This window comes from Brevundimonas sp. KH_058 (genome assembly GCF_057838505.1).
In genome coordinates, this window is sequence record NZ_CM174469.1 from 1740779 (window position 1) to 1795050 (window position 54272).

The window sequence follows — 54272 nt, forward strand, 5'->3', positions numbered from 1 at the left end:
TGACCCTGGGCGTGGTCGAGGCCTCGCGGTCCAGCCGCTTCAAGTCCGGCGACGTGGTCATGCCGACCTCGGGCGGCTGGGCTGACTACGCCGTCGTGCCTGAAGGCGGCCTTCGCCCCGTCCACCGCGCGCCGGGCCTGCCGCTGACGGCCAATATGTCGGTGCTCGGCATGACCGGCCTGACCGCCTATTTCGGCATCACCGATGTGCTCAAGGCCAAGGAGGGCGAGACCATCGTCATCTCGGCGGCGGCGGGCGCCGTCGGTTCCATCGCTGGCCAGGTGGCCAAGCAGCGCGGATGCCGCGTCATCGGCATCGCCGGCGGGCCCGAGAAATGCGTTTGGCTGACCGACGAACTCGGGTTCGACGCCGCCATCGACTACAAGAACGAGGATGTGGGCGAGGCGCTGGACCGTCTGGCGCCGGACGGCATCGACCTGAACTTCGAGAACGTCGGCGGCGACATCATGATCGCCGTGTTCAACCGGCTGAAGGTGCACGGCCGCATGGCGGTCTGTGGCCTGGTGTCCTCCTACAATGCGACCAAGGCGCCGCCGTCGCCGAACTTCGCGCGCATCATCACCCACCGTCTTCAGGTCCAGGGCTTCCTGGTCCTCGACTACGCCCCCCGCGCCCGCGAGATGGTCGCCGAGATGGGGCCGTGGCTGGCGGATGGCCGGGTGAAATGGAAGGTTCACGTCGATGACGGCCTGGAAGGCGCGGTGGATTCGTTGAACCGCTTGTTCACCGGCGATCACGACGGCAAGCTGCTGGTTCGCGTTTCCGAAGAACCCGCCTAAAGCCGATACGGAAGTCCCGACCATGAGCGATCCGCTGCACGTCCATTTCGAAGACCTGGAAGTGGGTCAGGTCGTGCCGCTGGGCGCCTGCGCCGTCGATCAGGCGGCGCTGGACGTCTTCATCGAGCGGTTCTCGCCGGGCTGGGACGTCGCCTACGGCGCACCGGACGCCATGGTCTATGTGCTGTGGAGCCGGCTGGCGGCCGACAAGTCCGGCGGCTGGGCCCAGACCAAGGTCCTGGCCGTCGACGGCCTGCGCTACATGCGCAATCCGCCCGCCGGCGAGCTGCTGCGTGGGCGGATGACGGTGATGGGCAAGGATCCGGTCGGCGACGAAAAGGGCATCGTCATCGCCTCGCACGACCTGCTGGACGAATCTGGGCGCCTGGTCTTCTCCTGCTTGACGCGGGCGCTGTTCTCGCGGCGTTGAGCCCACGAAAAACCCCGCCGGCGGAACCGGCGGGGCTGATCGTCTTGAAGCGTCGTCGGCTTAGTTGACGGTCGTCGGCGCCTGGCGCAGCACGGCCAGGGCGATCAGGCGATCCCAACCGACCAGCGACACCAGGTGGGCGTAGATCTGGCCCAAGGCGCCGTTGTCACGCAGCTCGACCAGCTTCTCGGCAGGCAGGGCGCGCAGCTTGTCTTCCGACACCGCATAGTATTCGGCCAGCTTCTGCGGCTCGCCCGGCGTGCCGTCGGGGTTGCGAGGCGTGAAGTGGGCCTCGCGAATGTCCAGCAGGTCCAACTCGTTGATCAGCGTCATGAAGCCTTCGGTGCGCAGACGCTCCTGCTCGAAGTTGTTGCAGAACTCCATCGCCATATTGGTGTAGTCGCTGGGCTGGCCATCGACGAACAGCGGGTTCTGGCCGCCCTCGGCGACGATCGCCGCACCGCGGTCGATGCACAGGATCAGGCGTTGGTTCTGCTTGTCGTCGGCGAAGACAAACGGATAGCGGCGCACATAGGCGGGCACATAGGCGTCGGCGCGGAACTCGCCGTCGTCGGCGACAAACAGGTTCTCGTTCGAGCGCAGGCCCATCACGGCGACCGGCTGGCGGTTCTCGCCGGTGAAGATGATCGGATAGGACAGGGCGGCGGCCGAGAACTCGGTCACCGTCAGCGGCACGACATTCGTCTGGGCCACGAAGGCGTAGGGCTTGTCGGTCGGGTTGACGCCCAGGCTGCCGTGGATGCTTTGATCAAGCGGCTCGGGATTGACGTAGAAGAGGACGTTGCCTTCGAGCGGCGAGTTGTTCGTGTCGGTCATGAAGCGAGGACGCTCTGGTTGGAGATCGGAGGCGCGCCTTCTAGCCCAACCCCGCCCAACCGGCAAACCCGCGATGCGTCGGTTGCGGCGAAGGCCGCCAGCCATTAGCTGTGGCGCATGGGTTCCGCCTGCGATCACGATCACGACCACTCCGGCCTGAACGGCGGCGCGCTGGACCGCGCCCTGGCGGCGGCCGAGGCGCGCGCGGTCCAGCGCGGCGAGCGCATGACCGCCCAGCGCCGCCGGGTTCTGGCCCTGCTGCTGGAAACGGGCGAGCCGGTGAAGGCCTACGACCTGATCGCGCGCTTCGGCGAGGACGGCCAGGCCGCAAAGCCGCCGACCGTCTATCGCGCGCTGGAGTTTCTGGAACGGCTGGGCATGGCCCACCGCATCGCCTCCATCAGCGCCTATGTCGCCTGCACCGACGACGGCGACGCCGCCCATGCCGCCGCCTTCCTGATCTGCGACTGCTGCGGCGCGACGCGCGAGGTCAGCGGCCCGGACCAAAGCGCCATGAACGCCGCCGCCGCCGCCGCAGGCTACGCCATCGCCCGCACCACCATCGAGGCGCACGGCCGTTGCGCCGCGTGCCGCGAGACGGCTTGAGCATGGATGCGGCGCTGATGTCTCCTCCTCGGCGCCTGGCCGTTCCCATCGACAACCGCTGGGGCGCGGGTGAGATGGCGGTGCTGGATTTCGTCGATCCCAAACGCCCGGTCGATCTGATATTCTCCCACGCCAACGGTTTCAACGCCGCCACCTACCGCAGCTTGCTGTCGCCCCTGTCGGCGTCGTTGCGCATCTGGGCGCCCGATTTGCGCGGGCATGGCCGTTCGACCCTGCCGGTCTTCACCCGGCCCAAGACCAGCTGGCTGGATCACCGCGACGACCTGCTGGCCTTGCTCAAGGCCATCGACGGTCCGCCGGTGGTGATGGCCGGCCATTCGATGGGCGGCACGGCCTCACTGCTGGCGGCGGCTGTGCAGCCGGAACGTGTCTCCAGCCTGGTGCTGTTCGACCCGGTGATCTGGAAACGGTCGGCGGTCTTCGCCTTCAACCTGCCCTTCGCCCACCGGCTGATGGGCGCCATCCCCATCGCCAAAGCCACCCTGCGCCGTCGCAGTCTGTTCGACAGCCGCGAGCAGGCTATGGCCGCCTATCGCGGGCGCGGCGCCTTCAAGGGCTGGCCCGACATGGTCCTGGCCGACTATCTGTCGGAAGGCCTGAGTGAGCAAAAGGGCGAGGGGGAGGGCGGCTTGAACCTCAGCGCCACGCCGGCCTGGGAGGCGGCCAACTACTCGGCCCAAGCCCACGATCCCTGGCGGGCGCTGCGGCGCTATCCTGGGCCGGTGCGCATCCTGAAGGCCGAGCACGGCGCACTGACCCATGTGCCGGTCGCGCCTCGGGGAATGCTCAACGTCACGGTCGAGGTCGTATCCGGCGGCGGTCACCTGTTCCCCATGACCCACGCCGACATCGCGCGCGACGCCCTGTTCGACGCCGCAGTTTGAGAATGATTTCTGTAGGCTGAACAAACACCCGCGCTATAAGGGCGCCGCTGAGCAAAACTCCCGCCGCCCGAGACGCCGCTTGTCCTTCTTCCACGCCGGTCCCGCGCCCAAAGGCGCCGGCCCCCGATCCGGGGCGCTGCGCGATGGCCTGATCCTGGCCCCAAGCATGAAGGTCGGCCTGTTCGGCGGCTCCTTCAATCCCGCCCACGACGGCCACGCCCACGTCGCCGAGACCGCCATGCGTCGCCTCGGCCTGGACCGCGTCGTCTGGCTGGTCTCGCCACAGAACCCGTTGAAGGAGGCCCGCCAAAGCGCACCTCTGGACGAGCGCATGGCCTCGGCCCGCCAGCAGGCGCGCGGTCCGTCGATGATCGTCTCTGATTTCGAGAGCCGCGCTGGCGTCGCCTGGACCGTGGACACCCTGCGCCTGCTGGTCGCGCGGCATCCTGGCGTGCATTTCGTCTGGCTGATGGGGTCGGACAATCTGGCCAGCTTCCATCGCTGGAGAGGCTGGACCGACATCATGCGGCTGATGCCGGTGGCGGTGATCGCCCGGCCCGGTTCGCTGCTCGACAGCCGCACGGCGCCTGCCGCCGCCCGTTTCGCCGGTTTCCGCATTCCGGCCCAGCAGGCGGGGCTTTTGCCGACGCTTGAGGCGCCCGCCTGGACCTATCTGACCGCGCCGCTCAATCCCCTGTCCTCGACCGCGATCAGGACTTCGACGGGGCGACGCGCGGCCTCGTGATCGCCGGATGATTCGGGCGCCGGTTCACGTTGCGGCCCATCCGTGCTAGAGGGCTTCTTTAGTCAACGCTCCCGGAGCCCTCCGCTGACCCCCTCGCCCGCGTATGATACGCAAGACGCCGCCGTCTCGAACACGGCGCACGAGATGGATGCTATCGAACCTCTCCATTCCGAAGACGGCTTTGAATCCGACGCCTCCCCGCGCGGTTTCGACGATTCCGCTCCGCGCCCCGTCGGCGCAACCCCGCTTGAAGAAGCCATCCTGAGCCGCCTCGACGAGGACAAGGCCCAGGACATGGTCCTGATCGACCTCAAGGGCAAAAGCGCCATGGCCGACAGCATGATCGTGGCGTCCGGCCGTTCCCACCGTCACGTCGGCGCCATCGCCGACCACCTGTTGCGCACGCTGAAGGAAAACGGTCTGGGCAAGGCCAAGGTCGAGGGCCTGCCGCACTGCGACTGGGTCCTGATCGACGCCGGCGACGTGATCGTGCACCTGTTCCGCCCGGAAGTGCGCACCTTCTACAATATCGAGAAGATCTGGGCCGTCGATTCCGCCCACCGCATGGTCCGCGACTAAGACCGTGAAGCTGAGCATCGTCGCCATCGGCCGACCGGGCCGGGGGCCTGAGGCGACGCTCGCCGACGACTACGCCAAGCGCGCCACCCTGTCGGGACGCGCGCTTGGCCTCGGTCCCCTCGAACTGATCGATCTTGAGGCCCGAAAGCCGGGCAAGGCGCCGGAGGCTGAGCTGATCCTCGCCGCTGCGGAAGGATCGCATCTGATCGCCTGCGACGAACGCGGCAGGACCTATTCCTCGCGTGCCTTCGCCGACCACATCGCCAAGCTGCGCGACCAGGGCGAGCGCCGTCTGGTCTTCGCCATTGGCGGGGCGGACGGACTGGACGAAAGCGTGCGGGCCGCCGCCTCCTCGACCCTGGCCTTCGGTCCCCAGACCTGGCCCCACGCCCTGGCGCGCGCCATGCTGGCGGAACAACTGTATCGGGCCGTGACCATCCTGGCCGGATCGCCCTATCATCGCGACTGACATGCGTCGCGCCATTCCCCTATCGCTGGCCCTGCTGACGGGTTTCGTCTGCGCCGCGCCCGCCGTCGGCAGGCAGGCGCCCGAAAGCGAGCTGTCGCGCATCCAGGCCGAATACCGCGACGAGACGGTGCGCGCGCGCCGCCTGCGCGCCGACGCCGACGCCGCAAAGTCCGAACTGGTCCTGCTGGAGCGCCGCCTGGCCTTGCTGCGCGCCGACGAACAGACTGGCGACCGCCAGATCGACGATCAGCGCGCCCGGCTGCAGCAACTGACCGAACGCGAGGCCGAACTGGTCACCGACCTGGCCCGCGAGCGCGGCGCCCAGGGCCGTCTGCTCAGCGCGCTTCAGATGATGAGCCGCCGCCCGCCGCCGCCCCTGCTGGTGCCGGCCGACAAGGCCATCGACACGGTGCGCGCCTCAATCCTGCTCAAGGCCATGACGCCGGACCTGGAAAACCGCGCCAAGGCCCTGGGCGTCCGCCAGGCCGAGATCATGCGCATCCGCCGCCTCGCCGTCCTGTCCTCCGAACGCCTGCTGACGACCGAGAGCGAACAGGGCGACCGCCGGGGAGAGATCGAGGGTCTGACGTCGCGCAAGACCGCCCTGACCGCCGTGCTGAACGCCGAGGCCCGCGCCGCCGAACGCGCCGCCGCCGTGCTGGAACGTCGTATCCGCGAACTGGGCGGGGCCGTGCCGACCACCCAGGCGGCGGAAACGCCCACGGCCCGCCTGCCCGCCGGCCGCGCCCGCCTCAGTCCGCCCGTCTCCGGCGCGCCCAGCCAGACCTGGGGCGCGGGAACCTCCGGCTGGCGCTGGCGCGCCGACCGGGCGGCCGTGACGGCCCCCGCCGACGCCAAGGTCGCCTACGCCGGGCCGCTGACGGGATGGGGCAATGTCGTGGTGCTGGACCTCGGCCCAGGCTGGCGCGCGGTCATCGCCGGGCTGGACAGCGTGGATGTCGGTCCGGACGCCCGCGTGTCGGACGGCCAGACCCTGGGCCGCAGCGGCCCGGACGGCGACATCTATTTCGAGCTTCGCCGCGACGAACGGCCTATCGATCCGGGGCCTTGGTTGCAGTGAACCTGCAATAGTCCTTTGCATTCTCGTCTGACGCTGATTTTATCGGCGTAACGCTGCGTCGCCACGATTTGGTCGTGTCTGCACCGCCTTACCCTTCCCACGGGCGCCTTGAATGATCGGCCCGACCGAAAGAGACCGAATGCGTAAACTGCTCCTCGTCGGCTGCGCCGCTCTGGTGCTCGGCGGATCCGCCGCTGCTGTCAGCAGCCAGACCCCCCGCAACGAAACCTTCCGCATGCTGGAGCTGTTCGGCGACGTGGTCGGCATCGTCGAGCAGGCCTATGTCGTCCCGGTCGACAACAAGAAGCTGATCGAGGCCGCGCTGGCCGGCATGATGACGGCGCTGGACCCGCACTCCAACTATCTGCCGCCCTCCAACTACGATGAGCTGCGCGAGCGGACCGAGGGCCAGTATTCGGGCGTTGGCCTGACCATCAGCGCCGACGGCGGCATGGTGAAGGTCATCTCGCCGATGGACGACAGCCCCGCCGCCAAGGCCGGCGTCCAGGCGGGCGACGTCATCTCGTCGATCGAGGGCCAGAACGCGGCCGGCCTGACGGTCAGCCAGGTGTCGGAGAAGCTGCGCGGCGCCGTCGGCACCAGCGTCAAGGTCACCTTCCTGCGCGACGGCGAGGATCCGCTGGAGGTGGTCCTGACCCGCGAGGTCATCAAGGTCCAGTCGGTCACCGGCCGGGTCGAGGGCGACTTCGGCTATCTGCGCGTCTCGACCTTCAACGAGAACACCGGCCGCGAGCTGAACGAGGCCATCGCCAAGATCAAGGCCGAGAAGCCGGGCGTGAAGGGCTATGTCCTGGACCTGCGCAACAATGGCGGCGGCCTGCTGAACGCCGCCATCGACGTGTCCGACGCCTTCCTGGAACGCGGCGAGATCGTCAGTCAGCGCGGCCGCAAGCCCGAGCAGATCCAGCGCTATTCGGCCAAGCCCGGCGACATCACCGGCGGCCTGCCGCTGGTCGTGCTGGTCAACTATGGCTCGGCCTCGGCGTCCGAGATCGTCGCCGGCGCTCTCAAGGATCATCAGCGTGCGGCCGTGGTCGGCCTGACCAGCTTCGGCAAGGGATCGGTCCAGACGGTGATCCCGCTGCGCCAGGGTCAGGACGGCGCCCTGTCGATCACGACCGCGCGCTACTACACGCCGTCGGGCGCCTCGATCCAGAAGATCGGCATCGAGCCGGACCTGGAGGTGGCCCGTTCGGAAGCCGAGGCGCGCATCGTCTCGCGTTCCAGCTTCATCTATTCCGAGGCCGCCTACGCCACGGCGCTGGACGCCTCCATCGGCGCCGAGCGCAAGGGACCGCACACGCCGCGCGAGGCACCGGGCGAGAGCTTCGACAAGGAAAAGGATTACCAGCTGCAGCGGGCGCTGGACGTCCTGCGCGCCGGCGGCGATTTGTCGAAATTGTCGGCCGCGCCCGAAGGCATCGTCGTCACCGAGCCGGGTTCCACACCCAAGCCCGACGCCGAGCCGGCGGCGGCCGAACCGAAGGGAGAATAGGTCAGGGAAGGGCGGCGAGAGCCGCCCTTTTTCTTGCGCTTACGACAGGCGGTCGCGGAACTCGGAGTAATCGAACGCGCGCACGATCTTCAGCGCATCCGTCTCGCTGTTCCACAGGGCGATGGCCGGCAAGGGCACCCCGTTGAAGGTGTTGGTCTTCACCATCGAATAATGGGCCTGATCCAGAAACGCGATGCGCGTCCCCGCCGTCGGCGCCGTCTCGAAGACGTAGTCGCCGATGATGTCGCCCGCCAGGCACGACGGCCCGCCCAGGCGATAGGTCACGCCCGCCTCGCCCTCGTTCAGCATGGCCGGACGGTAGGGCGCCTCGATCACATCGGGCATGTGGCAGGTCGCGGAGATATCGGTGATGGCGACCGCGATGCCGTTGTCGAAGGTGTCCAGCACCTCGCCGATCAGAATGCCGGCATCCAGGGCGACGGCCTCGCCGGGCTCGATATAAACCTCAAGACCGTGCGTTTCGCCCAAGCGACGCAGGAAGGCGGCCAGATCGTCGCGTCTGTAATCGGCCCGCGTGACATGGTGCCCACCGCCCAGGTTGATCCATTTCAGGTCGGCCAGCAGGGGCGCCAGCGTCGGCTCGACCGCCGCCCAGATCCGCTCCAGCGGTTCGAACCCCTGTTCGCACAAGGCATGGATGTGCAGGCCGTCGACGCCTGTCAGATGCTCCGGCTTCAGTTGCGACACCGGAAACCCCAGGCGCGATCCGAACTGGCATGGGTCGTATTTGGCGACCTCGGCCTCGGAATGCTCGGGGTTCAGCCGCAGGCCGATATCGAACGTTTCGCCCTCGCCCCGTGCCGTCGCGATCATGTCGGCGAACCGAGAGATCTGATCGGGCGCGTTGAAGATGACCGTGTCCGACAGGCGCAGGATCTCGGGCAGGTCCGCCGGCTTGTAGGCCGGCGAATAGGTGGTCAAGTGCCCCTTATAGAACTCCCGCGCCAGCCGCGCCTCCCACAGGCCAGACGCGCAGACGCCGTCGAGGTATTCCCCGACGACATCGGCCAGCGACCACATGGAAAAGGCCTTCAGGGCCAGCAGAACCCGCGCGTTTCCGTGCGTCCCCACGTCCTTCAGGACCGACAGGTTGCGACGCACCGCCGCCTCGTCGACCACGAAGGCGGGCGACGGAACGCGGTTCAGATCGAACCGGGCGAAGGCGCCCGGTCCGCCGGCTTGGGTCTGCATGGCCATGGTCTGAGCCTTAGAAGTCGAGAGGGGCGTCCAGGTCCTGAACCTTCCACGGCAGGCCGTGCTTGTTCAGCATGTCCATGAAGGGATCGGGATCCAGCTGTTCCATGTTGAACACGCCCGCGCCCTTCCACTGGCCGGTCAGCATCAGAGCCGCGCCGATCATGGCGGGCACGCCGGTGGTGTAGCTGACGGCCTGGTTGCCGGTTTCGGCATAGGCTTCCTGGTGGTCGCAGATGTTGTTGACGTAGACCGTCTTCGCGACCCCATCCTTCACGCCGGTGGCGATGGTGCCGATGTTGGTCTTGCCCTTGGTGATCGGACCCAGCGACGACGGTTCGGGCAGCAGGGCTTTCAGGAACTCGATCGGGATGATCTCGCGGCCCTGGAACTGCATCGGCTCGATGGAGGTCATGCCGATGTTTTCCAGCACCTCCAAGTGCTTCAGATAGCTGTCGCCGAAGGTCATCCAGAAGCGGATGCGCTTGATCTCGGGGTAGAATTTCGCCAGCGATTCCAGCTCCTCATGATACATGAGGTACATGTTCTTCTGACCCACGCCCTCGAAGTCGAAGGTCTGCTTGTGGCTCAGCGCCGGGCCCTCGATCCACTGGCCGTCGGCCCAGTGGCGCGACGGGGCGGTCACTTCGCGCAGGTTGATCTCGGGGTTGAAGTTGGTCGCGAACGGAAGGCCGGTGTCGCCGCCGTTGCAGTCCAGGATGTCGAGCGTCTCGATCGAATCCAGCAGGTGCTTCTTGGTGTAGGTCGCGAAGACCGAGGTCACGCCGGGATCGAAGCCCGAGCCCAGCAGCGCCATCAGACCGGCTTTCTCGAACCGCTCCTGATAGGCCCACTGCCACTTGTATTCGAACTTGGCCTCGTCGCGCGGCTCATAGTTGGCGGTGTCGAGATAGTTCACGCCGGCGGCGAGACAGGCGTCCATGATCGCCAGATCCTGGTAAGGCAGAGCCAGGTTCACGACCAGCGCGGGCTGAACCTGTTTGATAAGGGCGGTGGTCGCGACTACGTCGTCGGCGTCGATGGCGGCGGTGTCGATGCTCACGCCAAAGCGCGACTTCACGGACTCGGCGATGGCGTCGCACTTCGACTTCGTCCGGCTCGCCAGGGTGATATGCGAGAAGATGTCCGCATTCATCGCCATCTTGTGGACGGCCACCGAACTGACGCCGCCCGCGCCGATAACCAGCACCTTGCTCATGCGTGCTTCTCCTGAAGTCAAAAACGTTGGCGACATCGCCGCCCCTATAAAGGGCGGGGCTCTTAGCACGATGATGACAATCCGCTAAATGCCGTGACGAAGATCAGGATTAAAGCGTGACCGACTCGCTCCGGTTGCCTTCCGCCTTCTTTTCCTCCATAAGCCGCCGCTTCCGACGCAAGTGAACCTGCGTCTCCACCATCACGACAGCTTTTTTGTCGTGCTACCGCGCTCCGCGCTACTTGAGCACAGCCTATTCGGGCTCAAGTAGGCCGAAAGGCCGATAGCCCACAAAAGAGAACGAGGATGGCGAGAACCCTCCGCCGACGTGATCGTCGCCGGGGGCCGTTGTCGTATGGAGCCGTTTCACCCGTCGCCACGAGGTAGTGAATGTTCGAGGCTCTGAACGAGCGGCTGACAGGCGTCTTCGACCGGATCACCGGCCGCGGCGCCCTGTCCGAAAAGGATGTCGCCGAGGCGATGCGCGAAGTGCGCGTGGCCCTGCTCGAGGCCGACGTCGCCCTGCCCGTCGTCAAGGAATTCATCGCCTTCGCCACCGAGCGCGCGACCGGCGAAGAGGTCATCCGTTCCGTCCGCCCCGCCGACCAGGTGGTCAAGATCGTCTATGACGGCCTGATCGAGATGCTGGGCGGCGAAGAGCCGGTTCCCCTAAACACCAACGCCAATCCGCCCGCCGTGGTGCTGATGGCCGGCCTGCAGGGCTCGGGCAAGACCACGACCTCGGCCAAGCTGGCGCTGCGCCTGACCAGGTTCGATCGCAAGAAGGTCATGATGGCCTCGCTGGACACGCGTCGTCCGGCCGCGATGGAACAGCTGGCCCAGCTGGGCAAGCAGATCGAGGTCGCGACCCTGCCCATCGTGGCGGGCGAGAGCGCCGTCCAGATCACGCGCCGGGCGCTGCAATCCGCGAAACTTCAGGGCTTCGACGTCCTGATCCTCGACACCGCCGGCCGCATCACCCTGGACGAAGGGTTGATGAACGAGGTGGCCGAGGTCGCCGCGATCTCGCAGCCCATCGAGACCCTGCTGGTCGCCGACAGCCTGACCGGTCAGGATGCGGTGCGCACCGCCGCCGCCTTCCACGCCCGCCTGCCTCTGACCGGCCTCGTCCTGACCCGCGCTGACGGCGACGGGCGTGGCGGCGCCATGCTGTCGATGCGGGCCGTCACCGGCCTGCCGATCAAATATCTGGGCGCCGGCGAAAAGGTCGATGCGCTGGACGTGTTCGACGCCCGTCGCGTCGCCGGCCGCATCCTGGGTCAGGGCGATATCGTCGCCCTGGTCGAAAAGGCCAGCCAGGACTTGGACCAGGCCAAGGCCGAGAAGATGGCCCGGAAACTTGCCAAGGGTCAGTTCGATCTGGACGACCTGGCCGGTCAGCTTCAACAGATGAAGCGGATGGGCGGTCTTCAGGGCATCATGGGCATGCTGCCCGGCGTGGCCAAGATGAAGGGCCAGATGGCCGAAAGCGGCATCGACGACCGCATGATCCTGCGCCAGGAAGCCATCATCTCCTCGATGACCAAGGCCGAGCGCAAGAAGCCCGATCTGCTGAACGCCAGCCGCAAGAAGCGTATCGCCGCCGGCGCCGGCGTGGACGTGCAGGACGTGAACCGGGTCCTGAAACAGCACCGCCAGATGGCCGACGTGGTCAAGTCGATGGCGCGCGGCGGACCCAAGAAGATGCAGCAGATGGCCGCCATGCTGGGCGGCCTCGGCGGTGGCGGCGGCATTCCCGGAATGGGAGGCGGCGGCCCGGATCTGAACCGATTGAAGGCCCTGGGCGGCGGCAAGACGCCGGAAGCCAGCGCCGACGAACTGAAAGCCATCCAGGACCGGCTCGCCGGGCTAGGTGGCGGACAACTTCCGGGGGGCCTTCCGGGCCTTCCGGGCTTCCCTCCCAAGAAATAACGACTACCTGGAAAGAGATTTGAAATGCTGAAGATTCGTCTGGCCCGCGGCGGCGCCAAGAAGCGCCCCTACTATCACATCGTCGTCGCCGACTCGCACTCGCCCCGCGACGGCAAGTTCATCGAGAAGGTCGGCAGCTACAACCCGATGCTGCCCAAGGACGGCGCCACCCCGCGCGTCGCCCTGAAGGTCGAGCGTATCGCCGAATGGCTCGGCAAGGGCGCCCAGCCGACCGACCGCGTCGCCCGCTTCCTGTCGCAGGACGAGACCCTGGGCCAGAAGGTCAAGTGGACCCAGTCCAACAACCCGAACAAGGCCCAGCCCGGCAAGAAGGCGCAAGAGCGCGCCGCTGAGCGCGCCCAGCGCGAAGCCGACCGTCTGGAAGCCGAAGCCGCCGCCAAGGTCGAGGCCGCTGAAGCCGCCGCCCGCGCCAAGGAAGAGGCCGCCGCCGCTGCCGCTGCTCCGGCTGTCGAAGAAGCCCCGGCTGAAGAAGCGCCTGCTGCTGAAGCCGCCGCCGAAGAGGCTCCGGCTGCTGAAGAATCGACCGAAGAAAAGGCCGAAGGCTAAGCCTTTCGGTTTGACGATGATCGAGGCGGCGTCTTTGGACGCCGCCTTTTTCATGCGCTAAGGACCAGCATGACTACGGACAGCAGATTGATCCTCGTCGGCCAGATCGGCGGCGGTTTCGGGGTGCGGGGCGAGGTGCGGGTGACCGCCTTCACCGCCGATCCCCTGGCTCTGACCGCCTATGGTCCGCTGCTGCGCGCCGACGGCACGGTGGCCCTGACCCTGACCTCGACACGGCCCGACAAGGCCGGCGTCGTCGGTCGGGCCAAGGAGATCGCCACCAAGGAAGAGGCCGACGCCCTGCGCGGCCTCAAGCTGCACGTCCCGCGCGACCGTTTCCCGGAACCGGAAGAGGACGAATTCTATCTCGCTGATCTGCTGGGCGTCGAAGTCCGCGACACAGCGGGCGCCGTTCTGGGAACAGTCAAGTCTGTGCAGAACTTCGGCGCCGACGACATGCTGGAGATCGCCCCCGCGACGGGCGGCCCAACCTGGTATCTGCCCTTCACCAAGGAAGCGACGCCCGAGCTGCACCTCGCCGACGGCTGGCTTCTGGCCGTGCCGCCGACCGAGGTGGGCGAGCGCGAGCCCGACTAGGCGTCTTCAACAGGGGCGTCTCCGACGTGCTTCTTGATCGATTCGATCGCGCGCTTGGCGCCCGACTTGTCGGAATAGCCTTCGGTCGAAAAGATGATCTCGGAATTGTATTTGAAGCGGACGCGGTATTCGCCAGCCTTGTCCTGATAGACTTCGAACTTGTGCGCCATCGGGCGTCTCCATTCCTGCGACCTGTGATCGGTCACGGCCAAGCTGGCATCGTCTCCCGTACGGTTCCAGACACAAGGCCGCGATCAAATGGCGCCGGCGACAGTTGCGAACCTCGCGCGCGACCCCGACATGGATGTTCATCACCAAGTCGAGGCTGAACGCATGACCGACCTGTCCGCCTTCCCGATCACCCGGCGCTGGCCGGCCCAGCATCCCGACCGCATCCAGCTCTATTCCCTGCCCACGCCCAATGGGGTGAAGGTGTCGATCATGCTGGAGGAGGTCGGCCTGGCCTATGAGCCGCATCTGGTCGACATCATGGCCAACGAGACCTGGGGGCCGGAATATCTGTCGCTGAACCCCAACGGCAAGATTCCCGCCATCCTCGACCCGAACGGGCCAGGCGGGCAGCCGCTGGCCCTGTTCGAATCCGGCGCCATCCTGATCTATCTGGCGGAGAAGACCGGCAAGCTGCTCTCGGCCGATCCGGCGACCCGCTACGAGACGATCCAGTGGGTCATGTTCCAGATGGGCGCGATCGGCCCGATGTTCGGCCAGTTGGGCTTCTTCCACCGCTTCGCCGGCAAGGACTATGAGGACAAGCGTCCGCGCGACCGCTACGTCGCCGAAAGCCGCCGCCTGCTGGGCGTGCTGGAGACGAGACTGGAAGGTCGAGACTGGATCGTTGGGGATTACTCCATCGCCGACGTCGCCACCCTGGGATGGGTCCGCAACCTGATCGGCTTCTACGAGGCGGGCGAGATCGTCGGCTTTGCGGACTTCCCCCGCGTCGCCGCCTGGCTGGAGCGGGGTCTGGCGCGTCCCGCCGTGCAGCGCGGACTGGAGATTCCGGCGCGTCACTGAACCGTCGTGCCCGGCGGGCATTATCTGACGACACAAACAGGAGCGCGACCGATGGGTATCTTCTCTTCGATTTGGAACAAGATCACGGGCCACAAGCCTAAGGCGGCCCCCACACCGGCGCCAACGCCGACCGCCAGCGTGACGCCGACGCCCGGCACGGCGGCCCCGACCGCCGCTCCGGCCCTGCCGCCCGTCGATGTCGAGGCGGTGCTCAGCGATCTGGCGGCGTCCAAGGGCGGCGGCGGCAACTGGCGCACCTCGATCGTCGATCTGCTGAAGCTGCTGGACCTGGATTCCAGCCTGGCGGCCCGCAAGGAACTGGCGGAAGAGCTGAACGTCCATGCCGGCGAGCACGGTTCAGCCGAACAGAACATCGCTCTGTCCAAGGCGGTCTGGAAGAAGCTGGCCGAAAACGGCGGTCAGGTGCCGGCGTCGCTGCGCGACTAACGCGCCTCAAGCAGCGCGATAGGCTAAAATAGAGAGGTGCTGGGTCAGGCTTGCGGTCTGATCCAGCGTCCGGCAGCCAAGGCCGCAAAGCCGACGACCAGACCCCAGAAGGCTGATCCCACCCCGAACAGGGCCAAGCCCGAAGCCGTCGCGGCGAACGTCAGCACGGCTGCCTCACGTGACGCCGTCTCGGCCACCATTCCTTGCAGAGCGCCCGTCAGAGGCGCGACCAACGCAAGACCCGTCACAGCCGCCAGCACTGCCGGCGGCATGGCGATAAAGAGCCCGGCCAGCGGCGCAGCGAACAGGGCCACGACCAGATAGAAGCCGCCATAGATCACGCCAACGACCCAACGTCGCGCGGGGTCGGGGTGTGCGTCAGGCCCGGTGCAGATCGCCGCCGTGATCGCCGCCAGATTGACCCCGTGTCCGCCGAACGGGGCGATCAGCAGGCTGGCGACGCCGGTGGACAGGATCAGCCGGTTGGTGGGCGGCGGATAGCCGGCGCTCTGCAACACGACCAGCCCCGGCAGGTTCTGCGCCGCCAGTGTCACCAGGAACAACGGAAAGCCCAGGCTGACCGCCGCCTTCCAGTCGAACACGGGCGCAAGGGGCTCCAGATGGCCGAACAGGCCTGTCCCTGCCGGCAGGACCAACTGTCCCCGTATCGCCAGCACCGCAAAGGCCGCCGCCAATACGGCCGGCAGGGTCCAGACCGGCCACAGACGTCGCGATACCAGAAACAGCGCGACCAGTCCGACGACCAGCACTGCCTCGTCAGGCACGACCCTGAACACTCTCAGCACAAAGGGCAGCAGCACCCCCGCCAGCATGGCCGAGGCGATGGCCGCCGGTATCCGCGACGCCAGCCGCCCCAGCGCCGGGATCAAGCCGGTCAGGATCATCAGCAGGGCGGCGAAGACGAAGGCGCCGATCGCCGTCGGCCACGACAGGCCCAGCGTCGAGGCCGCCAGCAGGGCCGCGCCCGGCGTTGACCAGGCCAGGACCACGGGGATCTTCAACCGCCAGCTCAACAGGGCTCCGGGCGCGCCGATACCCAGGCACAGGGCCGTCACCATCGATCCGATCTGACCGGCGTCCGCGCCCAGCGCCTGTCCCGCCTGCACGACCAAAGCGACGGTCCCGCCGAACCCGATCACCGTCGCCACGGCGGCCGACGAAAAGGCGGAGGCGGGCAGGGCGCGCATGGAAAAGGCCGGAGCAGTCATGCCCCGGCCTTAAACCGTCACCGTGAACGCCGGAAGAGCCTGATCAGGCCTTCCCGATCAACCTTCGATGTCGTCCGGCAGGCCCACGGCGTGGAAGCCCGCATCGACGTGGACGACCTCGCCCGTGGTCGAACGGCCGAGGTCCGAGCACAGCCACAGGGCCGCGCCGGCGACGCCCTCCATCGAGGTCTCTTCCTTGATCAGCGAGAACTGGGCCGACTTGGAGTGCAGGCCCCGCCCGCCCGAAATGCCGGCCAGCGACAGGGTGCGCATGGCCCCGGCCGAGATGGCGTTGACGCGGATGTTCTTGGGGCCCAGGTCGCGCGCGATGTAACGGGTCGCCGCCTCCAGCGCCGCCTTGGCCACGCCCATGGTGTTGTAGTTCGGGATGACCCGTTCCGACCCCAGATAGGTCAGGGTGATCAGGCTGCCGCCGTTCGGCATCAGCTTGGCGGCGCGCTTTGACACGTCCACAAAGCTGAAGGCCGAGATGTTCATGGCCAGCAGGAAGCTGTCGCGCGTGGTGTTGTCCACGAAGCTGCCCTTCAGCTCGTCCTTGTTGGCGAAGGCCACCGAATGGACGACGAAGTCGATCGTGCCGAAGGTCTTTTCCAGCTCGGCGAAGGCGGCGTCCATCGAGGCGTCGTCGGTGACGTCGGCCGGGATCAGCAGCTTGGCGCCGACGCTTTCGGCCAGCGGACGCACGCGCCGCTCCAGGCTTTCGCCCATATAGGTGAAGGCCAGTTCCGCGCCCTGCGCCGCCAGCTGCGAGGCGATGCCCCAGGCGATTGAACTGGAGTTCGCCACGCCCATGATCAGGCCCTTCTTGCCCTTCATGAGGTCGCCGGTCGGCATGTCCCAGCCTTCGGAATTGGCCATGGTTCGTCTCCTGATGATTTGCGCGGAGGGTTAGCAGGCGCGAGCCAAGCGCTCAACTTTTCCCTCCCCGCCTCGGGGAGGGTGGTCGCGCAGCGACCGGGTGGGGGCGACCCGGCAGGGGCGCGCTTGTCTTAGGCAAGATGGGTCAGTGGGGTGTCGCCTGGCCGCCCCCCAGCCGACCTCGCTGCGCTCGGCCACCCTCCCCGGAGCGGGGAGGGAGAGACGCCATGCTGATTTTTAAAGCAGGCCCGAGATCGCCGCGCGGGCGGCGGCGCCCAGGTCCGGGCGTTTCAGCGCCAGGGCGACATTGGCTTTCAGCAGGCCGATCTTGTCGCCGCAGTCGTGGGTCACGCCAGCGTATTCGACAGCGGTGAAGGCCTGATGCTGCATCAGCCGCGCCATGGCGTCGGTCAGCTGGATCTCGTTGCCGGCCCCGCGTTCCTGGGTCGCCAGCAGATCGAAGATTTCCGGCTGCAGAATGTAGCGGCCCGAGATCGACAGGTTGGACGGCGCCGTTCCGGCGGCGGGCTTTTCGACCATCCCCTTCATCTCGATCCGGTTGCCCTGGCGGCCGACGGGATCGACGATGCCGTATTTGTGGGCCTGTTCGATATCGACGGATTCCACGCCGATGATGTTGCCGCCGGTCTCGGCGTAGACTTCGGCCAGCTGTTTCAGGGCGCCGGGCTGCGAGTCCACGATCACGTCGGGCAGGATCACGGCGAACGGCTCATGGCCGATGATGTCGCGCGCGCACCAGACGGCGTGGCCCAGGCCCTTGGGCTGCATCTGGCGGGTGAAGCTCATCTCGCCGGCGGACGCCAGTTCGGCGTTCATCATCTCAAGGATTTCGATCTTGCCCTTGGCCAGCAGCTGGGCTTCCAGCTCGATCTGGTGATCGAAATAGTCCTCGATGGCGCCCTTGGAGCGGCCGGTGACGAAGACGATGTGCTCGATCCCGGCTTCGCGCGCCTCTTCGACGATGTAGGACAGGATCGGCCGATCGACGACGTTCAACAGTTCCTTGGGCGTAGTCTTGGTGCCGGGGAGGACGCGGGTGCCGAGGCCCGCGACGGGCAATACGGCCTTGCGCAGGCGCGCGGGCGTGGTGGTCATCAATATATCCTGACAGCTATCCCGCCCCTTCTAGCCGGTGCGGACCGGCGAAAGAAGGGGCGGGACGGCCGTCGGGTTCCGCCCTATTTGGCGGGGCGGGTCATGGGGGTCATGGAGGCGATGGTCGCGCGCTGGGCCAGCAGTTGATCTTCCGGCAGCGGGATCAGGCCGCGGTCTGCAAGATAGCCGCCCTTGCCGGCCGAACCTTCCGACAGGAACTCCTGCACGAACTGCTGCAGGCCGGGGATCACGCCGATGTGGGCCTTCTTCACATAGATGTAGAGGCTGCGTGACAGCGGATAGTCACCGCTGGCGATGGTGTCGGCGGTGGGCGCGACGCCGTCGATGGTCTCGGCCTTCACCGTATCCAGGTTCTGTTCCAGGAAGGAATAGCCGAATACACCCAGCGAGCCCGGCGTGCGGGTCAGGGTCTGGACGATGGCGTTGTCGTTCTCGCCGGAATCGATCCAGGCGCCGTCCTCGCGCACGGTATGCGCAATGCCCTCGAACCGGTCCTTGTCGCCCTCGATCGCCTTGACGGCCGGCACCAGCTTGGCGCCCGGCGTCATGCCCAGTTCCAGGAAGGCGTCGCGCGTGCCCGAGGTGGGCGGCGGGCCATAGACCTGGATGCGCTGGTTCGGAAGGCCGGCGTTGACCTGGTTCCAGGTCTTGGCCGGGTTGGCGACGAACGTCCCGTTCGGACCGGGCACTTCCTTGGCCAGGCCCTCGTACAGGTCGTTCAGTTCGAAGTTGAAGCCGTTGCCGTTACGGGCCGTGGCGATGACGATGCCGTCGAAGCCGATCTTGATCTCGACGATCTCGGTGACGCCGTTCTTGGCGCACAGGTCGAACTCGGACTGTTTCATCTGACGCGAGGCGTTGGCGATGTCCGGGGTGGTCGGGCCGACGCCCTGGCAGAAGGCCTGGATGCCGCCGCCGGTGCCCAGCGATTCGACGCGGGGCGCTGCGCCGTTGGAGGCGCGGGCGAAGGTCTCGGCGACGCGCGTGGCGAAGGGGAAGACGGTGGACGAACCGGCCGCCCAGATCCCGGCGCGCGTGCCGGACGACCCGCCGCCGTTGTCGCCACAGGCGGCCAGGGCCAGAAGGGCGGCGGCCGAAGCCGCCAGTTTCAGTGTGCGGATCATCCTGGGCTCTCCCTGAGCATCGATTTCGCGATGCTTAGAGCAGAGGATTATGACAGTCCCGCGAACGGGACTGTCGTCGCTACAGCAGGCGGCGACGCATGACCTGCGACAGGGTGTCGATCAGGGTCACGGCGACGACCACGACGATCACGATGGCCGAGACCGCGCGGAAGTCGAAGGCGTTCATGCTGTCGAACAGCACCTGACCGATGCCGCCCGCGCCGATCAGGCCGAGCACCGTCGCCGACCGGCTGTTGGATTCGAAGCGATAGAGGGCGAACGAGGTCCACAGCGGCGCGACCTGAGGCAGCACGCCCCAGACGATCTCGTGCAGCTTGCCGGCGCCGGTGGCGCGCACGCCCTCGACGGGCCCCTTGTCGATCGACTCGACGGCCTCCGAGAACAGCTTGGCCAGGACGCCGGCCGTATTCAGGGTGATGGCCAGGACGCCGGCCAGCGGTCCCAGGCCCACGGCGGTCACGAACAGCAGGCCGATGACCAGGTCGGGCACCGAACGCAGCAGGTTCATCACCCAGCGCACCGGGGTCACGATCCAGACGGGCGCGATGTTGCGCGCGGCGGCCAGACCCAGAGGAACGCCCAGGAAGACGGCCAGGAAGGTGCCCCACAGGGCGATCTGCACCGTCTCCCACATCTTGGCGACGAACATCTTCCAGTCGCTGAAGTCGGGGCGCAGCAGGTCGTGCACGAACAACTGGGTGCTCTCGTTGCCCGAGAACAGGCGCGAGATGTTCCGCAAATCGACGGCGTCGATGCTGTAGAGCAGGACGGCTGCGACGCCGCCCCACACCAGGATATCGGCCGCCCACGCCAGGGTGGATTTCTTGGGCGCCTCAGGGATGGAGAGGGCGGGGGACGCGACTGCGGTCAAGGCCGGACCTCACGCAGGCTGCGCAGGCGTTGAAGCTCGCGCTCGGCGGCGGCGGCGGCGGTCGTGTCGCCCTTGGCCCGGGCCTCGCCCAGCTTCTGGTCGGCGATCATCTCGCGAATGGGGTCCAGATAGCGGTCGTCGGCGGCGGCGAAGCGCGAATACTCCAGGTCCGCCAGGACCTTGCGCTGACGCTCGGCCTCGGCGCCTTCGCCCTGGCCATAGGTCAGGAAGAAGCTGCGGATTTTTTCCTTCAGCGCCGGATCCAGGTCCTCGCGCACGACGATGCCGCTCTCGGGAATGGGGGGGGAGGTCCAGATCTCCTCGATCTGGCCGGCCAGCTGCGGGTTCTCGCGGCGCATGAAGACGGTGTTGACGCTGTTGGACGTCGCCACTTCGATCACGCCGGTGGCGACGCCGAACGCGTTGGCCTGGTGGTTGGCCGAGCGCACGGTCTTGAAGCACTGAGCCGGGACCACGCCGCGCGGATTGAACAGGAAGGTCAGCGGGGCCAGGGTGCCCGACGTCGACTGGGCGTCGCCGATGCCGAAGTTGTACTGCTTGCCGCACGCCAGGACCTTGTCCAGCGTGATGCCCGAGCCCTTCTTGACGATCAGGGTCGACTGATAGCTGTCCAGACCTTCGCGGTTGACGGTGCGGGCGATGACCTCGGCCTTGGCGCGGTCGATGGCCTCGACCTCGGGCTTGGCCGAAAACCAGCCGACCTGGGTGTGGTTGCCGCGCATGGCCTCGACCAGAACCGTATAGTTCGAGCCGAAATAGGGTTTGACCGGCACGCCGATGGCCTTGGACATGTCGTCCAGCAGCGGCTGCCACATCGGGCCCGACGAGGCCTGGCCCTCGGCCGACAGGATCGAGAAGGTGATCTCGGTCGGCGCGCCGCCGGCCTTCTTGTCGTCACCGCCGCCACAGGCCGCCAGGCCCATGATCATCACAGCCGCGCCGGCAGCCGCCATCAGACGACGTGTGGGCGAAAAACGGGACAGGCTCATGCCTTGGTCTCCCAGAACGCGTCCTCGAATTCAGGACCGTAGATTTCGATCAGGCGTTGTTGGTCCAGCGCCGTTGACGGACCGTCATAGACGATCTTGCCGCCTTGCAGGGCGATGACGCGGTCGCAATAGCGGATGGCGTAGTCGACCTGGTGCAGGGTGACGATCACGCCCATGCCGTCGCGCTTGTTCAGCTCGACCAGCAGCTCCATCACCTTGCGCGCGGACACCGGGTCCAGCGAGGCGACGGGTTCGTCGGCCAGGATGGCCTTGGCGCCCTGCACGATGGCGCGGGCGATCGCGCCGCGCTGCTGCTGGCCGCCCGACAGGGTGTTGGCGCGCTGGGCGGCGTAGTCCGACACGCCGACGCGATGCAGGGCCGCCATGGCCTTGTCCTTGTCCGCCTGGGGCCAGGCCCCCAGCAGGCCCTTCCACGCGGGCAGGCGGCCGAGCGCGCCCAGCATGACGTTGGAGAACAGGCTGAGGCGGCCGACCAGGTTGAACTGCTGGAAGATCATGCCCAGCTTGCCGCGCGCCTTGCGCACGGAGCCGGTGACACGGCCGTCCTTTTGCACCGTCTCGCCGAAGACCTGGATGGTGCCCTTGCCCGCATCGATCGATTGCAGGCCGGTGATGGAGCGGAGCAGGGTGGACTTGCCCGAACCGGACGGGCCGATCAGGGCGACCATTTCGCCGGAGGCCACGGAAATCGAGACGCCGTCCAGCGCCTTTCGCGATCCGAAGGTCTTCGACACGTCGCGCGTCAGGACGAGCCCGGGGGAGACGGCGGCTGCGGATGAACTCATGAACTCGCTAGGAGGCTGTGGCGAAGGGGCGCCGCATGACGCGACGAAGGCGTCTAGGCAAGGCCTTAATCGCACGTCGGGCGCGATGTCGTCCAGTGCGGCGCTTTATGCACAGGGACAAGTCCAGCCCCTGCCATGAAAAAACCGCTTTACATGACAGTTCGCCATCCCCATATCGCGTCTTCCGGCGGACCCCGTAGGTCCTTTCTGCGCCGCTAACGCCGGTCTGGGTTTAACAATTAGCAGGGGGTTACGTGAATTGCGCACGTATCAGCTTCCCCTGGACCTGGTCCGTGAGCGGTCCCCTGAACGTCCCGTCGCCCTCGTGCGGCCGCGTTCGGTTTCCGTAGCGGCGCGCTGGTTCCAGGATAATCTAAAGGCCGACGTCTTCTACGCTGTGAAGGCCAACCCCTCGCGTTGGGTCGTCGAGACCCTGATCGAGGCGGGCGTTCGCGGGTTCGACGTGGCGTCCATCGCCGAGATCGAGCTTGTTCGCTCGGTCAGCCATGACGTGCGTCTGGCCTTCATGCACCCGGTCAAGAGCCGGTCCGCGATCACCAAGGCCTATTTCGATCACGGCGTGCGGACCTTCTCGCTCGACTGCGTCGATGAGCTGAACAAGATCCTCGACGCCACCGGCGGCGCGGACGACCTGAACCTGATCGTGCGCATGGCCGTCTCGGCCGACGGCGCGGCCTATACGCTTTCGGGCAAGTTCGGCGTCTCGTCAGATCAGGCTCCGGCGCTGCTGATGGAGACGCGCCAGGCGGTGAAGGAAGGCCTGATGGGCGTTTCGTTCCACGTCGGCAGCCAGTGCATGCGTCCGACTGCCTACCAAGCCGCCATGGCCCAAGTCGGGCGTTCGATCAGCCGTGCGGGCGTGATCGTCGATATCGTCGATGTCGGCGGCGGCTTCCCCTCGGTCTATCCGGGCATGGTCCCGCCGGACATGAGCGAATACGCCGACGCCATCCATCGCGGCTTCAACGACATGCCGGTGTCGGAAACGACCGAGCTGTGGTGCGAGCCCGGCCGGGCGCTGGTCGCCGAATCCTCGTCGATCCTGGCCCGTGTCGACCTGCGCAAGGGCGACGCCCTTTATCTGAACGACGGCTCCTACGGCTCGCTGTTCGACGCGACCCACTCGCGCTGGCCCTTCCCGACCAAGCTGGTTCGGGACGGCGAGGCGGCGAGCGATCTGAAGGCGTTCCAGTTCTACGGTCCGACCTGCGATTCCATCGACCATATGCCCGGCCCGTTCTGGCTGCCGGCCGATGTGCGTGAAGGCGACTTCATCGAGATCGGCATGCTGGGCGCCTATGGCGTTGCGATGTCGACCGGCTTCAACGGCTATGGCGAGCACGATCTCGCCGTGGTCGAGGACGCCCCGATGGCCTCGCTCTACGGTCTGGCCCCGCGCTCCATCCCCACCGTGCGCACCACGGCGGAAGAGAACGCCCGCAAGGTCGTGCGCCTGTCACGTCCCAAGGGTAAGGCCGGTCAGCGCAAGTCGCGCCGGAAGTAGGTCGCTACGCTGATCGTGAGAGGTAATTCGTGAGTCGTGATTGGCAACCATGAGCGACTTGCGAACCCACCGCGATCTTGATGCCTGGAAGTTGTCGCTCGACTGGGTCGAAGCCGTTTATCGGTGTTCGGCTTCATGGCCGTCTGATGAGCGGTTCGGCCTGATCAGTCAGGTTCGTCGTGCAGCCGTCAGCGTGGCGGCCAATATCGCGGAGGGAGCGGGCCGAAACGGAACGGGCGAATTTGTTCACTTCATCGGCATCGCGCGCGGGTCGCTCGCCGAGGTCGAAACCCATCTCCTCATCGCCTCGCGTCTCGGCTATCTAACGACTGACCATCTCCAGACTTTGCTTGCCGACATGGAACGGATCGGGCGCATGCTCTCCGGCCTTTCGACACGACTGAAGCAACGCCACAAGACCTGACCGCATTCATCCTGTTCACGCCTTACGATTCACGAGTCACCCATGACCGCCAACACCAAGGCCCAGCTGCTGCAGAATGTCGTCGAGCACGTGGACATCACGTCCTTCGACGCCCGGCCGATCATCGACAGCATGCGCAAGATGTCATTCAGCTCGCGCGACACCGCCCGCGCCGCCGACATCTTCTCCATGGCCATCGAGGACAAGGACTGCTCGCCCTGGCTGATCCTGGCCGGCTCGACCTCGGCCGGCGGCTGCATGCATGTGTACCGCGACATGGTGAAGTTCGGCATGGTGGACGCCGTCGTCGCCACCGGCGCCTCGATCGTGGACATGGATTTCTTCGAGGCCCTGGGCTTCAAACACTATCAGGCCGCCGGCGAGGTGGACGACAACGTCCTGCGCGAAAACTACATCGACCGGATCTACGACACCTATATCGACGAGGAAGAGCTCCAGGCCTGCGACCACACTATCCTGGAGATCGCCAACCGGCTTGAGCCGCGCGGCTATTCCTCGCGCGAATTCATCTGGGAAATGGGCAAATGGTTGAGCGAGGGCAACGCCAAGAAGCCCGGCTCGCTGATCCAGACCGCCTATGAAGAGGGCGTGCCGATCTTCTGCCCGGCCTTCGTCGACAGCTCGGCCGGCTTCGGCCTGGTCAAGCACCAGAAGGAACGCGCCGCCGCCGGCCTGCCCTATCTGATGCTGGACGCCATTGCCGACTTCCGCGAACTGACCGACATCAAGATCGCCGCCGGCGTCACCGGCCTGTTCATGGTCGGCGGCGGCGTGCCCAAGAACTTCGCTCAGGACACCGTCGTCTGCGCCGAAATCCTCGGCGTCGAAGCCGAGATGCACCGCTATGCAGTCCAGATCACCGTCGCCGACGTCCGCGACGGCGCCTGCTCGTCCTCGACGCTGAAAGAGGCCGCCTCCTGGGGCAAGGTCCAAACGACCCACGAACAGATGGTCTTCGCCGAAGCCACCACGGTTGTGCCCCTGATCGGCTCCGACGCCTATCACCGCGGCGCCTGGAAGACCCGCGACAAGCGCCGCTGGAACAAGCTGTTCGGCAAGTAAATCAGTCGTCGGTTTCCTTCTCCCCTTGGGGGAGAAGGTGGCCGGCGGAGCCGGTCGGATGAGGGGGCTGTGTCCGCCCCACAGCATGCCGACGTATGGCGTCCAATACGACCGCCGGGTTTCTTGAAAACTCCGCGTTCCGAAACCGCAGCACCGTATAGCCCGCCGCCTCGATTCGAGCGTCCCGAACGGCGTCCCGCGCCTCGTGCAGATCATGCACGCCGCCATCCAGTTCGATCACAAGCTTGATCTCGTGACAGGCGAAGTCGGCGATGGCGCCCGCAACCGGCGCCTGCCGTCGAAACTTCAATCCATCCAGCTGTCGGTTACGCAGCATCGACCATAATACGGCCTCCGCCCCCGTCATGTCGGCGCGAAGGCGACGTGACTGTCCGGTGCTTCTCGGCGACTGCCACATCTGTTTCCGGCAGCCCCCTCATCCGGCCCTACGGGCCACCTTCTCCCCCGAGGGGAGAAGGATCAAGAGGCCGCGCAGGCCTCGAAGCCCTTGCGCAGTTCGGCCTCGTCCAGATCGCGGCCGATGAAGACGGCGCGGCTCCAGCGGCGTTCGGCGACACCCCATTCGCGTTGCAGGTCGCCTTCCAGGATCATGTGCACGGCCTGGAAGACCAGGCGGCGGTCCTCGCCCTGGACGTCGATGATGCCCTTGGCGCGCAGGATGTTCTGGCCCTGCTCACCCAGCAGCTTGTCCAGCCAGGCGGTAAATTTAGTCCCGTCCAGCGGTCGGTCCAGCGACAGGGAGATGCCCTTGATATCGTCCTGATGGGCGTGACCTCGCGCGCCATGGGCGTGATCGTGGTGATGATGATCGTGCCCGTGATCATGGTCATGGTCGTGATGATCGTGGCCGCAGGCCTCGTCATGCACATGGCCGTCCGCGCCATGCGGCGGGTTCACGAAATCCGGCTTGACCTCCAGGATCCGCTCCAGATCGAAGGCGTGCAGGCCCAACACCTGGTCCAGCGGTACGTTGGACCGCTCGGCCCGCACAATGGGCGCCAGCGGGTTCAGCGCCCGCAGACGCGCCTCGACCGCGTCCAGTTCGTCCGCCGTCGCCAGATCCACCTTGTTCAGGATGATCCGGTCGGCGAAGGCCACCTGCTCGCGGGCCTCTTTGGAATCGTCCAGCCGCGCCATCACGTGCTTGGCGTCGACTAGTGTGGTGACGCTGTCCAACTGGGTCTTGGCCTTGACGTCCTCGTCCACGAAGAAGGTCTGGGCCACCGGGCCGGGGTCGGCGAGACCCGTGGTCTCGACGATGATGGCGTCGAAGGCGGGCTTTCCGGGGCGCTGGCGCTTCATCAGCCCCGCAACCACGCGGATCAGGTCGCCGCGCACCGTACAGCAGACGCATCCGTTGTTCATCTCGAACACGTCCTCGTCGGCGCCGACCACCAGGTCGTTGTCGATGCCGATCTCGCCGAACTCGTTGACGATGACGGCGTAACGCTTGCCGTGGTCCTCGGTCAGGATCCGGTTCAGCAGCGTCGTCTTGCCCGCGCCGAGATAGCCGGTCAGGACGGTGACGGGGATCTTGCCCCCAGAGCCTTGAGAGGATGCGGCGGTCGAGGCGGGGGCGGCGAGGGTGTCAGTCATCGCCGCTAGATGGCGGCTGACATCACGCTTGGGAAGAGGGGCTAGGCCTTCTTCACGAACTCGACGCGCAGGACCAGACCGCGCACCTTGTCGACATTGGCCTCGATCTCGTCCGTGTCGCCGGTCAGGCGGATGTTCTTGACCAGCGTCCCGCGCTTCAGCGTCACCCCGCCCGAACCCTTGACCTTGAGATCCTTGATCAGGGTCACGCTGTCGCCGTCGGCCAGGATGTTGCCGTTGGAATCTTTGGTCACGTCATCGGTCATGGCGAAGCTTCTAGCGACTGGTTCGGCGAATATCCACACTCAACCTATGGGAATTCACGCATCGTCTCCTCCCCGCTTTGCGGGGAGGGGGACCGCGTAGCGGTGGAGGGGTTCTTGAAGTCCCACCGACGCTTGCGATGCGGTCCAGAACCCCTCCATAACGGCGCGCAAGAGCGCCGCGCCACCTCCCCATAAATGGGGAGGAGACGGTTCAGTCCGGCACGTTCGCGTCCAGTTCGTCCAGCCACACTCGCGCGTTTCCATCTGACGGCGCGCGCCAGTCGCCGCGTGGCGACAGCGACCCGCCGGTGACCACCTTGGGCCCGTTCGGCAGGGCCGAACGCTTGAACTGCGATGTCTGGAAGAACCGCACCAGGAACTTCCTCAGCCAGCCCTTGATCGTCGCCAGATCGTATTCGACTTTCTCGTCTTCGGGCGTGTTCGCCGGCCATTCGCCCGCGCCCGCATCGCCCCAGGCTTGGTGCGCCAGGAAAGCGACCTTGGACGGCTTCAGCCCGAACCGGCTGATGTAGAACAGGAAGAAGTCGTTCAGCGCATAGGGGCCGACCGTCCCCTCGGTCGACTGGATCACGCCATCTTTCGCCGGCACCAGTTCAGGCGAAATCTCGGTGTCCAGAATGGCGTGCAGCGTCTCGCGCGCGCCCGCGCCGATCAGGTCGCCGACCGCCACCCAGCGGATCAGGTGGCGGATCAGCGTCTTCGCCACCCCGCCGTTGACGTTGTAGTGGCTCATATGGTCGCCGACGCCGTAGGTGGCCCAGCCCAGCGCCAGTTCCGACAGGTCGCCGGTCCCCAGGACGAACGCCTTGTTCTGGTTGGCCAGCCGGAACAGATAGTCGGTCCTCAGCCCCGCCTGCACGTTCTCGAAGGTGATGTCGTGGATCGGCTGACCCTCGGCATAGGGGTGGCCGATGTCCCTGAACATCTGTTCGGCGGCGGGGCGGATGTCGATCTCGGCGCCCTTGACGCCCAGCGCGTTCATCAGCGCCCAGGCGTTGGACCTGGTCCCGTCCGAGGTGGCGAAGCCCGGCATGGTGAAGGCCAGGATGTTCGTGCGCGGCAACTCCAGCCGGTCGAAGGCGCGACAGGCGACCAGCAGGGCCTGGGTCGAATCCAGCCCGCCCGAGACGCCGATCACTAGCGACTTCGCCCCCGTCGCCGTCATCCGGCGCATCAACCCTTGCACCTGGATGTTGAAGGCCTCGTAGCAGTCCTGATCCAGCCGCCCCGCGTCGTCCGGTACGAAGGGGAACCGGTCCAGCGGCCGGATCAGCTCGCTGGCTTCGTGGTCCTCGCGCGCCATGAAGGGCACGACGGTCGCCGGCTCGCCTTCGTTCCTCGCGCATTCGGCGAAGGTGCCGTTCCTCAATCGGTCCAGCCCGATCCCGTCCACGTCCACGTCGGCGAGCGTCAGATGGCTGTCCAGGGCGAACCGTTCGCCTTCGGCCAGTTTCGAGCCCAGCTCATGGACCGTCGCCTGGCCGTCCCAGGCCAGATCGGTGGTGCTTTCGCCCCAGCCTGAGGCGGCGAAGACATAGGCCGACAGGGTCCGCGCCGAATGGCTGGCGCTCAGCATGGCGCGCTCGTCGGCCTTGCCGATGACGATGTTGGACGCCGACAGGTTCAGCAGGATCCGCGCCCCCGCCAGCGCCGCCCGGGTCGAAGGCGGCAGCGGCGCCCAATAGTCCTCGCAGATCTCGACCGCGAAGACGAAGCCCGGCCGGTTGACCGCCTCGAACACCAAGCCGGGTGCGAAATCCACCGTCTCGCCGTTCAGCCGGATCACGTCCTCGGCGCGCGCCGTCGCCGGCGCGAACCAGCGTTTCTCGTAATATTCGCGGTAGTTGGGCAGATAGGTCTTGGGCACGACCCCCAGCACCTCGCCCGCGCCCATCACCACCGCACAGTTATAGAGGGCGTCGCCGTTGCGGATCGGCGCTCCGATGACGGCAACCAGATCATGCTCGCCAGTCGCCTGGGCGATGACCGCGATCTGCCGCTCGACCTCCTCCAGCAGCGCCGCCTGCATGTGCAGGTCGTCGATCGCATAGGCCGACAGAGACAGCTCGGGAAACACCATCAGGTCCACGCCCTGATCGGCCGCCTGACGGATCAGGGCGACGTGTTCCTGCGCATTAGCCTTTGGATCGCCGACATGGCTGATCGGCGTCGCCGCCGCCACGCGCACGAAGCCGTGCGTCTTGGGCGAGAAGAAGGAGGTGGCGTCTACCATCGGATCGTCCGCTGCATCCGGCGCGCGCCGGTCGTCGCCCTTCATATAGGCCGGAAAGGTGAAGGGCGAGAATCCCTCGCTCGACCGGGGCGATCATGGAGGCCGAATGGAGGTTCGATCAAACCCGCCATCGCCGCCTTGCGTGTCTGGTTTCAATATGTAGAGTATGTGGCAAATAATGGGACTGGCGCAGAAGCCGGACCACATCCAGGAAACGCACCATGAGACACGCCCTCGCCGCCTCGGTCCTGACCCTCGTTCTGGCCGCCGGTCTCGCCGTCGGTGCGGCCCAGGCCGAGGTCATTCGCGCCAACACCCCGGCGGTGGGCCTGACCATCGACCGGATCGGCGCCCTGCCGGATGCGGAGCGCGGCGCCTGGGCGGACTATCTGGCCCGGTCGCAGGCAGCCCAACAGGCGGAACGCGCGGCCCTCGCCGCCGAACTGCCGGCCGGCGCGACCCCTCCCCCGCCGCCGTTGGCCATTCGCGGCAACAGCTCGCACATGCCGTTGGATCGCCCCGCGGCCTGGTACGGCACGGCCGAAGCCCGCGCCGTCGCCGACGCCATCGTCACCTTCCAGACCCCCTCCGGCGGTTGGAGCAAGAACCAGGACCGCAGCCTCGCCCGCCTGCCGGGCCAACGCTTCTCGAACGACGCCGAGACGATGGAGCAGAACCCGGCCAACTTCGACGCGCCAGCCGACCGGTTCTGGACCTTCGTCGGCACCCTGGACAACAACTCGACCTGGACCGAGATGCGCTATCTGGCCAAGGTCGCGGCCCGCTCGCCCGGCCGTCAGGGCGACGCCTGGCGCGCCAGCGTGATCAAGGGCGTCAACTATCTGTTGAACGCGCAATATCCGAACGGCGGCTGGCCCCAGATCTGGCCGCTGGAAGGCGGCTTCCACGATTCCATCACCTTCAACGACAATGCCGTGGCCGAGGCGGCCATGATCCTGCGCGACGTGTCCAAGGGCGCGGAAGGCTTCGACTTCGTCCCCGCCGAACTGAAGGTCCGCGCCGGCGAGGCGACCAGGAAGGCCATCGACGTCACCCTGGCCGCCCAGGTCAGACAAAAAGACGAGAGTGGGGGCGACCGCCTGCTGGGCTGGCCGCAACAGGTCGAGCCGATGCGCCTGGTCCCGACCAGCGCCCGCAACTACGAACCCCGCTCGATCGCCAGCGGCGAAACCACCGACATCCTGCTGTTCCTGATGGGCGAAGCCGATCCGTCGCCCCAGGTCCAGGCCGCCATCCGAGGCGGCGTCGCCTGGCTGGAGGCGAACCGCACCTATGACAAGTCGTTCGAAATGACCGACGACGGCCGCAAGCTGATCGACAAGCCGGGCGCCGGCCCGATCTGGTCGCGCAACTACGACCTGGTCACCGGCCGCCCGATCTTCGGCGACAAGGACCAGACCATCCACGACGACGTCAACGGCATCTCCGTCGGCCGCCGCAACGGCTATTCCTGGTGGCTCGCCCAGCCCCAAACGGCGCTGGACGCCTATGCGACGTGGTCGGCGGCGAATCCTTAGAAGACCAGAGGGTTGAGGACTTGCACTCTGCCACGTGATGCATGATCTTCGACCTATGTCGAAGTCTCCTTCTACGCATGGCGCAAAGATCGTACGCAGTGCGTCTTCTGGACGCTACGTGACTGTGGGGCGGACGTCGGACGGGGTGGCGGTTCTGCAGCCGTCCAAGCCGTCGAACCATTTCACGGCGCGCGAGGCGCGGGGCGCTATTATCGCTCGCATCGAGACGGCAAACCGCAAGTAATGGCGTCTCTCGCTCGGGACGTTTTCATCAACTGCCCGTTCGATCCTGCCTATCAAATCATGTTCCGGGCGATCGTCTTCGCCATCACCAGATCAGGCTTTCGCGCACGCTGTGCGCTTGAGGTCGATGACGCGAGCCAGAACCGCTGGTCGTCGATTTCGGACATCGTCGATCAGTGCCGCTATGGCATCCACGACATCTCGCGTACCGAGCCTGACGGAGATCCGCCGCTGCCGCGGTTCAACATGCCGCTTGAGTTGGGGATGTTCCTAGGTGCGAAGCGCTTCGGCGACGAGGTCCAAAAGCGTAAGCGCTGTCTTGTCATGGATACGGAGCGCTACCGATACCAGCGCTTCATGTCAGACTTGGCAGGACAGGACATCCATGCGCACGGCAATGATCCGACGGCCTGTATCGAAGCCGTCGCGACTTGGCTGAGGGTGCAAAGCCGATCAAAAACGGTGCCGGGCGGCCGCGCCATGGCTCGGGAGTTTGAAAGCTTTGAGGCTCAGTTGCCGGATCTTTGCCTGGGGCTTCAGCTTGAAATCGATGAGATGACCTTCCGTGATCTCACCACCTTGGCTTCCGAATATATAGCCGCGACGCTCTGAGGCGCGTCTTCACCCCGCCTGCTTCTCGTCCGGCCGCAAGGTCAACACCCGCACCCCGTCCCTGGTCACCGCAACCGTGTGTTCGAACTGGGCCGACAGTTTTCCGTCGTCGGTGACCACGGTCCAGCCGTCGTCCTCGGTGTGGACCGTGCGGACGCCCTGGTTCAGCATCGGTTCGATGGTGAAGGTCATGCCTTCGCGCAGGGTCGCGCCGGTCCCGGCCTTGCCGAAATGCAGCACCTGCGGGTCTTCGTGCATCTCGCGCCCGATGCCGTGGCCGCAATAGTCGCGCACCACCGAATAGCCGGCTTTCCTGGCGTGTTTCTCGATGGCGAAACCGATGTCGCCCAGCTTGGCGCCGGGCCGCACGGCCTGGATCCCTTTCCACATCGCCTCATAGGTGGTGCGCACAAGCCGGCGCGCCTGCGGCCCCACCGATCCGATCAGATAGGTCTTGGAAGAATCGGCGATGAAGCCGTCCTTCTCCAGCGTGATGTCCAGGTTGACGATGTCGCCGCCCTTCAGGATTTCATCAGCGGTCGGCACGCCGTGACAGACGACCTGATTGATCGAACTGTTCAGCACGAAGCCATAGCCGTACTGGCCCTTGCTGGCCGGCCGCGCCTTCAGCGCATCGACGATGAAGGCCTCGACCCGGTCGTTGATCTCCAGCGTGCTCAACCCCTCCAGCATCATCGCGTCCAGATGGGTGAAGACGCAGGCCAGCAACCGCCCGGCCTCGGCCATCAGCTCGATCTCGGCCGGCGTCTTGATCACGCGGCGGCGTCCGTCAGCACTGGTGAATCCACGCCCGCCGCCCTCAGCTCGCGCGCCACCAGTTCCTGAAACGTCACGCCCGGATGGGTCTCGCACAACATGCCGATCCTGATCCAGAACGCCGCCTGGGCGTTGATGGAGCGATAGGACGCCTTCGCGGCTCGACGCAGCTGCTCGTGCAGTTCGTCTTCGATGTTGACGATGCCCATCTCGGTCTCGCGATATATGAAACGTATGCGTAATATATATTTTGAACTGAACGGAGAGGCAAGAAAGCACGTCCTCCTTTCGTCATCCTCCGGGCCGCGCAGCGGAACCAGCGGCGCGCGTGAGCGCGAACCTGTCGCGGGCTCGCCTTCCAACATGTTGCGGCGACACATCGCCTTTGGCGCCGCTGGGTCCCCCGGTCTGCGCCGCGAGCGGCTTGCCGGAGGATGACGAAAAGGGGGCTGTCCATCGCAATGACGCTGGTCTGAAATCAATGATTTCAACGGACTACCGATTTCTTGACGCCTCCACCATCCCCTGTTTCCACCACGCCTATAATCCTCGCGACCGCACTCACGTTGACGAGGAGCCCCCCGATTTCAGACGAATTAGACGAATTAGACGGTGTTTTTCTCGCCCGCCGTCTGAAACCGCTCCGCACCCTATTCGCGAATGCGGATGACGTTCGCCTCCGCCCCCGCTAAAGCCATCCCATGACCGACACGCCGAAAAAGGGCTGGTTCCAGCGCCTGTCCGCTGGGCTCTCGCGCTCCTCCAAACAGATGACCGATCAGGTCGTCGCCACCTTCGTCAAGGAGCCCCTGTCCGAGGCCTCGCTGGAGCAGCTGGAAGAGCATCTGCTGGAAAGCGATCTTGGCCCCGCCGCCTCGGCCCGCATCGTCGAACGCTTCCGCAGCCTGAAGTTCGGCAAGGACGCCCAGGAGCATGAGGTCAAGGAGGCGCTGGCCGAAGCCGTCGCCGCCGAACTGGCGCCGCGCCAGGCGACCTTCGATCCGCTGAACGGTCCCAAACCCTATGTCGTCCTGTTCGTCGGGGTGAACGGCTCGGGCAAGACCACGACCCTGGGCAAGATCGCCGCCGATTTGACGGCCAAGGGCGCCAAGGTCATGATCGTCGCCGGCGACACCTTCCGCGCCGCCGCCCGCGAACAGCTCAAGGTCTGGTCCGACCGGGCCGGCGCCCATTTCGAGAGCCGCCGCGACGGCGCCGACGCCGCCGGCCTGGCCTTCGACGCCTATACCAAGGCCAAGGCCGAGGGCTTCGACGTGGTCCTGATCGATACCGCCGGCCGGCTTCAGAACAAGTCCGCCCTGATGGACGAACTGCTCAAGATCGTGCGGGTGCTCAAGAAGATCGATCCCGAGGCGCCGCACGACACGCTTCTGGTGCTGGACGCCACGGTGGGCAGGAACGCCCTGGCCCAGGAACAGATCTTCGGCCGCACCGCCTTCGTCACCGGCATCGTCATGACCAAGCTGGACGGCACGGCGCGGGGCGGGGTTCTGGTGCCGGTGGCCCAGGCGTCCGACGCCCCCCTGATGCTGATCGGCGTGGGCGAGGGGGTCGATGACCTGCAACCGTTCGACGCCCGCGCCTTCTCCCGCTCGCTGGTGGGACTGGAAGACTGACATGACTGACGCCGCCCCGACCCCCGAAAAGAAGAACCGTCAGTGGATCCGCCAGGTCGTCGACTTCGGCGCCCTGGCCGCCTTCATGATCAGCTATTTCGTCACCCGTGACATGATCCTGGCGACCTGGGTGCTGGTCGGCGCCTCGGCCGTGGCCCTGGCGGTCGGGTTCGCCATCGAGCGGCGGTTCGCGCCCCTGCCGCTGATCACCGGCCTGTTCGCCCTGGTGTTCGGTCTGCTGACGATCTTCACCCACGACGACCTGTTCATCAAACTGAAGCTGACAGTCCAGAACGGCCTGCTGGCGGCGGTGCTGCTGGGCTCGATCCCGCTTAAGAAATATCCGTTCAAGGCCCTGCTGGGTTCGGCGATCAAGGTCAACGACGCCGCCTGGCGCACCCTGACCCTGCGTTACGGCCTCTATTTCCTGACGGTCGCCATCCTGAACGAGGTGTTCCGCAGCCCGCAGGCCGTGACCGCCCTCTGGCACGCCATGGGCCGCGACACGCCCAATCCCAACGACGTCTGGACCGGCTTCCGGGGCGTGCTGTGGATCGCCGCCTCGGTGTTCGGCCTGTCCCAGGTGCCGCTGATCATGCGGAACATGACCAAGGACGAGGAGCCGGGCCCGATCTCGCCCGATCCCGGGCTTTAGGTCCGTCGGCGGAACTGTCACGGAACCGACGCGCTTTTCCCGTCAAATCGTAAAGCATAGCTGATACGTGTTCGGACGAAACTTAAGGGGAGCGGTGCGATGGTGAAGGCTGGAAAAGCGGCAAGGAAGGTCGGGCCGTTGGCGACCTCGCCCAGCCACCTGATGCACCGCGCTCTGCAACTGGCGCTCGACATCTATGCCGAAGAGACCGGCTCCGACGGCCTGACTCAGCGCCAGTTCGCGGTTTTGGAGGCGGTGTCGATCAAGGCCGGCCTGACCCAGACCGAACTGGTCCGCATGACGGGCATCGACCGCTCGACCCTGGCCGACCTGGTCACCCGCATGACGGCCAAAGGCCTGCTGGAGCGGGAACGTTCGACACTGGACGCCCGCGCCAAGGCGGTTCGTCTTTCCACGGAAGGGGCCGCCCGTCTGGAGGCCGCCCGTCCGCTGGTCGAGGCCGCCGACAAGCGGATCATGGCCCTGCTGCCCAAGGGCCAACGCGAAACCTTCCTGGCTCAGCTGGCCGAGCTGGCCGCCGCCGCCGACGCCGCCCCCGACGCCGCCAAGGCCGAAGCCAAGGCCGCCAAGAAGGCGCTGAAGGCGGTCGAGAAAGAAGCCAAGAAGGCCGAGAAAGCCGCCAAGAAGGCCGACCGCCCGACCAAGCCCGCCAAGGTCAAGAAGCCCAAGCTCAAGGTCGTCGAGACGGCGTGAGGCAGGGCGCTCATCCAGACCTTCCTCGCAGTGATGAGCAGGGTCCGCTTTAGGCGGGCCATTGCATCTGATACGGTTTCGCCAGCGTGAGGATTTGGCCGATGACGTGGTGGAAGCGGCTGTTTAGACGGAACGGTAAGGCCGCACTGGATGGGACCGAATTTCGGACCGTGTCCGTCCTCTATAGTGAGGATGGAAAACGCGCAGCCGCCGTTAGAGAGTTTTCGAACGGCCAGACCTACCTTCTCGAAAGTGAGTGGGTCGAGGGGACGAAGTTTGCGGAGCGACATTCGGGTCAGATGGTGGGACCGTTCCAAACTCCTGCTCACGCGGAACGGTTCATCGTAGCCACACCGTGGTTCACGGGCCAGTCGGCCTAAAGTCCGCCTTCCACCCTTTTCAGACCATAGGCATGTCCGCTTGCGGCGCCCGCGCTTAGTTTTGCCTGCAGGAACTAGCTCTTCTTGCGCAGCCGCTTCGCGTTGGCCGTCGCCGTCTTGTGGATCGGGGCCAGGGCTTCCGCCTGGGCTTTCATCAGTTCGCCGTTCAGGGTCATGGCCTGAGCCGCCGCCCGGCTCCACCAGCCCATCGCATAGCTGAACTGCGCCTCGGCCGCCTTGGCTGGGGTGCGCGCCTGGGTGACCGCCGCCGCAGCCCGCAGGGCATGCGCGCCCTCGTCCATCGCCGCCCGTCCCAGCCGCTGGCCGATGGCCCCGGCGCTGGCGGCCATGGCGTCGGCCGAGGCGGACAGGGCCTCGGTCTTCTCCGAACTCATCAGCGACAGCTCCTTGAGGTCCTGCCCCTTGGCGCTGGTCAGGCCCTGGGCCATCAGGCCGGTGCGGGCCGCGATCACTTCGGCCGATGCGGCCAGAATCTCGGCGCTGACGGCGGCTGCATTGGCGGCTGTGGGGGTCTTGCGGGTCAGTGAGGACCTCCAGGTTGGGTCTCTGCGGCGAAGGCCGCGATGTCGCTCAATAGGGCGGGGATCGCCGCGTCGATGATCTGCTGGCCCTTCTCGGGACTGGCCTGGGCCGGGTCCGAGCCGATACGGCCGTCGGGGAAGCGGGCGCGATAGTCCAGGGCGTCGCGGATCGGGCCGTTGGGTGCGATCTTGGGCGAATACTCAGCCGTCTTGATCCGCTCGGGATAGGCGGCCTGCGTCACCGCGATCTCGGATGGGGTGGCGTGCATCCCGTGGCCGGTGGGGAACAGGCGGTTGCACAACCCATGCACGCCCGGCAGATCCCACCAGTTCTTCAGCTTCAGGATAAAGGGCGGCTGATCCTCGACGAAGCTCCACTCGGAATAGATCTCCGAGATGGTCGCCTCGATGGTGGCGACATTGCCGCCATGCCCGTTCAGGAAATAGATCCGCTCAAACCCGTGCCGGTTCAGCGACGAGACCCAGTCCGTGATCGCGGCCATGAAGGTCGAAGGACGCAGGGATATGGTGCCGGCGAAGGCCAGGTGATGCTGGGCCATGCCGATGTTGAAGGTCGGGGCCACGATCAGGCCGCCGTCGGTCTTCTCGGCCGCATGGGCGATGATCTCGGGACACAGCCAGTCGGTGCCCAGAAGGCCCGTCGGTCCGTGCTGCTCGTTGGAGCCGATGGGCACGACGACCGTCTTCGACAGCGGACCGCCGTCGTTCAGCCGCGCGTCGATCTCGGGCCAGGACGACAGATGGATCAGCATGGCGACACTCTCAGGCTAGGAAAACACCAGCGCTTCTAACGCGGCGGGGTCAAGAAGTCTTCGCCACGGACGGACGTGGAGCATGGGCGACGACGAAGATGCGCGCCGCCTCCTTCGCCCGCGCCGCCCGCTTCTCGGGCGCCAGTTGCGGCACGTCCAGCATGGCGCGCAGATGGCCGTGGCCCAGCACCAGGCCGGCGAACATCTCGGCCGCCTCGTCTGGGTCGGCGACGGTCAGCCGCCCCAGCCGCGTCTGTTCCGCCAGCCACAGCGCCACCTCCTTCAGGCTGCGACGCGGCCCGGCCTCATAGATGGCGTGGGCGATCTCGGGCGCCTCGACTGAGACCAGGGCCACGCCGCGCATCGAACCGACCTTGTCGGCGCTGCACACCCGGTTCAGCAGGGTCAGGGCCAGGGTCTCCAGCACCGTCTGTGGATCGCCGGCGCCGCGCAACGGGGCGATGATGTCCTCCACCCGCTTCGACGCCAGGGCCTGGGCGATCTCCAGCTTCGAGGCGAAGCGGTTGTAGACCGTCTGCTTGGAGACGCCGGCCAGTTTGGCGATCTCGTCCATCTTGGCCTGCAGCCCCTTGTCGGCGAACAGGGTCGCGGCGGCGTCCAGGATCGCCTCGCTCTTTCTTTCGTCCACCTGCCCGCGACGGCGCGCCATCAGTGAACGTCCGAGGGCGGCGCGCCCGCCTGGGCCTTCACCGGCTGGGCCGCCAGGGTGACGAAGGCCGCGCCGGCGCACAGGATGCCCAACAGGGCGAAGGCGTCGCCGAACGCCATCGTCGTCGCCTGCCGTTGCAGAATGCCATAGACGGCCTTCATCGCCGAAGCGGCCGGGTCGATGGAGCCGGAGAACCGCAACGCCATTCCCGCCAGCATCTGCCGCATCGCCTGGTCCCCTTCACTGATCGCGCTGGTCAGTTCGGCCATGTGCAAGGCGGTGTTGGTGGTCAGGCTGGTGTTCAGGATCGCCAGGCCGAAGGCGCCGCCGACGTTGCGCGCCAGGTTCACCAGGCCCGAGGCGTTCTTGACCATGTGCGGCGGCAGGGTCGCCATCGTCACCTGCTGCGAGGCGATCATGGCCAGCATCACACCCACGCCCCGGAAGGCCTGGATCGAGGCGAACTCCCAGAAGCCCCAGTTCTGGGTGACCACGCGGGCTTCCCACATGCCCCAGGCGCACAGCATGAATCCGCCGAACATCAGGATGCGCGCATCCATCTTGCGCACCAGTCGCCCGGCGAACGGGGCGGTGGCGAACATGGCCAGACCCGACACGACCATGGTGGTGCCGACCTCTGACGAGGAATAGTGCAGCACCCGGCCCAGGAACAACGGCAACAGGAAGGTGCCGCCGAACAGGGCGAAACCGACGATGAAGGTCATGATGAAACCGACCAGGAAGTTGCGGTTGCCGAACGCGCGCAGCTCAACGATCGGCTGGCGATAGGTCAGCGACCGCCAGATGAAGACCGGCCCGGCCACCGCCGCGACCACCGCCAGCAGCAGGATGTGAGTGTCGTCGAACCAGTCGTTCTTGGCTCCTTCCTCCAGCACGAACTGCATCGACATCAGGAAGGCGGCCATGAAGCCCAGGCCCAACCAGTCGAACCCCTTGGCCAGTGTCGGATCGCCCTTGTCGAAGTTGCCGTAGCGACCGACCAGGAACAGCACCACCAGCCCTGGGCCCACATTGATGAAGAACAGCCAGCGCCAGCTCAGCCACTCGGTCAGGTGTCCGCCCAGGGTCGGGCCGACGGTCGGGGCCAGGGTGACGATCAGGCCCATGACCACGCTGGCGGTGACCCGCTTGTCCGGTGGGAAGGCGGTGAAGGCGACGGCGAAGACGGTCGGGATCATGGCCCCGCCGACGAAGCCCTGTATGGCCCGGAACAGGATCATCATGTCGATCGACGACGACAGGCCCGTGGCGATGCTCATCAGCACGAAACCCGCGCACGAGGCCAGGAACAGCCGCTGCGTCCCCCACAGGCGCGACAGGAAGCCCGACAGCGGGATCATGACCACTTCGGGGATCAGATAGGCCGTCTGAATCCAGCTGATCTCGTCGGCCGAGGCGCCGACGCCGGCCTGGATCTGGGGCAGGGAGGCGGCGACGATCTGGATGTCCAGAATGGCCATGAACTGGCCCACGACCATCCCGGCGAAGCCGAGCAGCAGCATGGTCCAGTTGATCTCGGGATGGCCGGCGACGGGGCCCTTGGGCGCGGCAGGGGCCCCGCCGGCTGCGGCGGGGACGGCGGCGGTCACTGGCCCGCGGCCCCGATCGCGGCCTCGGCGAAGCTCTGGCCGCCCTGGCTCTCCAGGTCGATCTTGACGTCCACCGACAGGCCGGGACGCAGCGCCAGGCTCCGGTCGGCGCCGCTGACCACGATCCGCACGGGCACGCGCTGGGTGATCTTGGTGAAGTTGCCGGTGGCGTTCTCGACCGGGATCAGGGCGAACTCGGAGCCGGTGGCGGGAGCGAAGCTGTCGACGCGCCCCTCGATCTTGCGGCCGGGGAAGGCGTCGGCCGAGATCTCGACTGTCTGGCCCAGACGCACCTTGTCCAGCTGCGTCTCCTTGAAGTTGGCGACGATATAGGTCCGGGTCAGGGGCACGATGGACAACAACTGGGTACCGGCGTTGACATACTGGCCGGCGCGGACGCTGCGGGCGCCGACGACGCCGGCGGCGGGCGCGCGGATGACGGTGCGTTCCAGGGCGATGCGGGCCTGATCGACGACGGCGCGGGCCTGTTCGACGGCGGCGACGCTCTGCTGACGGGTCGAGCCCAGCACGCCCGCCGTGCGTTGTTCGGCGACCAGGGCGGCCTGGGCCTGCTGCACCCCGGCCGAAGCGGTGGCGGCAGAGGCGCGCTCGGTCTGGATGCGCTGCTGCGAGACCCAGCCCTGTTCAGCCAGCTTGCCGTAGCGATCGACCTCGGCGCGGGCCAGACCGGCCTGGGCGTTGGCCTGGGTCACGGCGGCGGCGCGGGCGGCGATGGTCGCCTGTTCCTGCTCGGCCTGGGCGTCGACATGGCCGACGGCGGCGATGGCGGCGGCCAGATTGGCCTCGGCCTGGGCCAGTTCGGCCTTTTGGTCGGCATCATCCAGCTTGACCAGGATCTGACCCGCCTCGACCTTCTGATTGTCGCCGACCAGAACCTCGGTCACGCGGCCGGACAGTTGCGGGCTGATCAGGGTGGTGTCCGCCTTGACGAAGGCGTTGTCGGTGCTCTCCCATCGCTGGCCGTTCACCCACCAGAAGACGCCGCCCACGATCAGGGCGAGGCCGACGATGACCGCCGCGAACAGCGGCAGGCGTTTCTTGAGTTCAGGCGACATGGGACATCCGGGGAGGGTGCGACGTTTTGAAGCGGCGCTAAAATGGACCCCGCCGTCCAAAAATCAATGTCCCATCGTGCGAATGTTTGAACGCTTCCACGGCGACGGGGGATTTCGTGTATCTTTCCCGCTGCATGACCGATCTCCCCAAGGCCTCGAATCCCCTTCCGTCACAGGTCGATGTCGTCGTGATCGGCGCGGGCGCTGCCGGGATCGCCGCCGCGCGTCGCCTGATGCGGCCGGACTTGTCCCTTCTGATCCTTGAAGCCCGCGAGCGGATCGGCGGGCGCGCCTGGACGGTTCGGGCCGAGGGCGAGGGGTTGGACATGGGCTGCGGCTGGCTGCACTCGGCCGACGACAATGTCCTGGCGGGCCGCGTCGAGGCCGAGGGGCTGACGCTGGACCAGACCCCGCCGCCCTGGCGCACCCAGGCCTTCGACCACGAGATGACCCGCGCGGATCAGGCCGCGTTCGGCGAGGCCTTCGCCGCCTTCGATCAGCGCGTCACCGAGGCGGCCGCGCGGGGCGAGGACCGGCCGGCCGCCGACTTCTTTGATCCCGACAACCGCTGGAACGCGAGGATGGACGCCATCTCAGGCGCCCTGAACGGCGCGCGCTTCGCCGAGGTCTCCAGCCTGGATTACGACGCCTATGGCGACACCGGCGTGAACTGGCGGGTGCGCGAGGGCTATGGTCGCCTGATCGCGCGGCTGGGCGAGGCTGTGTCTGACATGGTCGTGCTGGACTGCGCCGTGCGTCGGATCGACCGCTCCGGCCCCCTGCTGCGGCTGGAGACCAGCCGGGGTGAACTGACCGCGCGGATCGTGATCCTGACCGTGCCCAACAGCCTGATCGCCAGCGAGACCGTCCGCATCGACCCGCCCGTTCCGGCCCTGCTGGAGGCGACGGCGGGCGTGCCGCTGGGCCTGGCGTCCAAGGTGCATATGACGGTGCGCGGCGCGGGCGATTTCCAACCCGACACCCAGCTTTGGACCCGAACCGATACGGCGGAGACCGGCGGCTATCACCTGCGGCCGTTCGGACGGTCGATGATCGAGGCCTATTTCGGCGCCGACCTGGCTTGGGGGCTGGAGGCGCAAGGGCCGGCCGCCCTGTTCGACTTCGCCCTGTCCGAACTGGTCGCGGCCCTGGGTTCGGACATGCGCAGACGGCTGGAGGCGGTCGCGGTCAGCGGATGGGGCGTCGATCCCTGGTCGCGCGGCGCCTATTCCCACGCCCTGCCGGGCCATGCGGCGGACCGGGCGAAGCTGCGTGTCTCAGTCGAGGACCGCATCTTCCTGGCCGGCGAAGCCACCGCGCCCGTTTATTACGGCACGGCGCACGGCGCCTGGATGGAGGGTCGTCGGGCGGCGGACGCGGCCCTGACGGCCCTGGGTCTTGACCCGCGACGCAACGACGGCGACAGCGAGGAATGAAGCCCGCCAAGGCCAAGAAACCGGCTGCGAAACCTGCCGCCAAACGCCCGTCCATCATGACCGGCGCGTCCATTCCCGTGCTGCGCTGGCCGCCCGACGAGGACCGGGTCGAGACCATCTTCGAACGCCTTGCCGGCGTCATGCCCGACCCCAAGACCGAGCTGAACTTCTCAAATCCCTACACCCTGGTCGTCGCCGTCGCCCTGTCGGCCCAGGCCACGGACGTCTCGGTCAACAAGGCGACCGATCGACTGTTCAAGGTCGCGGACACGCCAGAGACGATGCTGGCTTTGGGCGAGGAGGGGCTGGTCCCCTACATCGCTTCCATCGGCCTTTATCGCGGCAAGGCCCGGAACGTCATCGCCCTGAGCCGCATCGTGCTGGAACAGCATGGGGGCGAGGTTCCTCTGAACCGCGCCGACCTTCAGGCCCTGCCCGGCGTGGGGCGAAAGACAGCCTCGGTGGTGCTGAACGAACTCGGCATTGAGGCGGCCATCGCGGTGGACACCCATGTCTTTCGCGTCTCGCACCGGCTGGGCCTGGCCAATGCAAACACGCCGGACAAGGTCGAGGCCCAGTTGTTCAAGGTCGTGCCGGAGGAGTGGCTGCCCAAGGCGCACCACTGGCTGATCCTGCACGGCCGCTACACCTGCACGGCGAAGAAGCCCAAATGCCTGTCGTGCCTCATCGCCGACCTGTGCCCCTCGCGGGCCGGTCTGCTGGCGTTGGGCGAGGCGGGCTAGGATCGTTCGGGCGCGCCCGGGCCGTGGGCCAGCTTGTCCGCCAGGGCGTCCAGCACTCTTAGGGCGGCAGCCATGTCGTCTGCGGATATGCCTTCGAACACCCGTTGACGCATGGCGGCGGCATGGACCTCGAACGCTTCCAAAGCGACGCGTCCGGGCGGTTCCATGGCGATGAGCCAGGAACGTCCGTCGCCCATCATGCGACGGCGACTGACCATGCCATCCCGTTCCAGCCTCTGGACCAGCCGGGTCAGGGAGGCGCCGGACAGCTCCATCCTGCTCGATAGTTCCGAAAGCGTAAGACCCTTGGGCTGATCGACGAGATAGTAGAGCACGAGGGTCGGGGCGCCCGTATGCCCGGCGTCTCGAAAAATATCTGCAACCCAAGATTTCCATCGTCGTGCGGTCAACATGACCTGCATGGCGACCTTCAGCTGCAGTGTCTCGCGTGAAATAGCCGGCGAGATGGGTCTGGTATGTGGCAACGCAACCTCATCGGCCGTCTACGGCGTGTTGGTCCTGATCCAGGCTTATGACGCGACAATAATAATCGTCTAGATTGAGTCTTAGCGTGCTAACTATACCGCCATCGCTCCTAAACTAGATTGTGTCATTTAAGGACAATATCCAGCGGGGTCCAGCCATGCAATTTTTCAGTAAACCGAAAGACGACAGTAATCTGATGGAGCTGCGCAGCATGTTGGCTGCGGTCGAGCGTTCTCAGGCGGTCATTCAGTTCGACCTGGATGGCACGGTCCGGGAGGCGAACCCCAACTTCCTGTCGGTCGTCGGTTATGATCTCGGCGAGATCGTCGGTCGGCACCACCGAATGTTCGTGGATCCCGCAGAAGCCCAGACACCGGCCTATGCCGAGTTCTGGCGTCGGCTCAACGCGGGCGAGTTCGTCGCCGAAAAGTTCATCCGCTACGGCAAGGGCGGGCGTCGGGTGGTGATCGAGGCCAGCTACAATCCCATTCTCGATCCTCAGGGCCGCCCCTACAAGGTCGTGAAGTTCGCCATGGACGTCACCGCCGTAGAGGAAGAGCGCGAACGGCGCGCCGAGGCCGAACGTCAGGCCGCCCAGATTCAGGCCGCCGTCGTCGAAGGCACGGCTCGCGGGCTGTCGGCCATGGCGGAAGGCGACCTGTCCTATCGGATTGAGGAAGACTTCCCCGGCGAATACGCCGTCCTGCGCGAGAACTTCAACCAGGCGATGGGTGCGTTGGACGAGGCCGTCGGCGTGATCGGCGTCAACGCCGGATCGATGCAGTCGGGCGCCCACGAGATCAGCAGCGCCGCCGAAGATCTGTCGCGCCGCACCGAACAACAGGCCGCCAGTCTGGAAGAGACAGCCGCCGCCCTCGATGAAATCACCGCAACCGTCCGCAAGACGGCCGAGAACGCCCAGGCCGCGGACGGCGTGGTCACGCAAAGTCGGACCCAGGCCGAGACCGGCGGCGTGGTTGTCCAGAAGGCCGTGGCCGCCATGGGCGAGATCGAACGCTCGTCCAATGAAATCGGCCAGATCATCGGCGTCATCGACGAGATCGCCTTCCAGACCAACCTGTTGGCTCTTAACGCCGGGGTCGAGGCCGCCCGTGCGGGCGAGGCCGGTCGCGGTTTTGCGGTCGTGGCGTCGGAAGTCCGGGCTCTGGCCCAGCGCTCGGCGGAATCTGCCAAGGAGATCAAGACGCTGATCTCGGCCAGCAGCAGCCAGGTCAAGGACGGCGTGGTTCTGGTGCGGCAGTCTGGCGAGGCCCTGACCGGCATCGCCGGCCGGATCGAGGAAATCACCACCCTGATGAGCGAAATCCGCGCCTCGACCCAGGAACAGGCGGTCGGCCTGGCCGAGGTCAACACCGCCGTAAACCAGATGGATCAGGTCACCCAACAGAACGCCGCCATGGTCGAACAGTCCACGGCCGCCAGCCTGAGCCTGAGCCGCGAAGCCGCCGAACTGGCTGAACTGGTCGGACGGTTCGAGACCAGCCAGGTCGCCGCTCAAGCGCCGACGCCGATCCGAAAGGCCCAAGCTAGGATCGAGAGCTTCGCCCGCGCCCAGGCTGCGCCCGCTCGGACACGCATGGCCGTCGGCGGCGGTCGCGCCGCTGCGGTCCAATCCGACTGGGAGGAATTTTAATGCCTAACCGCGCCCCCGGACAGCGTGAACTGGTCGGCTTTCGCGTCGGCGAACAGGCCTTCTGCATCGACATCACCTCGGTGCTGGAAATCCGCGGCTGGACGGCGACCACGCCGCTGCCGGGCGCCCCGGCCTATATGAAGGGCGTGGTCAATCTGCGCGGCAGCGTGTTGCCGATCATCGATCTGGCCTCGCGGCTGGGCCTGCCGTCGACCGAGCCGTCCGCCCGCCACGCCATCGTGGTCGTGCGCTGTGGCGAGCGCACCGTCGGCCTGCTGGTCGAGGGCGTGTCGGACATCATGCAACTGGACGACGCGGCGCGTCAGGATCCGCCGAACATGGGCGAGGCCCAGGGCCATGGTGTCGTGTCAGGCGTGTTCGCGGTCGACAGCAACCTGATCAGCCTGCTTGATCTGGACAATCTGCTGCCCCCGATCCGCGAGGCGGCTTAAGGCTCCAGCAGCGCTTTCACGGCCTGGGCGAAACCGGCGCCGTTCGCCGGGTCGTGGTCCAGGTAGAAGTCCGGCTCGATCAGTTCGGCCTCCATCAAGACCCAGGCCCCGGCCTCATCGCGGGCCAGGTCGATGCGGGCGTACAGCAGCGGCTCGTCGATGGCCGCCAGCACCTGATGCGCCAGGGCCATCGCCTCGGCGTCCGGCGTGACGGTCGTATAAAGGCCGCCGAACTGCATCTGGATGCGGAAGTCGCCGGGCATAGGGCGCTTGTTGACCGCATGGCTGAACCGGCCGCCGAAGAACAGCAGCGAGGTCTCGCCCTCGGTCTCGATGGACTTCAGATAGGGCTGGATCATCGCCGCCCCCTCGGGCGCCTCGGTCAGAGGCTGGCCGGGCGTCAGCCGCAGGGTGCGAAACGCCCCGGCCGACACCGTCGGCTTGACGATCAGCACCGGCGCTCCTGTCTCGGCGAAGGCGGAGTCCACCTGATCCTGGGTCACGCCGTCGGTCCAACGTGTGGGCGGAATGGGCACGCCCTTGTCCGCCAGTCGCGCCAGATAGGCCTTGTCCGAGTTCCAGCGCAGAACCTCGGCCGGATTGGCCACCGGCAGTCCCGCCTGGGTCCAGATCTCGCAGGCCTTCAGCCAGCGCTCATGATCGCGATGATACCCCCAGGCGATGACCGGCAGGATCAGGTCGTAGGCCGCCAGACCGGAGGCGTCCTCGACATGGTCGGTCCAGGGCGTGGCGAGGACGATCGCGCCCGTGCTCTCCAGCGTCGCCTTCAGCCGCTCCAGCACCTCGGGCCAGCGGCCGATATAGGAGCGGTCGGACGGATCGGGGATCAGGACGGCGATCTGGGTCATGCCATCCTCATACCGAAGCGACGCACGGCATATAAGGGCTTCCTTATATGATTTCGGGTGACGTGCGGTCATTCACCCGCTAAGGCGCGACCATGACCCAGAACACCGCCCAATATGATGTCTGCGCCGTCGGCAACGCCATCGTCGATGTCCTCAGCCCCTGCGACGCCGCCTTCCTGACGGCCCAGGACCTGGCCCCCAACTCCATGCAGCTGGTCGACGCCGAACGCAGCGCCGCCCTGTATGACGCCATGGCGCCGGGCGTCGAGGCCTCGGGCGGTTCGGCCGGGAACACCGTGGCGGGCGTCGGCTCGTTCGGCGGTCGCGCGGCCTATATCGGCAAGGTCGCCGACGATACGCTGGGCGAGGTGTTCAGCCACGACATCCGCGCCGCCGGCGTCCACTTCGCCACTCCGGTCCTGACGGGCGGCGCGGACAAGGGCTTCGGCACCGGCCGCTGCCTGATCAACGTCCTGTCGGACGGCGCGCGCACCATGGCCACCTTCCTGGGCGCGGCGAACCAGCTGTACGCCGACGACATCGACGAGGCCCTGATCGCCTCCAGCGAGATCGTCTATCTGGAAGGCTATCTGTTCGACCCGGCGCCCGCCCGCGCCGCCTTCGAACGCGCCGCCGCCGCCGCGCACAAGGCGGGCCGCAAGGTCGCCATCACCCTGTCCGACACCTTCGTCGTCGCCCGCTGGCGCGCGGAGTTGCTGGACTTCATCACCCAGTCCGCCGACATCGTCCTGGCCAACGAGGCCGAGCTGGGCGCCCTGTTCGAGACAGAAGACTTCGACGCCGCCGCCGCGAAGTTGGCCGCCATCGTCGAGATCGCCGCCGTCACGCGCGGCGAGCACGGCTCGGTCGTGATCAAGGGCGAGGACCGCGTCGTCGTCGCCGCCTATCCGATCGCCAAGGTCATCGACACCACCGGCGCCGGCGACCAGTACGCCGCCGGCTTCCTGCTGGGCGTCGCACGCGGCCTGACCCTGGAAGAGGCCGGCAAGCTGGGCTCGCTGGCGGCGTCCGAAGTCATCGCCCACTGGGGGCCGCGCCCGATGGTGAAACTGGTCGATCTGGCCGCCGAGCACGGGTTGAAGCTTTAAGCCCTTCTCCCCTTGCGGGAGAAGGTGGGGCCGAAGGCCTCGGATGAGGGGAATCTATCCGCCTCGTGATGGTCAGAGCCGGGCTGCGGAAACAGCCCCCTCATCCGACCTCGCTGCGCTCAGCCACCTTCTCCCCCGAGGGGAGAAGGGAAGAGATGTCAGCTCTTCCACCTCAGCGTCACAGGCTGGATCGGGTTCACGAACGGCCGGTCCTCCGCCCGGCTCTTGGCCCATTCGCGCTTCAGCTGCTGATACCATTTCGCCTGTCTGTCGGCGTCGTCGATCCAGATCAGGGCGGGGTCATAGCGCAGCCCCTCGTTCTGCAGGTTCACCATGCCGCCGTCCTGTTTCAGGAAGGCGACCACCCCCATCCGCAGGAAGGGTTTGGCCAGGTCGAAGACCCAGTGGTCGGACCAGAAGATCTGGGTGATCCGCGTCTTGGTATCGGTGATCGGCGTCAGGCAGGTCAGGGCCAGCACCTGTTTCTCGCCCACCTGAATATGCTCCCAGCGGAAGCCGGGCAGGCGGAAGGTGATCTCGGTCGCAGGCGCGCCGCCTAGCACCTTATACAGCCGGCTGTTCGACGAGGGGGCGTGGCGCACCATGGCCCAGCCGAACTCGGTCGGGGCGAAGGCCTTGGACTTTTCGTGCATCGAATGTTCGGATCGCCACCACCATTGCTGGTGAACGTAGGGGCCGTGGGCCGGATCCATCAGGCCGACGACGGCGTGGTCGATGTGGCTGTCGAAATCCATCGCCTCGACCAGCTTGGCCTCGCCGCCGACCACGCCGGGGAAGACCGGCGGCTCATGGTCCGGCTCCATCGGATTGCGCGCGTCCGACGCTATCCAGACGAAGACGATCCCCTGGCTCTCGCGCACCGGATAGGACCGCACGCGGATGCGGTCGGCCTCGAACGCCTGATCCTCGACCAGGGACGGAATGGCGGCGCAGACCCCGTCGGTGCGGAACCGCCAGCCGTGATACGGGCATTCGACCGTCTCGCCCTCGCCGGGCTTGTCCACCAGCTTGCCCGCCGACAGGGGCGCCGCGCGGTGGGGGCAGATGTCGCGCATGGCATAGACCTGGCCCGCGCGTGTGCGGCCGACCAGAACCGGCTCGCCCATGACCTCGTAGCGTTTCAGGCTGGCGGGCGCGACGTCGCGACCCAGGGCCACGAAATACCAGGCGTCGGTGACGAACCCCTTGCCGAACGGACTGACGCCCGCCTTGGACGGGGCGGCTTCGGCCATGGCGGGGGCTTGAGAGGGCTGGACTGGAGCGGCGGTCATCCGCGCTGTTTAACAGCGTGGGCGGCGGAGCCATAGAGGGCGTGCGCCGAGACAAGCGGGACGGTTTGTCCAAAAGCCTCCTCTCCTTTCGTCATCCTCCGGCAAGCCGCTCGCGGCGCAGACCGGGGGAGCCAGCGGCGCCGAAGGCGATGTGTCCACTGCGCGATGCTTGGACATCTACCCCGCGACAGGTTCGCGCGCACGCGCGCCGCTGGCTCCCCCGATCGCTTCGCGCCGGAGGATGACGAAAGGAAAGATGCGCAGGCTTCCCCTGCCTGTCGCGGCGGGGTTATGTCTTGTTCGAAGAACGCCGCTCAGGTCGTCCAAGGGAAGTTTCGCCATGTTCCGCATCCTCGCCATCGCCGCCGCCATGCTGGGCGCACCGGCTATCGTCTCGGCCCAGGACGGCCACGGGACACACACCGAACACGGCCACAGCCACGCGGCCTTCGTCTCCGACCGGATCCACGTCCGTGTCGATGGCGACACGGACGGACGCGACATCATCCTGATCCCCGGCCTCAGCTCCTCACCCGAGATCTGGCAGGGGACGGTGGATCATCTGACGGCACAGGACGGCGTGGGCTGGCGCGTCCACCGCATCCACGTCCAGGGCTTCGCCGGCGCGCCGGCCGAGGGCAACGCCCAGGGCGCGACGCCCAGCGCCGTCGCCGCCCCGGTCGCCGAGGAAATCGCCCGCTACATCCGCGAGCAGGGCCTGCCCAAGCCCGCCGTGGTCGGACATTCGATGGGGGGGACTATCGGTCTGATGCTGGCCGCCCGCCATCCCGACAGCGTGGGCAAGCTGATGGTCGTGGACATGGTGCCCTTCATGGGGGCGATGTTCGGCGCGCCGGGTGCGACCGCCGAGAGCGTGACCCCCGTCGCCGACCAGATCTGGACCGCCCAATCCACCAGCCCGCGCGAGGTCTATGTCGCCCAGGCCACAACCAGCATCAATGGCATGATCAACACCGAAAGCCGCCGCGCCGAGGCGCTGGAAGACATGCGCAACAGCGACCAGAAGGTCTCCGCCGCCGCCTTCCGCGAGCTGATCACCACCGACCTGCGTCCCGAACTGTCGAAGATCGCCGCCCCGACCGAGGTGCTGTACGTCAAGTTCAACGATGCGCGCATGACGCCCCAAATCACCGACGGCGTCTATCAGGCCTCGTTCGCCAATCTGAAGAACGTGCAGCTGAAGCGGATCGACGACAGCGCCCACTTCATCATGTTCGACCAGCCGCAGGTGTTTTACGGCGATCTGGACGCCTTTCTTTCGGCGAAATAGCCGCTCACGATCCTGTGAAGTCGGCGGGACCGTTTCGGCGGGCGTTCAGACGCGATACACAGCCCTTGAACGAAAACCCGCCCAGCGCGGCATCTGAAGGATAGTCATGGCGGGTCCAGGCAATGGCGGCGGACAACAGGCGCAGGGCAAGCCCCGCCGGTCGGCTCTGGGGCGTCTCTTCTACTGGAGCGCGGTTCTGGCCGTCTGGGGGCTGATCTTCCTGGTCGTCTTCTTCGCCGTCTTCGCGCGCGGCCTGCCCGACACCTCCAGCCTGTATCAGGTCGATCGCCAGCCCTCGATCACCTATCTGGATCGCAACGGCGCCCTGATCGCCACCCGAGGCACCCAGATGGCGCCGCCCGCCGACCTGGACGCCTTGCCCGACTATGTCCCGGCGGCCTTCATCGCCATCGAGGACCGCCGCTTCTACAACCACCCCGGCTTCGACCCGATCGGCATGGCCCGCGCCATGGTGACGAACATGCGCGCGGGCCGCGTCGTTCAGGGCGGCTCGACCCTGACCCAGCAGCTGGCCAAGAACCTGTTCCTCACGCCCGACCAGAACATGCGACGCAAGGTGCAGGAGCTGATGCTGGCGGTCTGGCTGGAGATGAAATTCTCCAAGAAGGAGATCCTGGCCCTCTATCTGAACCGGGTCTATTTCGGCGCCGGCGCCTATGGGATCGAGGCGGCGTCGCAACGCTATTTCGACAAGTCGGCCAAGAACCTGACGGTCGGAGAGGCTGCGCTTTTGGCGGGCCTCTTGAAGGCGCCGTCGCGCTATTCGCCGGTGTCCGAGAGCGAGCGCGCCGCCGCCCGCGCCACCGTCGTCCTGAACGAGATGGAAGAGGCCGGCGTCATCACCGCCGCCCAGCGCGAACAGGCCGTGACCCAGCCGGTTATCGTCTCGCGGACCCTGGCGACCCAGCACGCCCAGTATTTCATCGACTGGCTGGACAAGTCGATCCGTAGCCTGGTCGGCGAACCGACCGAGGACATGGTGGTCGAGACCACCCTGGACCTGACGCTGCAGACCTCGGCCGAGCGATCGGTGCGTCGCATCCTGGACCGCGACGCGGGCAAGGGCGTGCAGCAGGCGGCGCTGGTCGCCCTGGATGGCGACGGCCGGGTGCGCGCCATGATCGGCGGCTCGTCCTATGCCGACAGCCAGTTCAACCGCGCGGTCGATGCAAAGCGTCAGGCGGGCTCGGCCTTCAAGCCCTTCGTCTATCTGGCGGCGGTCGAGGCCGGCTATACGCCCCAGACCCCGGTGGTCGATCAGCCGATCACCATCGGCAACTGGTCGCCCCGCAACTATTCCGGCACCTTCAGCGGCAATATGACCTTGGCCCAGGCCGTGGCCCAGTCGACCAATACGGTCGCCGCCTATGTCGCCGATCAGGTCGGTCGCGACAGCGTGGCCCGCGCCGCGCGCCGTCTGGGCATCGAAAGCCGCATCGGTCTGGAGCCCGCCATGGCGCTGGGCGCCGTCGAGGTCTCGCCGCTGGAGATGGCCACCGCCTATGACGCTTTCGCCAACGGCGGGCGCCGCGTGGACGCGTATGGTATCAGCCGCATCCGCACGCCGCAGGGACGCGTCATCTATCAGCGCCAGTCCGGCCAGAGCGGCCAGGCGATCAACAATCCGTCGCTCTACTACATGAACCAGATGCTGCGCGGCGTAGTCTCCTCCGGCACGGGGCGCAGCGTGGCGATCGCTGGCCGCGACCTGGCCGGCAAGTCGGGCACGACCTCGGACTACAAGGACGCCTGGTTCGTCGGCTACACCGGCGGCTTCGTCACCGCCGTCTGGGTCGGCAAGGACGACAACACCGCCATGCGCGGCGTGACGGGCGGCTCGTCGCCCGCCGCCATCTGGAAGGGCTTCATGGAGGCGGCGTTGCCGCGCCTGAACGCCCCGCGCATCCCCGACGGCCCGGCCATGCCCGAGGGCTGGGTCGCACCCGATCCGGTCGGCGACCTGATGAGCGGCCTGGACCAGAACGGCCTGCCGGTCGAACCGGTCGATCCGCTGCTGGGCGAGCCCTATGTCGAAGACCCGGAGGCGCCGGTCCAGCAGCCGTCGCCGAAACAGCCGTCGCCCCAGCCCGCGACTAAGCCGACGCAGCGCGACACGCCGAACCAGCAACCGGAAGGCCGCCAGCCGCCCGAACGCAAGGGCGACGCCCTGTTCTTCTGACCCACGGAGGCGCGCGCTTAACACGGGCAGGCTTTGCCGCTACGGTGGAGCCATGTCGGTGAGCGCAACAAGCGACGACGGAACGACGACGCTCATCATCGAGACGCCGGAGACGGCCGCTGTGGCCGCCCTGGCCGACGTCAACGACATCCTCGAAGTCTGCGCCCGCGTCACCGGCATGGGCTATGTCGTCGTCGCCCATGTGACCGAGGAGCGCTGGCTGGCCTGCGCCGTGCTGGACCAGGTGAACTTCGGCCTGCCGGTCGGGGGCGAGCTGCCGATCCGCTCCACCCTGTGCAACGAGGTGCGCCAGACCCGCGCGCCCATCGCCTTCGACCAGGCGTCTGCGGACCAGATCTGGCGCGACCATCAGACGCCCAAGGCCTATGGGCTGGAAAGCTATATCGCCGTGCCGATCGTTCTGGACGGCGGCGACTTCTTCGGCACCCTGTGCGCCATCGACCCGCGACCCGCGCCGGCCTCGCGACCCGAGACGGTGCGGATGTTCGAGCTGTTCGCCCGTCTGATCGCGACCCAGCTGGACGCCGGCCGCCGGCTGGCCCTGTCCGAGGCGGCCCTGCTGGATGCGCGAGAGACGGCCGAACTGCGCGATCAGTTCATCGCCGTCCTGGGCCATGACCTGCGCAATCCGCTGGCGGCGATCGAGGCGGGCGCCACCCTGTTGGAACGTAAGGTCACGGGCGAGGACACGCGTCGGATCCTGGGCGAGATGCGCGGTTCTGCGGGACGCATGGGCCGGCTGATCAACGATGTGCTGGATTTCGCGCGCGGCCGACTGGGCGGCGGCCTCAGCCTGGCGCGACGCCCCGCGACCGAACTGCCGGCCATGCTGAATCAGGTGGTGGACGAACTGCGCGCCGCCCATCCCGGCCGGATCGTCCAGGCCGACATCATCCTGACCGGCGCCGTGCCGGGCGACCCCGACCGGATCGCTCAGCTAATGTCCAACCTTCTGGCCAACGCCCTGGTGCATGGCGATCACAGACAGCCAGTGCGGGTCGCCGCCGCCGTGGTGGGCAAGACGTTCGAATTGTCGGTGGCCAATGGCGGCCGACCCATTCCGGCGACGGTGCAGCCGCGCCTGTTCCAGCCCTTCAACCGGCGCGACACGGCCGATGTGCGCGACGGCCTGGGCCTGGGCCTCTATATCGCCAGTCAGATCGCCACCGCTCACGACGGCGAACTGACGGTCATCTCGGACGAGGCCGAGACGCGGTTCGTCTTCCGCATGCCGATCGCGGCCACGTCCTTGCCGCTCTAGGCGACGACCGTCGTCAAGCCGCCGTCACCGGGGGCACGACAGATCGCCCTCCTGACATTGCGACAGCGTCCGCAGTTGCCGGGTCCGTTCCGTCGTCAGGCGCGCGACGCAGGCCGAATGCACCATCGGATAGGCGGACCCGCCCTGAACGCCAGACGCTTCGAACCGGCATTCCTGATCGCGGAAGCTGATCCAGGTGCGCTGGGCGGTGCGCAGCAACGTCCGGCTGGGCGTCGATAGCCGCGCCATAGTGGCGGTGTACTGGGCGTTCAGCGACCGGTCCGCCCTCTGCATATCCTGGGCGGCGTTCGCGTTCATCGTCGCCTGCGACTGCGCCGATGCGGAAGACGCGGCAGCGAGGGCGAGGCCGAGAGCGACCGACAGCGTGATCATCGTTTTCATGGAGCGTTCCTGATTGGGATGGCGCAGATGAAACGCGCCGAGGCTCAGGAGTTTCCGTAATGGGCCGTCCCCAGGCGAAGACTGCTCTACCGCCCCACGGCGTGAAGCGCGCCGCCGTAATCCTTCAGCCATTTGCGCCACGGTCTGTGGTCCCCGACCAGCCGTTCGACCACGGACCAGTAGGCTGGGCTGTGGTCGGCGTGGACCAGATGGGCGACCTCGTGGGCGGCGAGATAGTCGATCACCGGCGGCGGGGCCATGATGACGCGCCAGGAATAGCGGATGGTGCGGTTGTGCGGACTGCACGAGCCCCAGCGTGACCGGGTGTCGGCGATCGACATCTTCACCGGTGCCTGCCCCAGGGTGCGCAGATGGTGGTCGGTGCGTTCCAGAAGGGTATCGCGCGCCTCGCGCTTCAGCAGGTTCTCGACCCGCCGCGCATAGGCCTCGCCCTCGCCGCCCGAACGGATGACAGTCCCGTCCTCGACCAGACGTGCCGCCCCGGCGCCGGGCACGGCCTCTAGCCGCACGGGGCGACCGCGCAGGGAGATGACCTGGCCCGGCTCCAGCGGCCGGCCCTTTGGCCGCACCGCCAGCCGTTCG

The 54272-nt window shown here is 66.8% G+C and carries 57 protein-coding genes (2 of these 57 running past the window's edge); 30 read left to right on the forward strand and 27 right to left on the reverse strand.

From position 1 onward, the window contains the following. Positions 1 to 800 carry the 3' portion of an NADP-dependent oxidoreductase gene (locus tag AC3ISA_RS08250; RefSeq protein ID WP_489177496.1) on the forward strand. The gene continues 232 nt to the left of window position 1, outside the view, so 800 of the gene's 1032 nt are visible here — the last part of the coding sequence; its start codon lies beyond the left edge, outside the window; the stop codon is at positions 798 to 800. Positions 801 to 822: 22 nt separating this feature from the next. Beyond that, the gene (locus AC3ISA_RS08255) at positions 823 to 1230 is read left to right on the forward strand and encodes a hotdog family protein (protein WP_135194505.1); all 408 of its coding nucleotides are present in this window, start codon (positions 823 to 825) and stop codon (positions 1228 to 1230) included. A gap of 60 nt (positions 1231 to 1290) precedes the next feature. Here the strand turns inward: AC3ISA_RS08255 and AC3ISA_RS08260 are convergent, their stop codons facing one another. After that, positions 1291 to 2067 (reverse strand): SapC family protein, encoded by a 777-nt coding sequence (locus AC3ISA_RS08260; RefSeq protein WP_489177497.1) that lies wholly within the window; start codon positions 2065 to 2067, stop codon positions 1291 to 1293. 117 nt (positions 2068 to 2184) lie between these two features. Here AC3ISA_RS08260 and AC3ISA_RS08265 point away from each other — a divergent pair, with 117 nt between their 5' ends. The 7 genes from AC3ISA_RS08265 (at position 2185) to AC3ISA_RS08295 (ending at position 7968) form a co-directional block, all read left to right on the forward strand. Further along, entirely contained in the window at positions 2185 to 2673 is a 489-nt protein-coding gene (locus AC3ISA_RS08265; RefSeq protein WP_489177498.1) for a Fur family transcriptional regulator, read from the forward strand. A 17-nt stretch (positions 2674 to 2690) separates the two neighbouring features. After that, positions 2691 to 3578, forward strand: coding sequence for an alpha/beta fold hydrolase (locus AC3ISA_RS08270; protein WP_489177499.1), 888 nt, complete (start codon positions 2691 to 2693; stop codon positions 3576 to 3578). A 79-nt stretch (positions 3579 to 3657) separates the two neighbouring features. Further along, positions 3658 to 4323, forward strand: coding sequence for a nicotinate-nucleotide adenylyltransferase (locus AC3ISA_RS08275; RefSeq protein WP_489177500.1), 666 nt, complete (start codon positions 3658 to 3660; stop codon positions 4321 to 4323). Positions 4324 to 4467: 144 nt separating this feature from the next. Continuing rightward, a complete protein-coding gene (rsfS, locus tag AC3ISA_RS08280) occupies positions 4468 to 4902 on the forward strand; it encodes a ribosome silencing factor (RefSeq protein WP_372691410.1) in 435 nt (144 codons plus the stop codon). 4 nt (positions 4903 to 4906) lie between these two features. Next, a complete protein-coding gene (gene rlmH / locus AC3ISA_RS08285; RefSeq protein ID WP_135194509.1) occupies positions 4907 to 5371 on the forward strand; it encodes a 23S rRNA (pseudouridine(1915)-N(3))-methyltransferase RlmH in 465 nt (154 codons plus the stop codon). Between the two features lies 1 nt (position 5372). After that, positions 5373 to 6452 carry a murein hydrolase activator EnvC family protein gene (locus tag AC3ISA_RS08290; protein ID WP_489177501.1) on the forward strand — a complete coding sequence of 360 codons (1080 nt, stop codon included), beginning with the start codon at positions 5373 to 5375 and terminating at the stop codon, positions 6450 to 6452. 139 nt (positions 6453 to 6591) lie between these two features. Continuing rightward, the gene (locus tag AC3ISA_RS08295) at positions 6592 to 7968 is read left to right on the forward strand and encodes a S41 family peptidase (protein WP_489177502.1); all 1377 of its coding nucleotides are present in this window, start codon (positions 6592 to 6594) and stop codon (positions 7966 to 7968) included. Positions 7969 to 8007: 39 nt separating this feature from the next. Here AC3ISA_RS08295 and AC3ISA_RS08300 read toward each other — a convergent pair whose 3' ends face one another. Continuing rightward, the gene (locus tag AC3ISA_RS08300) at positions 8008 to 9180 is read right to left on the reverse strand and encodes a carboxynorspermidine decarboxylase (protein WP_489177503.1); all 1173 of its coding nucleotides are present in this window, start codon (positions 9178 to 9180) and stop codon (positions 8008 to 8010) included. A 16-nt stretch (positions 9181 to 9196) separates the two neighbouring features. Continuing rightward, positions 9197 to 10402, reverse strand: a complete 1206-nt coding sequence (locus AC3ISA_RS08305; RefSeq protein WP_489177504.1) for a saccharopine dehydrogenase family protein — start codon at positions 10400 to 10402, stop codon at positions 9197 to 9199. A gap of 390 nt (positions 10403 to 10792) precedes the next feature. Here AC3ISA_RS08305 and ffh point away from each other — a divergent pair, with 390 nt between their 5' ends. The 3 genes from ffh (at position 10793) to rimM (ending at position 13498) form a co-directional block, all read left to right on the forward strand. Further along, positions 10793 to 12334: a signal recognition particle protein gene (gene ffh, locus AC3ISA_RS08310; protein WP_489177505.1), complete on the forward strand. Its 1542-nt coding sequence runs from the start codon at positions 10793 to 10795 to the stop codon at positions 12332 to 12334. 24 nt (positions 12335 to 12358) lie between these two features. Then, positions 12359 to 12901 carry a 30S ribosomal protein S16 gene (gene rpsP / locus AC3ISA_RS08315; protein WP_489177506.1) on the forward strand — a complete coding sequence of 181 codons (543 nt, stop codon included), beginning with the start codon at positions 12359 to 12361 and terminating at the stop codon, positions 12899 to 12901. Positions 12902 to 12970: 69 nt separating this feature from the next. Beyond that, on the forward strand, positions 12971 to 13498 hold the full coding sequence (rimM, locus tag AC3ISA_RS08320) for a ribosome maturation factor RimM (RefSeq protein ID WP_489177507.1): 528 nt from the start codon (positions 12971 to 12973) through the stop codon (positions 13496 to 13498). Here the strand turns inward: rimM and AC3ISA_RS08325 are convergent. Beyond that, the gene (locus AC3ISA_RS08325) at positions 13495 to 13668 is read right to left on the reverse strand and encodes a YegP family protein (RefSeq protein WP_087120843.1); all 174 of its coding nucleotides are present in this window, start codon (positions 13666 to 13668) and stop codon (positions 13495 to 13497) included. The two genes, rimM and AC3ISA_RS08325, sit on opposite strands and share 4 nt — an antisense overlap. Positions 13669 to 13831: 163 nt before the next feature. Here AC3ISA_RS08325 and AC3ISA_RS08330 point away from each other — a divergent pair, with 163 nt between their 5' ends. After that, complete coding sequence (locus AC3ISA_RS08330) at positions 13832 to 14533, forward strand: glutathione S-transferase N-terminal domain-containing protein (protein ID WP_489177508.1); 702 nt, start codon at positions 13832 to 13834, stop codon at positions 14531 to 14533. A gap of 51 nt (positions 14534 to 14584) precedes the next feature. After that, positions 14585 to 14980: a DUF3597 family protein gene (locus AC3ISA_RS08335; protein ID WP_372691400.1), complete on the forward strand. Its 396-nt coding sequence runs from the start codon at positions 14585 to 14587 to the stop codon at positions 14978 to 14980. A gap of 44 nt (positions 14981 to 15024) precedes the next feature. On the opposite strand, the gene AC3ISA_RS08340 is transcribed toward AC3ISA_RS08335, so the two are convergent. The 7 genes from AC3ISA_RS08340 to phnC form a co-directional block, all read right to left on the reverse strand. Further along, a complete protein-coding gene (locus AC3ISA_RS08340; RefSeq protein WP_489177509.1) occupies positions 15025 to 16209 on the reverse strand; it encodes a benzoate/H(+) symporter BenE family transporter in 1185 nt (394 codons plus the stop codon). A 57-nt stretch (positions 16210 to 16266) separates the two neighbouring features. Then, positions 16267 to 17064, reverse strand: coding sequence for an enoyl-ACP reductase FabI (locus AC3ISA_RS08345; RefSeq protein ID WP_489180083.1), 798 nt, complete (start codon positions 17062 to 17064; stop codon positions 16267 to 16269). A gap of 261 nt (positions 17065 to 17325) precedes the next feature. Then, entirely contained in the window at positions 17326 to 18204 is an 879-nt protein-coding gene (gene galU / locus AC3ISA_RS08350; protein WP_489177511.1) for a UTP--glucose-1-phosphate uridylyltransferase GalU, read from the reverse strand. Between the two features lie 83 nt (positions 18205 to 18287). Next, positions 18288 to 19349, reverse strand: coding sequence for a substrate-binding domain-containing protein (locus AC3ISA_RS08355; RefSeq protein WP_489177512.1), 1062 nt, complete (start codon positions 19347 to 19349; stop codon positions 18288 to 18290). A 79-nt stretch (positions 19350 to 19428) separates the two neighbouring features. Beyond that, on the reverse strand, positions 19429 to 20241 hold the full coding sequence (phnE, locus tag AC3ISA_RS08360; protein ID WP_428153699.1) for a phosphonate ABC transporter, permease protein PhnE: 813 nt from the start codon (positions 20239 to 20241) through the stop codon (positions 19429 to 19431). Continuing rightward, positions 20238 to 21251 carry a phosphate/phosphite/phosphonate ABC transporter substrate-binding protein gene (phnD, locus tag AC3ISA_RS08365; RefSeq protein ID WP_489177513.1) on the reverse strand — a complete coding sequence of 338 codons (1014 nt, stop codon included), beginning with the start codon at positions 21249 to 21251 and terminating at the stop codon, positions 20238 to 20240. The genes phnE and phnD overlap by 4 nt, the downstream gene beginning before the upstream one ends. Then, positions 21248 to 22057 (reverse strand): phosphonate ABC transporter ATP-binding protein, encoded by an 810-nt coding sequence (phnC, locus tag AC3ISA_RS08370; protein ID WP_489177514.1) that lies wholly within the window; start codon positions 22055 to 22057, stop codon positions 21248 to 21250. Before phnC ends, phnD begins: the two co-directional genes overlap by 4 nt. 259 nt (positions 22058 to 22316) lie before the next feature. On the opposite strand from phnC, the gene AC3ISA_RS08375 reads away from it, so the two are divergent. From AC3ISA_RS08375 to AC3ISA_RS08385, 3 genes are read left to right on the forward strand one after another with little or no spacing between them, the layout of a single operon-like run. Further along, complete coding sequence (locus tag AC3ISA_RS08375; protein WP_489177515.1) at positions 22317 to 23582, forward strand: type III PLP-dependent enzyme; 1266 nt, start codon at positions 22317 to 22319, stop codon at positions 23580 to 23582. 49 nt (positions 23583 to 23631) lie between these two features. Further along, the gene (locus AC3ISA_RS08380; RefSeq protein ID WP_489177516.1) at positions 23632 to 24006 is read left to right on the forward strand and encodes a four helix bundle protein; all 375 of its coding nucleotides are present in this window, start codon (positions 23632 to 23634) and stop codon (positions 24004 to 24006) included. A 42-nt stretch (positions 24007 to 24048) separates the two neighbouring features. After that, entirely contained in the window at positions 24049 to 25089 is a 1041-nt protein-coding gene (locus AC3ISA_RS08385; RefSeq protein WP_489177517.1) for a 1,9-bis(guanidino)-5-aza-nonane synthase, read from the forward strand. A gap of 1 nt (position 25090) precedes the next feature. Here AC3ISA_RS08385 and AC3ISA_RS08390 read toward each other — a convergent pair whose 3' ends face one another. The 4 genes from AC3ISA_RS08390 to AC3ISA_RS08405 all read right to left on the reverse strand — a co-directional run bounded on the left by AC3ISA_RS08390 (position 25091) and on the right by AC3ISA_RS08405 (position 29226). Beyond that, entirely contained in the window at positions 25091 to 25507 is a 417-nt protein-coding gene (locus AC3ISA_RS08390) for an endonuclease domain-containing protein (RefSeq protein ID WP_489177518.1), read from the reverse strand. Positions 25508 to 25569: 62 nt separating this feature from the next. Next, positions 25570 to 26706 (reverse strand): CobW family GTP-binding protein, encoded by a 1137-nt coding sequence (locus AC3ISA_RS08395; protein WP_489177519.1) that lies wholly within the window; start codon positions 26704 to 26706, stop codon positions 25570 to 25572. 41 nt (positions 26707 to 26747) lie between these two features. After that, on the reverse strand, positions 26748 to 26972 hold the full coding sequence (locus tag AC3ISA_RS08400) for an alkylphosphonate utilization protein (RefSeq protein ID WP_159846931.1): 225 nt from the start codon (positions 26970 to 26972) through the stop codon (positions 26748 to 26750). A gap of 211 nt (positions 26973 to 27183) precedes the next feature. Continuing rightward, on the reverse strand, positions 27184 to 29226 hold the full coding sequence (locus AC3ISA_RS08405) for an NAD(+) synthase (protein WP_489177520.1): 2043 nt from the start codon (positions 29224 to 29226) through the stop codon (positions 27184 to 27186). A gap of 221 nt (positions 29227 to 29447) precedes the next feature. Here AC3ISA_RS08405 and pelA point away from each other — a divergent pair, with 221 nt between their 5' ends. Then, complete coding sequence (gene pelA, locus AC3ISA_RS08410) at positions 29448 to 30764, forward strand: pectate lyase (protein WP_489177521.1); 1317 nt, start codon at positions 29448 to 29450, stop codon at positions 30762 to 30764. A gap of 243 nt (positions 30765 to 31007) precedes the next feature. Further along, positions 31008 to 31619 carry a hypothetical protein gene (locus tag AC3ISA_RS08415; protein WP_489177522.1) on the forward strand — a complete coding sequence of 204 codons (612 nt, stop codon included), beginning with the start codon at positions 31008 to 31010 and terminating at the stop codon, positions 31617 to 31619. Between the two features lie 9 nt (positions 31620 to 31628). On the opposite strand, the gene map is transcribed toward AC3ISA_RS08415, so the two are convergent. Both map and AC3ISA_RS08425 read right to left on the reverse strand, forming a co-directional pair. Further along, entirely contained in the window at positions 31629 to 32396 is a 768-nt protein-coding gene (gene map / locus AC3ISA_RS08420) for a type I methionyl aminopeptidase (RefSeq protein ID WP_489177523.1), read from the reverse strand. Further along, a complete protein-coding gene (locus AC3ISA_RS08425) occupies positions 32393 to 32605 on the reverse strand; it encodes a ParD-like family protein (protein ID WP_372691386.1) in 213 nt (70 codons plus the stop codon). Before AC3ISA_RS08425 ends, map begins: the two co-directional genes overlap by 4 nt. Before the next feature lie 492 nt (positions 32606 to 33097). Between AC3ISA_RS08425 and ftsY the strand changes: the two genes are divergently transcribed. The 3 genes from ftsY (at position 33098) to AC3ISA_RS08440 (ending at position 35402) form a co-directional block, all read left to right on the forward strand. Next, positions 33098 to 34033: a signal recognition particle-docking protein FtsY gene (gene ftsY, locus AC3ISA_RS08430; protein ID WP_489177524.1), complete on the forward strand. Its 936-nt coding sequence runs from the start codon at positions 33098 to 33100 to the stop codon at positions 34031 to 34033. A 1-nt stretch (position 34034) separates the two neighbouring features. After that, entirely contained in the window at positions 34035 to 34688 is a 654-nt protein-coding gene (locus AC3ISA_RS08435) for an inner membrane-spanning protein YciB (protein ID WP_489177525.1), read from the forward strand. 99 nt (positions 34689 to 34787) lie between these two features. Next, positions 34788 to 35402, forward strand: coding sequence for a MarR family winged helix-turn-helix transcriptional regulator (locus AC3ISA_RS08440; RefSeq protein ID WP_489177526.1), 615 nt, complete (start codon positions 34788 to 34790; stop codon positions 35400 to 35402). 454 nt (positions 35403 to 35856) lie between these two features. Here AC3ISA_RS08440 and AC3ISA_RS08445 read toward each other — a convergent pair whose 3' ends face one another. The 5 genes from AC3ISA_RS08445 to AC3ISA_RS08465 form a co-directional block, all read right to left on the reverse strand. Further along, positions 35857 to 36255, reverse strand: coding sequence for a phasin family protein (locus AC3ISA_RS08445; RefSeq protein WP_489177527.1), 399 nt, complete (start codon positions 36253 to 36255; stop codon positions 35857 to 35859). A gap of 68 nt (positions 36256 to 36323) precedes the next feature. Further along, complete coding sequence (locus tag AC3ISA_RS08450; protein ID WP_489177528.1) at positions 36324 to 37097, reverse strand: creatininase family protein; 774 nt, start codon at positions 37095 to 37097, stop codon at positions 36324 to 36326. Positions 37098 to 37146: 49 nt separating this feature from the next. After that, positions 37147 to 37767, reverse strand: a complete 621-nt coding sequence (locus tag AC3ISA_RS08455; RefSeq protein WP_489177529.1) for a TetR/AcrR family transcriptional regulator — start codon at positions 37765 to 37767, stop codon at positions 37147 to 37149. Beyond that, positions 37767 to 39377 carry a DHA2 family efflux MFS transporter permease subunit gene (locus AC3ISA_RS08460; protein ID WP_489177530.1) on the reverse strand — a complete coding sequence of 537 codons (1611 nt, stop codon included), beginning with the start codon at positions 39375 to 39377 and terminating at the stop codon, positions 37767 to 37769. The genes AC3ISA_RS08455 and AC3ISA_RS08460 overlap by 1 nt, the downstream gene beginning before the upstream one ends. After that, positions 39374 to 40453, reverse strand: a complete 1080-nt coding sequence (locus AC3ISA_RS08465; protein WP_489177531.1) for an HlyD family secretion protein — start codon at positions 40451 to 40453, stop codon at positions 39374 to 39376. Before AC3ISA_RS08465 ends, AC3ISA_RS08460 begins: the two co-directional genes overlap by 4 nt. 134 nt (positions 40454 to 40587) lie before the next feature. On the opposite strand from AC3ISA_RS08465, the gene AC3ISA_RS08470 reads away from it, so the two are divergent. Together AC3ISA_RS08470 and nth are read left to right on the forward strand one after the other, a co-directional pair. Continuing rightward, positions 40588 to 41889: a flavin monoamine oxidase family protein gene (locus tag AC3ISA_RS08470; protein WP_489177532.1), complete on the forward strand. Its 1302-nt coding sequence runs from the start codon at positions 40588 to 40590 to the stop codon at positions 41887 to 41889. Further along, positions 41886 to 42632 carry an endonuclease III gene (gene nth / locus AC3ISA_RS08475; protein WP_489177533.1) on the forward strand — a complete coding sequence of 249 codons (747 nt, stop codon included), beginning with the start codon at positions 41886 to 41888 and terminating at the stop codon, positions 42630 to 42632. The genes AC3ISA_RS08470 and nth overlap by 4 nt, the downstream gene beginning before the upstream one ends. Here the strand turns inward: nth and AC3ISA_RS08480 are convergent. After that, positions 42629 to 43054, reverse strand: coding sequence for a MarR family winged helix-turn-helix transcriptional regulator (locus AC3ISA_RS08480; RefSeq protein ID WP_489177534.1), 426 nt, complete (start codon positions 43052 to 43054; stop codon positions 42629 to 42631). The two genes, nth and AC3ISA_RS08480, sit on opposite strands and share 4 nt — an antisense overlap. 221 nt (positions 43055 to 43275) lie before the next feature. On the opposite strand from AC3ISA_RS08480, the gene AC3ISA_RS08485 reads away from it, so the two are divergent. Both AC3ISA_RS08485 and AC3ISA_RS08490 read left to right on the forward strand, forming a co-directional pair. Next, positions 43276 to 44772 (forward strand): methyl-accepting chemotaxis protein, encoded by a 1497-nt coding sequence (locus tag AC3ISA_RS08485; RefSeq protein WP_489177535.1) that lies wholly within the window; start codon positions 43276 to 43278, stop codon positions 44770 to 44772. Continuing rightward, a complete protein-coding gene (locus tag AC3ISA_RS08490; RefSeq protein WP_489177536.1) occupies positions 44772 to 45224 on the forward strand; it encodes a chemotaxis protein CheW in 453 nt (150 codons plus the stop codon). Before AC3ISA_RS08485 ends, AC3ISA_RS08490 begins: the two co-directional genes overlap by 1 nt. Here AC3ISA_RS08490 and AC3ISA_RS08495 read toward each other — a convergent pair. Then, a complete protein-coding gene (locus tag AC3ISA_RS08495) occupies positions 45221 to 46093 on the reverse strand; it encodes an ATP-grasp domain-containing protein (RefSeq protein ID WP_489177537.1) in 873 nt (290 codons plus the stop codon). The two genes, AC3ISA_RS08490 and AC3ISA_RS08495, sit on opposite strands and share 4 nt — an antisense overlap. A 92-nt stretch (positions 46094 to 46185) precedes the next feature. On the opposite strand from AC3ISA_RS08495, the gene AC3ISA_RS08500 reads away from it, so the two are divergent. Next, a complete protein-coding gene (locus AC3ISA_RS08500; RefSeq protein ID WP_489177538.1) occupies positions 46186 to 47202 on the forward strand; it encodes an adenosine kinase in 1017 nt (338 codons plus the stop codon). Between the two features lie 158 nt (positions 47203 to 47360). Here the strand turns inward: AC3ISA_RS08500 and AC3ISA_RS08505 are convergent, their stop codons facing one another. Continuing rightward, positions 47361 to 48455 carry an aromatic ring-hydroxylating oxygenase subunit alpha gene (locus AC3ISA_RS08505; RefSeq protein WP_489180084.1) on the reverse strand — a complete coding sequence of 365 codons (1095 nt, stop codon included), beginning with the start codon at positions 48453 to 48455 and terminating at the stop codon, positions 47361 to 47363. A gap of 379 nt (positions 48456 to 48834) precedes the next feature. Here AC3ISA_RS08505 and AC3ISA_RS08510 point away from each other — a divergent pair, with 379 nt between their 5' ends. The 3 genes from AC3ISA_RS08510 (at position 48835) to AC3ISA_RS08520 (ending at position 53267) form a co-directional block, all read left to right on the forward strand. Then, entirely contained in the window at positions 48835 to 49785 is a 951-nt protein-coding gene (locus AC3ISA_RS08510) for an alpha/beta fold hydrolase (RefSeq protein ID WP_489177539.1), read from the forward strand. A 106-nt stretch (positions 49786 to 49891) separates the two neighbouring features. Further along, complete coding sequence (locus AC3ISA_RS08515) at positions 49892 to 51985, forward strand: transglycosylase domain-containing protein (protein WP_489177540.1); 2094 nt, start codon at positions 49892 to 49894, stop codon at positions 51983 to 51985. Between the two features lie 58 nt (positions 51986 to 52043). Next, complete coding sequence (locus AC3ISA_RS08520; protein ID WP_489177541.1) at positions 52044 to 53267, forward strand: GAF domain-containing sensor histidine kinase; 1224 nt, start codon at positions 52044 to 52046, stop codon at positions 53265 to 53267. 24 nt (positions 53268 to 53291) lie between these two features. Here the strand turns inward: AC3ISA_RS08520 and AC3ISA_RS08525 are convergent, their stop codons facing one another. Together AC3ISA_RS08525 and AC3ISA_RS08530 are read right to left on the reverse strand one after the other, a co-directional pair. Then, positions 53292 to 53669, reverse strand: a complete 378-nt coding sequence (locus tag AC3ISA_RS08525) for a lysozyme inhibitor LprI family protein (RefSeq protein WP_489177542.1) — start codon at positions 53667 to 53669, stop codon at positions 53292 to 53294. Positions 53670 to 53755: 86 nt separating this feature from the next. Next, positions 53756 to 54272, reverse strand: partial view of a M48 family metallopeptidase gene (locus AC3ISA_RS08530; RefSeq protein WP_489177543.1) — the 3' portion only. Its footprint extends 200 nt past the window's final position; only the last 517 of its 717 coding nucleotides appear in the window; its start codon lies off the right edge, out of view — the gene reads right to left on this strand; the stop codon is at positions 53756 to 53758.

What these genes read in the sequence shown, in the direction of transcription:
- AC3ISA_RS08465 (WP_489177531.1), bottom strand. Translation starts at nt 40,453, where the DNA reads ATGTCGCCTGAACTCAAGAAACGCCTGCCGCTGTTCGCGGCGGTCATC.
- AC3ISA_RS08425 (WP_372691386.1), bottom strand. Translation starts at nt 32,605, where the DNA reads ATGGGCATCGTCAACATCGAAGACGAACTGCACGAGCAGCTGCGTCGA.
- AC3ISA_RS08495 (WP_489177537.1), bottom strand. Translation starts at nt 46,093, where the DNA reads ATGACCCAGATCGCCGTCCTGATCCCCGATCCGTCCGACCGCTCCTAT.
- rpsP (WP_489177506.1), top strand. Translation starts at nt 12,359, where the DNA reads ATGCTGAAGATTCGTCTGGCCCGCGGCGGCGCCAAGAAGCGCCCCTAC.
- AC3ISA_RS08485 (WP_489177535.1), top strand. Translation starts at nt 43,276, where the DNA reads ATGCAATTTTTCAGTAAACCGAAAGACGACAGTAATCTGATGGAGCTG.
- nth (WP_489177533.1), top strand. Translation starts at nt 41,886, where the DNA reads ATGAAGCCCGCCAAGGCCAAGAAACCGGCTGCGAAACCTGCCGCCAAA.
- AC3ISA_RS08400 (WP_159846931.1), bottom strand. Translation starts at nt 26,972, where the DNA reads ATGACCGATGACGTGACCAAAGATTCCAACGGCAACATCCTGGCCGAC.
- AC3ISA_RS08335 (WP_372691400.1), top strand. Translation starts at nt 14,585, where the DNA reads ATGGGTATCTTCTCTTCGATTTGGAACAAGATCACGGGCCACAAGCCT.
- AC3ISA_RS08435 (WP_489177525.1), top strand. Translation starts at nt 34,035, where the DNA reads ATGACTGACGCCGCCCCGACCCCCGAAAAGAAGAACCGTCAGTGGATC.
- AC3ISA_RS08380 (WP_489177516.1), top strand. Translation starts at nt 23,632, where the DNA reads ATGAGCGACTTGCGAACCCACCGCGATCTTGATGCCTGGAAGTTGTCG.
- AC3ISA_RS08415 (WP_489177522.1), top strand. Translation starts at nt 31,008, where the DNA reads ATGGCGTCTCTCGCTCGGGACGTTTTCATCAACTGCCCGTTCGATCCT.
- AC3ISA_RS08440 (WP_489177526.1), top strand. Translation starts at nt 34,788, where the DNA reads ATGGTGAAGGCTGGAAAAGCGGCAAGGAAGGTCGGGCCGTTGGCGACC.
- AC3ISA_RS08325 (WP_087120843.1), bottom strand. Translation starts at nt 13,668, where the DNA reads ATGGCGCACAAGTTCGAAGTCTATCAGGACAAGGCTGGCGAATACCGC.
- ffh (WP_489177505.1), top strand. Translation starts at nt 10,793, where the DNA reads ATGTTCGAGGCTCTGAACGAGCGGCTGACAGGCGTCTTCGACCGGATC.
- AC3ISA_RS08300 (WP_489177503.1), bottom strand. Translation starts at nt 9,180, where the DNA reads ATGCAGACCCAAGCCGGCGGACCGGGCGCCTTCGCCCGGTTCGATCTG.
- AC3ISA_RS08355 (WP_489177512.1), bottom strand. Translation starts at nt 19,349, where the DNA reads ATGATCCGCACACTGAAACTGGCGGCTTCGGCCGCCGCCCTTCTGGCC.
- AC3ISA_RS08255 (WP_135194505.1), top strand. Translation starts at nt 823, where the DNA reads ATGAGCGATCCGCTGCACGTCCATTTCGAAGACCTGGAAGTGGGTCAG.
- AC3ISA_RS08385 (WP_489177517.1), top strand. Translation starts at nt 24,049, where the DNA reads ATGACCGCCAACACCAAGGCCCAGCTGCTGCAGAATGTCGTCGAGCAC.
- AC3ISA_RS08525 (WP_489177542.1), bottom strand. Translation starts at nt 53,669, where the DNA reads ATGAAAACGATGATCACGCTGTCGGTCGCTCTCGGCCTCGCCCTCGCT.
- AC3ISA_RS08455 (WP_489177529.1), bottom strand. Translation starts at nt 37,767, where the DNA reads ATGGCGCGCCGTCGCGGGCAGGTGGACGAAAGAAAGAGCGAGGCGATC.
- AC3ISA_RS08270 (WP_489177499.1), top strand. Translation starts at nt 2,691, where the DNA reads ATGTCTCCTCCTCGGCGCCTGGCCGTTCCCATCGACAACCGCTGGGGC.
- phnD (WP_489177513.1), bottom strand. Translation starts at nt 21,251, where the DNA reads ATGAGCCTGTCCCGTTTTTCGCCCACACGTCGTCTGATGGCGGCTGCC.
- AC3ISA_RS08290 (WP_489177501.1), top strand. Translation starts at nt 5,373, where the DNA reads ATGCGTCGCGCCATTCCCCTATCGCTGGCCCTGCTGACGGGTTTCGTC.
- AC3ISA_RS08305 (WP_489177504.1), bottom strand. Translation starts at nt 10,402, where the DNA reads ATGAGCAAGGTGCTGGTTATCGGCGCGGGCGGCGTCAGTTCGGTGGCC.
- AC3ISA_RS08390 (WP_489177518.1), bottom strand. Translation starts at nt 25,507, where the DNA reads ATGTGGCAGTCGCCGAGAAGCACCGGACAGTCACGTCGCCTTCGCGCC.
- AC3ISA_RS08405 (WP_489177520.1), bottom strand. Translation starts at nt 29,226, where the DNA reads ATGGTAGACGCCACCTCCTTCTTCTCGCCCAAGACGCACGGCTTCGTG.
- AC3ISA_RS08500 (WP_489177538.1), top strand. Translation starts at nt 46,186, where the DNA reads ATGACCCAGAACACCGCCCAATATGATGTCTGCGCCGTCGGCAACGCC.
- AC3ISA_RS08490 (WP_489177536.1), top strand. Translation starts at nt 44,772, where the DNA reads ATGCCTAACCGCGCCCCCGGACAGCGTGAACTGGTCGGCTTTCGCGTC.
- phnC (WP_489177514.1), bottom strand. Translation starts at nt 22,057, where the DNA reads ATGAGTTCATCCGCAGCCGCCGTCTCCCCCGGGCTCGTCCTGACGCGC.
- AC3ISA_RS08260 (WP_489177497.1), bottom strand. Translation starts at nt 2,067, where the DNA reads ATGACCGACACGAACAACTCGCCGCTCGAAGGCAACGTCCTCTTCTAC.
- ftsY (WP_489177524.1), top strand. Translation starts at nt 33,098, where the DNA reads ATGACCGACACGCCGAAAAAGGGCTGGTTCCAGCGCCTGTCCGCTGGG.
- galU (WP_489177511.1), bottom strand. Translation starts at nt 18,204, where the DNA reads ATGACCACCACGCCCGCGCGCCTGCGCAAGGCCGTATTGCCCGTCGCG.
- AC3ISA_RS08515 (WP_489177540.1), top strand. Translation starts at nt 49,892, where the DNA reads ATGGCGGGTCCAGGCAATGGCGGCGGACAACAGGCGCAGGGCAAGCCC.
- AC3ISA_RS08295 (WP_489177502.1), top strand. Translation starts at nt 6,592, where the DNA reads ATGCGTAAACTGCTCCTCGTCGGCTGCGCCGCTCTGGTGCTCGGCGGA.
- pelA (WP_489177521.1), top strand. Translation starts at nt 29,448, where the DNA reads ATGAGACACGCCCTCGCCGCCTCGGTCCTGACCCTCGTTCTGGCCGCC.
- AC3ISA_RS08265 (WP_489177498.1), top strand. Translation starts at nt 2,185, where the DNA reads ATGGGTTCCGCCTGCGATCACGATCACGACCACTCCGGCCTGAACGGC.
- AC3ISA_RS08345 (WP_489180083.1), bottom strand. Translation starts at nt 17,064, where the DNA reads ATGCCGACCGGCGACCTCATGAAGGGCAAGAAGGGCCTGATCATGGGC.
- rimM (WP_489177507.1), top strand. Translation starts at nt 12,971, where the DNA reads ATGACTACGGACAGCAGATTGATCCTCGTCGGCCAGATCGGCGGCGGT.
- AC3ISA_RS08505 (WP_489180084.1), bottom strand. Translation starts at nt 48,455, where the DNA reads ATGGCCGAAGCCGCCCCGTCCAAGGCGGGCGTCAGTCCGTTCGGCAAG.
- AC3ISA_RS08395 (WP_489177519.1), bottom strand. Translation starts at nt 26,706, where the DNA reads ATGACTGACACCCTCGCCGCCCCCGCCTCGACCGCCGCATCCTCTCAA.
- AC3ISA_RS08340 (WP_489177509.1), bottom strand. Translation starts at nt 16,209, where the DNA reads ATGACTGCTCCGGCCTTTTCCATGCGCGCCCTGCCCGCCTCCGCCTTT.
- AC3ISA_RS08330 (WP_489177508.1), top strand. Translation starts at nt 13,832, where the DNA reads ATGACCGACCTGTCCGCCTTCCCGATCACCCGGCGCTGGCCGGCCCAG.
- AC3ISA_RS08450 (WP_489177528.1), bottom strand. Translation starts at nt 37,097, where the DNA reads ATGCTGATCCATCTGTCGTCCTGGCCCGAGATCGACGCGCGGCTGAAC.
- rsfS (WP_372691410.1), top strand. Translation starts at nt 4,468, where the DNA reads ATGGATGCTATCGAACCTCTCCATTCCGAAGACGGCTTTGAATCCGAC.
- AC3ISA_RS08470 (WP_489177532.1), top strand. Translation starts at nt 40,588, where the DNA reads ATGACCGATCTCCCCAAGGCCTCGAATCCCCTTCCGTCACAGGTCGAT.
- AC3ISA_RS08480 (WP_489177534.1), bottom strand. Translation starts at nt 43,054, where the DNA reads ATGCAGGTCATGTTGACCGCACGACGATGGAAATCTTGGGTTGCAGAT.
- AC3ISA_RS08510 (WP_489177539.1), top strand. Translation starts at nt 48,835, where the DNA reads ATGTTCCGCATCCTCGCCATCGCCGCCGCCATGCTGGGCGCACCGGCT.